The following is a 57500-nucleotide window of genomic DNA, read 5'->3' as shown; positions in this document are numbered from 1 at the left end:
ACCAGCCAGTGGCCGAGGACCACGCCGAGGATGGCGAAGGCGCGCAGGGCGTCGGTGGCGCGGTCCCGGTCGGGCGGGGTGGCGGCCTGGATGCGGTGGACGAGGGCGGCCGCGGCGGCGCGCGGGGTGTCAGGCACGGCGGGCCTCGCCTGCGGTGCGCTGCGGGACGGCGGTCGGGTCGGGGGCGGCGGTCGGGGCGCGGCCGGCGGCGATCCGGGCGAGGTTCTCCAGGGACAGCGTGCCGGGCTTGAGGTAGTCGCTGTGGCCGCCGTCGCCGGCGGGGAAGACCCGGGCGCCGAACCGCGGGGAGACCGGGTCGGTGCCGAAGCCGAGGGTGGTGGTGGGGAGGGGGAGTTGCGCGTGCGGGACGTCGGCGATCCAGTCGTCGGCGCCGCGGCCGGCCCAGACGGTGGCCCGGGTGTGCAGGTCCGCGGCGGTGTCGGCGCCGGCGCCGGGGCTGCCGTAGAGGACCAGGTCGGTGGCGGGGAGGCCGGGGGCGGCCCGGCCGCAGACCACGGACCCGTAGGAGTGGCACAGCAGGGTGATCCGGGCGGCGGGCCTGGTTTTCCTCAATTCCTTTACGAAATTGCGGAGTTGGGGGGCGGCGTCGTCGGCGCGGGTGGTGGTGATCGCGGCGGGGCTGACGGTGGCGGGGGTGGGGTAGCCGAGCCAGGCGATGACGGCAGGGTGGATGCCTGGTTGCCGGGCGAGTTGTTGCTGGAGTGCCTGGGCGCCGGCGCGGAAGCGCTGGTAGGTGTCGAGGCTGGTGTCCGAACCGGGGACCAGGACGGCGATCCGGTCGGCGCGGGCGAGGTCGCCGTAGACCTCGGTGGTGCGGCCGCCGTCGCGGCCGTCGAAGGTCAGGAAGTGCCGGGCGGGGGCGGCCAGCGCGCGCAGGGTGGTGGCCCGCCGGTGGTCGCCGTGGGCGTCGGCGGTGCGCTCGGCCGCCCGGATGTCGGCGCGGGTGGCGGCGTACCGGTGGGCCAGGGTGGCGGGGGTGGTGTCGCGCAGCGGGCCGAGGGGGGTGGGGGCCGGTGCGGGGACCGCGGCGGGGCGGGCCGCGCCCGACACCGGGACGGCCACCGAGGCGGTGACCAGCACGGCGAGCAGGGTGCGGGTCAGGCGGCTTCTGCGCGGGCGGGGCGCCATGGCGGATGGTCCTTCCGTACCGGGGTTCTGGGTGTTTCCGGCACCGAAGTTATGGAGTGCGAGGGGTGGTCGGCGTCCCGCCAGGGAGCGCATCCGGCGGGTAGTCCTCAGGTACTACGGGTAGGGGGCGGGGTCCGCTCGTGGGCCGGCGACGGCGGTGCGCCGCAGGGATGGTGGCGGTCCGTCAGATGTCGCCGGGCGGTGGGCCGGTGCTCTCCCGGGGTTCCAGGTACGGGAGTTCGCCCTCGACGGTGCGGGGCGGGCCGCCGTCGAGGAGGGCGAGGAGTTCGGCGGCGGCGAGCCGGCCGAAGCCGGCGGTGTCGCGGACCAGCGCGGTGAGCGGGGGGTGGGCGACGCGGCACAGCGGGGAGTCGTCCCAGGCGACGACGGAGAGCCGGCCCGGTACGGGGATGCCGCGGCCGGCGGCGACCGAGGCGCCGGCGACCGCCATCACGTCGTTGTCGTAGATGATCGCGGTGGGCGGTTCGGCCGCGTCGAGGAGGCGGCGGGTGGCCTCGGCGCCCTCGGCGTCGGAGTAGTCGGTGGTGACCGAGCGGACCTGCCGCGCGTCGAGGCCGCGCCGGGCGGCTTCGGTGTGCAGGGAGTGGATGCGGCGGGCGGTGTGGGCGAGGCCGGGCAGTCCGGCGACGTGCACGATACGGCGGTGGCCGAGGCCGTGCAGGTGGTCCAGGACGCGGGCCATGGCCTTGGCGTCGTCGGCCCAGACGGTGGACAGGAGCGGGGCGGTGGGCAGCGGGGGCGGCGCCGGGGGTTCGGGGGCGGCGGGGCCGCCGATGGCGACGGCGGGGAGGCCGAGGGCGGCCAGCAGCGCGGGCCGGGGGTCGTCGGTGCGGGGGTCGACGACGAGGACGCCGTCCACCCGGCGTTCGGCCCACCAGCGGCGGTAGAGCGCGCACTCGGTGTCGAGGTCCTCGACGACCTGGAAGAGCAGGGCGGTGCGCCGGGCGGAGAGCACTTCCTGGATGCCGGAGACGAGTTGGAGGAAGAAGGACTCCACGCCCAGGGTGCGGGCCGGGCGGGCCAGTACCAGGCCCAGGCAGCCGGAGTGTTCGCCGGAGAGGGCGCGGGCGGCGCTGTTGGCCTGCCAGCCCAGCTCGTCGGCCACCCGGCGGATCCGAGCGCGGGTGTCCGCGGAGACGCCCGGCCGGTCGTTGAGGGCGAAGGAGACCGCGCTCTCGGAGACTCCGGCGCGCCGGGCGATGTCCTTGATGGTCGGGCGGCGCGCCGGTTTGCGGCGGGCGGCCTCACCGGGCGCTGTCATCGCGGGCTCCTCCGGGCCGAACCGCATGAGTGCCGACAGTCTGATCAGGGCGGCGGGGCGTGTCAAACAATGCCGGGACGGTTCGGGCGGTCCGCCTCAACATGCATGCGGTACGAGGGTGTTGACACCTACTAAATCGCATTAGTAGCGTCTGCCGCGTCGCGATCCGGGAGCCGGGAAACCGTGGGACGGAACCGGATCCCCCGCGCCGCGATGGCCTTCGACAGTTTTCTGGTCCGAGCACTTCAGAGCACTTCAGCCAAGGAGCCGGCCATGCGTTGTCATTCCCGTCGGATACCTGCCGCCCTCGCGGTCCTCGCCGCCTCGGCGCTTTTACTGTCCGGCTGCGGGGCCCCGGACGGCGGCGGCGATTCCGACAGCGCCGCGGGGAAGGTGGAGGGGCAGGTCACCTTCCAGACCTGGAATCTGAAGGCGCGTTTCCAGAAGTATTTCGACGGGGTCATCGCGGAGTTCGAGAAGAAGTACCCGGGCACCGAGGTGAAGTGGGTCGACCAGCCGGCCGAGGGGTATCCGCAGAAGCTGAGCGCGGACGCGGCCGCGGGCACCCTGCCCGATGTGGTCAATGTGTCGCCCGACCTCGCCTATCCGCTGGCGAAGGCCGGGTTGGCGCTGGACATCGGCAAGGCGGCCGGGAAATACCGGGGCGAGTATCTGGACGGGGCCTGGAAGAGCCAGGAGATGCCGGGGATGCCGGGCGTCTATGCCTTCCCGTGGTACCTCAACACCGGGCCGGTGTTCTACAACAAGGACTTGTTCCGCAAGGCCGGGCTGGATCCGGCGAAGCCGCCGACCACCTACGACCGGCTGTTCGCCGACGCGCTCACCATGGCGCGGAACAGCGACCGGAAGATCGCGATGCTGGCCGGTACGCCGTCCATCGAGGACTTCGGCCGCTACGGCGTGCGGCTGATGGACGTGCGGGGCACCGCGTTCACCTTCAACGAGCCCAAGGGCGTGCAGCTGCTCACGCACTACCAGGAGCTGTACGCGGACGGGGCGCTGGACCCGCAGGCGCTCACCGCCGTGGCCGAGTCGGCGGGGCGGAAGTTCGAGCAGCAGTCGGTGGCGATGAATCCGGGCAGTGCGCTGGACCTGGAGAACTTCAGACGGGACGCGCCGGGCCTCTACCGGAACATCGGCATCATCGACGCGGTCAACAACACCGGCAAGGCCAATATGTATGTGCAGGGCCTGATGGTGAACGCGCAGAGCAAGGTCAAGCCGGCGGCGGTGGCCTTCGCGCACTTCGCGACGGACCAGCGGAACCAAATGGCGTTCGCGAAACAGGTCACGGTCTTCCCCAGTACGAAGGGTGCGCTGGACGATCCGTATTTCACCAAGGAGGACGGTACGGACGCCACCCGGGTGCGGGTGGCGGCGGCGAAATCCCTGAAGAACGCGGTGAATTACACCCCGGTATTGCTCAGCGACCAGATGAAGACGGTGCTGCGCAATGCCGTCGCCCGGGCTCTTCAGGGCAAGCAGACGCCGAAGGCGGCGCTGGATTCCGCGGTGGCGGAGTGCAATCGCCTGTTGAAGACCGGCTGAGGTCGGGATGGGAATGCGGAGGTCCGCGCCGGCCGGTGCGCCACGGTTCCCGGGCCGCGCCCGGGGAGTCCGTACGCACCTGCCGACCAGTCCCTGGCTGTTCCTCGCGCCCGGGCTGCTGGTCGTCGGCGGATTCAGTCTCTATCCGTTCCTGAGCACGGTGGCGCATTCCTTCACCGATGCCCGGACGCTGACGGCCGGGCGGTTCACCGGCGGCGCCAATTACCGGGAGATGCTGCACGATCCGATGTTCTGGACGGGGTTGCGCAACAGCCTGCTGTACGTCCTGGGTGTCGTGCCGCCGCTGGTGGTGCTGCCGTTGCTGCTGGCCCTGCTGGTGCGGCGGAGCGTGCCCGGGATCGCCTTCTTCCGGGCCGCGTTCTACCTCCCGGTGGTCGCCTCGGTGGTGGTGGTCGGGTTGATCTGGGTGTGGCTGCTGGACGACCGGGGGCTGATCAACGCGCTGCTGGAGGTCCTGGGGTTCGGGCGGGCCGGCTTCCTCAGCGATCCGTGGCCGCTGCTGTTCAGCGCGATGGCGGTGACGGTCTGGAAGGGCCTCGGCTACTACATGATCATTTATTTGGCGGCGCTGGCCCAGGTGCCGCGGGAACTGCACGAGGCGTGCGCGGTCGACGGGGCCGGCCCGGTGCGGCGCTTCCTGACCGTCACGGTGCCGGCGGTGCGCGCCACGATGGTGCTGGTGGCCGCGCTCTCCGCGGTCAACGCCTTCAAGGTGTTCTCCGAGGTGTATCTGATGGCCGGGCCGACCGGCGGTCCGGGCGGGGAGGACACCACGCTGGTGATGCTCGTCCAGCAGGCCGGCACCGGCCTCAGCGGACGGGTCGGCTACGCCTCGGCGCTGTCGGTGGTGGTGTTCGTGCTGACGCTCGGGCTGATGCTGCTGGTGCTGCGGGCCAACCGCGGGGAGGACCGATGACCGGACCGGACCGGCGCCGGCGGCGGGCCAAATGGCCGCTGCTGGTCCGCTACCTGCTGCTGTGCGCGGTGCTGGCGCTGACCGTCGGACCGTTCCTGTGGCAGCTCTCGACGTCCCTCAAGGGTCCGGGCGAGGACATCTACCGCTATCCGCCGAGCCTGGTGCCGCACCACCCGACCCTCGCCAACTACGCCGCGGTGGCGCAGGTCGTCCCGGTCTGGGACTTCGCGCTGAACTCCGTCAAGGTCGCGGTGGCCAACGTGCTGACCAACTGTGCGGGCGCGGCGCTGGCCGGGTACGCACTGGCCCGGCTGCGGTTCCGCGGGCGGCGGGTCGCCGTGGTGGTCTTCATCATGGCAATGCTGGTACCGGTCGAAAGCATCCTGATCGCCCAGTTCTTGACGATGCGTCAGCTCCAGTTGAACAACACCCTGCTCGGGGTGGTACTCCCCGCCTGCATCGGCGCGATGAACGTCCTGCTGATGCGGAACGCCTTCACGGCACTGCCGTACGAGGTCGAGGAGGCGGCGTTCGTGGACGGCGCCAATGCCTGGCAGCGGTTCGTCCGGATCGCGCTGCCGTCGGTCAAGGGCACCCTGGCGGTGGTCGCGGTCTTCGCGTTCATGGGGGCCTGGGACGACTTCCTGTGGCCGCTGATCGTGCTCAGCGACCAGTCGAAGTTCACCCTGACCATCGGCCTGAACTACCTGCACGGCACCTTCGCGGACAACCAACGGCTGGTGGCGGCCGGCTCGGTGATCGCCGTCCTCCCGCTGATCGTGATGTTCGCCTGTCTCCAGCGCTACTTCTTCCGCGGCGTCGGTGAGGGCGCCGTCAAGGGCTGATCCCACACACCCGGAGGGACGGGACCACTGATGCCGGTACCCCACGAGCAGCGCCGGATCCGCTTCGGCGTCAACTACACGCCCAGTCAGGGGTGGTTCCACCACTGGTTGGACTTCGACCTGGACGCGGTGCGCCGGGACCTGGACTCGCTGGCCGCGCTCGGCCTGGACCACGTCCGGGTCTTCCCCCTGTGGCCGCTGTTCCAGCCCAACCGCACCCTGATCCGACCGCGCGCCGTCGAGCACTTGGTGCAGCTGGCCGACGCGGCGGCCGAACGCGGGCTGGACGTGGCGGTGGACGGCCTCCAGGGCCATCTGTCCAGCTTCGACTTCCTGCCCGCCTGGACGCAGACATGGCACCGCCGCAACCTCTTCACCGACCCGGAGGTGCTCGCCGGCCAGGAGGAGTACCTGCGGACGCTGGCCGCCGCGCTGGCCGACCGGCCCGGCTTCCTCGGGATGACCCTCGGCAACGAGGTCAACCAGTTCTCGGACGCCCCGCACCCGGATCCGGACCGGATCACCGGCGCGCAGGCGGCTGCCTGGCTCACCCGCATGCTGGCCGCCTGCGAGCGGGGCGCGCCGGACCGGGCGCATCTGCACGCCGCGTACGACGCCGCCTGGTACCAGGACGGGCATCCCTTCACCCCCGCGCACGCCGCCCGGTTCGGGGCGATGACGGCGGTGCACTCGTGGGTGTTCAACGGGACCGCGCAGCGGCACGGGCCGACCGGTGTCGCCACCGAGCAGCACGCCGCGTACCTCATCGAGCTGTCCAAGGCGTGGGCGCCGGACCCGCACCGCCCGGTGTGGCTCCAGGAGGTCGGCGCCCCCGCCCCGCACATCCCCGCGGACGGCGCGGCCCGCTTCACCACGGCGACCGTCACCAACGCCGCGGACTGCCCGGACGTCTGGGGCGTCACCTGGTGGTGTGCGTACGACGTCCCGCGGTCGCTCGCGGACTTCCCGGAGTTGGAGTACGGGCTGGGCCTGTTCACCGAGGACCGTACGGTCAAGCCGGTGGGCCGGGCCTTCGCCGAGCTGGCGGCGCACTGGCGGGGCCGTCCGCACCGGCCGCCGGTGCGGTCCACCGCGCTGGTCGTCGACGTCGGTGACGCCGAGGAGGCGCCCCACCGGTCGGTGTGCGCGCCCGGCGGCCCGGTCTTCGAAGCCTGGGCGGAACTGGCCGGACAGGGCGCCCGCCCGACCCTGGTCCTGTCCCAACTAGCTTCCGAAGAAAGCCATCTGACGTCCCGTGGGATCGCCGAGGTGTGCACGCCCCAGGAGGTGGCGAAGCGATGACCGGGCTCGCCCGTCCCCTCCCCCTCCCCCGGATGCCGCTCGCCGGGGCGGGCGCCGCCTCCGCCCCCGTCCGGCACCCCCGGTGACCCCGGCCCTGCCGTCCCGCACCCCGTCTCCCCGACCTCTGGAGCCGTAAGCCATGCATGACGATCGCGCGCTGGTCGAAGCCCGTCTGAAGCGGGTCCTCAACGAACGCATCCGGCCCGCCCTGTACCCGGAGTCGGTGCCGCTGGAGGTGGCGGCCTGGGTCGCGCCCGGCAGTGGGGGCTCCCCTGGTCGAGCGGAGTCGAGAGCGTGGGGAACCGTACCGGTGGCCGAGGGACTGGCCGCCGAGCACACCCCGGTGGCGGTGGGGGACGCCTGGGGCGCGCCGTGGGCGACGACGTGGTTCCGGGTGCGCGGCACGGTGCCGGAGGAGTGGGCGGGGCGCACCGTGGAGGCGGTGCTGGACCTGGGTTTCGACGAGCGGATGCCGGGGTTCCAGTGCGAGGCGCTGGTGTACCTGCCGGACGGGACGCCGGTGAAGGGCCTCAACCCGCGGAACCAGTGGGTCCGGGTGGGGGCGCCGGTGCGGGGCGGTGAGCGGGTCGAATGGCACCTGGAGGCCGCGTCCAACCCGGTCATCCTCGACGTCCATCCGTTCCGGCCGACGGCGTTGGGCGACCCGGAGACCGCGGGCAGCGAGCCGCAGTACCGGCTGGCGCGGATGGACCTGGCGGTGTTCGACACCGAGGTGTGGGAGCTGGTCCAGGACCTGGAGGTGCTGGGCGAGCTGATGGCGGAACTGCCGGTGGAGAGCCCGCGCCGCTGGGAGGTGCTGCGGGCGGTGGGCCGGGCGCTGGACGCGCTCGACCTGCAGGCGGTGAACGGGACGGCCGCGGCGGCGCGGCGGCACCTGAGCGGGGCGCTGGCGGCGCCGGCGGCGGCGTCCGCGCACCGGATCAGCGCGGTGGGGCACGCGCACATCGACTCGGCGTGGCTGTGGCCGCTGCGCGAGACGGTCCGCAAGGTGGCCCGGACGACGGCGAACATGACGGCGCTGCTGGCCGACGAGCCGGAGTTCGTCTACACCATGTCGCAGGCGCAGCAGTACGCCTGGATCAAGGAGCACCGGCCCGAGGTCTACGCGAAGGTCAAGGAGGCGGTCGCGGCGGGCCGGTTCGTCCCGGCAGGCGGGATGTGGGTGGAGTCGGACACCAACATGCCCGGCTCGGAGGCGATGGCCCGTCAGTTCGTCTACGGCAAGCGGTTCTTCCTGGAGGAGTTCGGGGTCGAGAACGACGAGGCGTGGCTGCCGGACACCTTCGGCTTCGCGGCGGGGCTGCCGCAGATCATCAAGGCGGCCGGGGCGAAGTGGCTGCTGACGCAGAAGATCTCCTGGAGTCAGGTGAACTCCTTCCCGCACCACACCTTCCGCTGGGAGGGCATCGACGGCACCCGGATCTTCACCCACTTCCCGCCGGTGGACACCTACAACTGCCAGCTGTCGGGCGCCGAACTCGCCCACGCGGCACGGAACTTCAAGGAGAAGGGCACGGCCCGGCACTCCCTGGCACCGACCGGCTGGGGCGACGGCGGCGGGGGCACCACCCGCGAGATGATCGCCAAGGCCCGCCGGCTGCGGAACCTGGACGGCTCGCCGGTGGTGCGGTGGGAGAAACCCGCCGACTTCTTCTCCCGGGCACAGGCCGAGTACCCCGACGCCCCGGTGTGGGTGGGCGAGCTGTACCTCGAACTGCACCGCGGGACACTCACCAGCCAGGCCCGCACCAAGCGCGGCAACCGCCGCAGCGAACACCTGCTGCGGGAGGTCGAACTGTGGTCGGCGACCGCCGCCGTCACCACCGGGTTCCGCTACCCCCACGAGGAGTTGGACCGCCTCTGGAAGACGGTCCTGCTGCACCAGTTCCACGACATCCTGCCCGGCTCCTCCATCGCCTGGGTGCACCGCGAGGCGGAGCGGACCTACGCCGCGGTCGCCGCCGAGTCGGAGGAGCTGATCGGCGCCGCGCTGGCGGCCCTGGCCGGCGGCGGCGACCGGCGGCTGGTGGCGAACTCCGCGCCGCACGCCCGGTCCGGGGTGGCGGCGGGCGCGCTGGCCGCACCGGCGACGGAGGGCGAACCGGTGACCGCGGGGCCGCGCCCCGGCGGCGGTTTCGTCCTCCGGCACGACCTGCTCCGGATCGAGATCGACGGCCGCGGCCTGGTCGTCTCCGTGTACGACCCGGCCGCCGGGCGGGAGACCGTGGCCCCGGGCGCGGCGGCGAACCTGCTCCAGCTCCATCCCGACTTCCCCAACATGTGGGACGCCTGGGACGTGGACGCCTTCTACCGCGAGGTGGTCACCGACCTGACCGACGCGGACGAAGTGGCGCTCGCCGAGGCGGCGCCGGAGGCCGCGACGGTCCGCGTGGTGCGGCGCTTCGGCGCCTCGCGGGTGGTCCAGACCCTGACGCTGGCGCGCGGGCAGCGGCGGCTGGACATCGACACCGAGGCGGACTGGCACGAGACCGAGAAGTTCCTCAAGGCCGCGTTCCCCCTGGACCTGCACGCCGAGCGGTACGCGGCGGAGACCCAGTTCGGGCACCTGTACCGGCCGACGCACACCAACACCAGCTGGGAGGCGGCGAAGTTCGAGGCGTGCGCGCACCGGTTCGTGCACGCCGCGGAGCCGGACTGGGGCGTGGCGCTGGTCAACGACGCGACGTACGGGCACGACGTCACCCGTACCGTGCGGGAGGGCGGGCCCGAGGAGGAGCGGGGCACCACCACGACCGTCCGGCTGTCCCTGCTGCGCGCCCCGCGCTTCCCCGACCCGGAGACGGACCAGGGCACCCACCGCTTCCGGTACGCGCTGGTCCCCGGCGCGACCATCGGGGACGCGGTGCGCGAGGGGCACCGGATCAACCTGCCGGAGCGGGTGGTGACCGGGTCCGGCGCGGTGCCGCCGCTGGTCGCGGTGGACGACGACGCGGTGGTGGTCACCGCGGTCAAGCTGGCCGACGACCGCAGCGGCGATGTGGTGGTGCGGCTGCACGAGGCCCGGGGCGGACGCGCCAAAGCCGCCCTGACCTTCGGTTTCGCGCTGGCGGGGGCGGTCGCCACCGATCTGCTCGAGCGTCCCGTCGAGGACGGGCCCGCCCTGGAGCGGCAGGGCGACACGGTGCGGATGGCGCTGCGGCCGTTCCAGATCGTGACGCTGCGGCTGCGCCGGGCGGCGGGAGCGCACCCGGCGGGCTGACCGGGCGGCCCGGGGCCGGGACGGGAGCGGTTCAGCCGGGGTCGGCCGACGGCGTGCGGGCGTCGCGGCAGGTGTCCCGGCGGGCCGCCCGCCGCCGGTCCCGGCCGGCGCCGCGCCCGTGGCCCCCGCCTCGCGGACCGGGCCCGGGCGCGGCCTCCCGGGCTGGATCCCGGCGGGGATCCAGCCCGAGCATGTCCATCAGCAACGACAGGTCCTCCGCGTCCCGAGCACGGCCGGCCAGCGCCTTTCTGGCGAGCCGTCGCTCGTGCGCACCGGGCACGCCACGGGAGGCGGTGTCATCGGCACTGCGCTGTTCATCGGTCACCGCTGCATTCTCGGCCGGGCCGGGCCGGACTGCCCGTCGAGCGGGCCGATGGGCGCACGGCGGAACCATCCGCGGTCGAATTGCCTCTTTATGGTCACTTGCACTTGATCGTCATGGTCACTCGCATGTGATCGTCCAGTAGCGGAGTCACCGTTGAAACACCCTTATGCCCGCGCACTCACGGCCGTCCTCGTCGCGTCCTGCGCCCTGCTCGCCGGCTGCTCGGAGAACGGCAACCCGGTCGACTTCAACGCGGGCGCGCCGGGGAGCGCGGCCACCCCGGTGAAGCCGGTCGACCAGGACACCCGTTTGCCCAGCGGGCCGAAGAGCGAGTTCCGGATAACCCGCACGCTGGACGACGGCACGCACATAGCCCGGACCACGCTGAAGGGCGCGAAGTCCGGGGTCACCGGCAGCGTCTGGGTGTGGGCCCCGAAGGAATACCAGGACCCGAAATACGCCAAGAGCGGCTTTCCGGTGCTGATAGCCCTGCCGGGCGGCCTGGGCAGCCCGCAGGACAAGGACGGGGTGACGAATTACTGGGTCGGCGGCGACATCAAGCTGCAGGAGAACCTCGCGCAGTGGACCGCCGAGGGCAAGAGCCTGCCGTTCGTCGTGGTGATGCCGATGCTCAATCCGGACACCCGCTATCACGACGGCAGCGACATACCCGGCCAGCAGAAGATGGGCACCTGGCTGACCGATGACGTCGTCGATCTGGTCAAGGCCAATTTCCGTACCTTCGGGTCCCGGGACGGCTGGGCTTTCATGGGGTCGTCCTCGGGCGGTTTCGCGGGCCTGAAGTCGGTGCTGAAGTATCCGGAGAAGTTCAAGGCGGCGATAGCCAGCGGCCCGGACATCGTGCCGGATTCCCCGATGTGGGCCGGCCACCAGAAGGAGAAGGACGCCAACAACCCGGAAAAGCTCGCGGCGGGCCTGCTGAAAAAGGGCGGACCGGAGGTCTATCTCGCTTTCCAGGCCGGTAGTAAGGAAGGCGCCGCGGTGGTCAAGCCCATCCACCGTTTCCGCGAGAAGTACGGCAAGGGCCCGATCCACACCACGCTCCAGGTGATTCCCGGTGGCCGGCACAATGCCTGGGATTACCAGAAGGGCATGGCGGCGAGCTCCATGAAATTCATCAGCGACCAGTTGAAGGCCCCGATTCCCAGCGGCTCGTGATGCAGATGGTCCGTTCGGGGGTGATGCTGGTGTCGAGGGGGGCCATGCTGAGGAGGACCATCCATGTCCGTACTGGACAAGCTCAAGGAACTGCTCAAGGGCCACGAGGAGCAGGCCGGCAAGGGCGTCGACAAGGCCGGTGACTACGTGGACGAACGGACCCAGGGGAAGTACCAGAGCCAGGTCGACACCGCGCAGGACAAGCTCAAGGAGCAGATGGGCGGGACGGACCGGGACACGGACCGGCCGCCGCAGTGATTCCTCGCTCGCCCCGGGACAGGGGCGGGCCCCGGGATTAGTCTGAACGGATGATCACCTCGTCCGCCCGGCTCGCCCCCGACGTCCTGATGCGCCCCGCCGAGCCGGCGGACGCCGCCGGATACTCCCGGGCCTACCAGCGCAGCCTCGACCACCTCCGGCCCACCGAGCCGCACCGCGCGGACGGGTTCTACACCCCGGCCGGTCAGGCGGAGCGGCTGCGGGGGCAGCTGGCGGAGCGGGACGCCGGGCGGGTGATGCCCTGGGTGCTGGTCCGCGAGGCGGACGGCGGGTCCGGGCCGTCCGGAGAGGTGGAGGTGGTCGGCTCGATCACCCTGTCCCAGATCACCTACGGCCCGCTGCGCAGCGCAAGCGTCGGCTACTGGATCGACGTCGGCCACCTGCGCCGCGGGCTGGCCGCCGCCGCGTTGCGGGCGGTGTGCGAGGCGGCCGACCGGGACTTGGGCCTGCACCGGCTGGAGGCCGGGACGCTGGTGGACAACGTCGCCTCGCAGCGGGTCCTGACCGGCTGCGGCTTCACCCTGTACGGGACCGCGGAGAAGTTCCTGCACATCGACGGTGCCTGGCGGGACCACCGGCTGTTCCAGAAGATCCTCAACGATCGCCACCCGTAGGCGCGTCGTGTCGTATACGGCGGCGCCCGCCCCCGTCGCGGGGGCGGGCGCCGTCCGGTGCGGCCGGGGCCGCGCTCACGAGGAGGTCAGCACCCGGATCTTCTCCGCCTGCGGGCCCTTCTGGCCCTGGGTGACCTCGAAGCTGACCTTCTGGCCCTCCAGCAGCTCGCGGTAGCCGGTGGCGTCGATGTTGGAGTAGTGCGCGAAGACGTCGGCGCCGCCGTCGTCCTGCGCGATGAAGCCGAAGCCCTTTTCCGAGTTGAACCACTTCACCGTGCCCGAAGCCATGTTGCGTCTCCTTCGCTCTATGGGCTCGAATCGGCTCCCGCACCGCGCGGAATCCGGAGGTGATCGCCCTGGCCCGGAGACGTACCGGACAGCAAGAACGCCCGTGAATGCGACACGGGCGCCCGGCACTTCGGAACCACGACAGCTGATCAGGACGCTACACCGACCGGGCCCACCAGTCACCACAAATCATGGCAAACGCGTCATCCTTCACCGGGCAAGGCCACACCGCGTCCTCCGTATCCCCGACCGATCGGACGGATGTACGAGACCGGGGGTGGTGTTCGTCAGGCGGCCGGTCCGCCGTCCTCGGGACCGGCCGGCTGCCGCCTGCGCCACCACAGCGCGGTGCCGAACCCGGCCAGGGCGATCACCCCGGCGGCGGAGAACGACCACAGGACCAGGTCGTCCGTGTGGCCGGCCGCTCTGGCCGCCGACGCCTGGTGCAGCGCGGTGCCCGGAGACCGGTGGGCGGCCTGCGCCGTCCCGGGGTCCGTCGGGTCGGGAGCCGGGGCCGGCAGCGTGCCGACCGCCGCGGCCCGGGGCGCCGCGGCGAATCCCCAGTCCAGCAGGGCGCGGGCCTCCTCGTAGACCGCGTTCTCGGCACCGGACTGCGGGTTCATCGCGGTGACCAGCAGCGTCCGGTGGCCGCGCCGGGCGGCGGCGATGAGGGTGTTCCCGGCGTGGCTGGTGTAGCCGTTCTTCACCCCGATCAGGCCGTCGTAGGGGGCCACCCCGTGCGAGCCGACCAGGAGCCGGTTGGTGTTCTGGAGGCCGCTCGCGTCGGGACCGCCGTCCTCCGGCAGACGGGCGGTCTTCGTCGCGGCGAAGTGGGCGAAGTCCCGGTTGGTCAGCCCGGCCTGGCCGAAGAGGGAGAGGTCGTAGGCGGAGGAGAACTGGCCGGGCGTGTCGAAGCCGTCGGCGGATTCGACGGTGGTGTCGCGGGCGCCCAGCCGGGCCGCGGTCGCCTGCATGTCGTCGATGGTCTTCCCCCAGCCGCCGTTCATCGCGGCGAGGGCGTGCACCGCGTCGCTGCCGGAGCTGAGGAAGACGCCGTGCCACAGGTCGGCCACGCGGTACCGCATGTCCTCCTTGAGGCCGGCGAGCGAACTGCCGGCCTCGATGCCGGCCAGGTCCGCGGAGGAGACCGTGCGCACCGTCCCCTGTGCGAACCTCGGCAGCACCGTCAGCGCGAACAGCGTCTTGAGGGTGCTGGCCGGCGGCAGCGGCCGGTGGGCGTCCTTGGCGGCGAGGATCCGGTGGCTCTCCAGGTCCGTGACGACCCAGGACAGGGCCGACACCCGGGGTGGCTCGGGGACTCCCGGCCTCGGCAGGAACTGCACGCCGTGCTCGTCCAGGAGGTTCTCGGCCGGGGCCGGGGGCGCGCCGCGCAGGTCGTCGACGCCGTTGGGGCCGTCGGCGGCCGCCGGGCCGCACAGGGCCAGCAGGCTCGCGGTGCAGACGGCCGCTGCGGTCAGGGCTCTGACGGGGGACCAGGTCGCTGTCGACATGTGGCCACGCTAAGAACGCCGCGGGCCGCGCGCCGGTTGGCCTACTCCATACGGTTCCCGGCCGCGGCGCACGGCGGGCGGGCCGGACCGTCGGCCACCGTGGCGACACGCCGTCAGGACCGCACGGCTCGCCCCGCAGGAGTTGGCGACCCGTCCGCCGCACGACGAGCCCGCGATCACCCCGGCGCGGCGAAGGAGGAGCGCACCGCGTTCGCCAACGCCCCGATGCCGCCCGCACGTTGGACCAGGGAGGCCGTGGCCGGGCCCACGCTCACACCGTCCGGTCCGACGCCCGGCGCCACCGCCACCGCCACCGCCACCGCCGAGGAGGCCAGGTGGGCGGGGAGGACAAACCCGGCGAGGAAGAAGGTGTTCGGCGCCGGCCCGGCGGCCTGGCCCCGACCGGACCCCGGTCGGCGAGGCGCCGCCTCCTACGCGGGCCGCCGGTCGACGCGCGGCACCGGGCGGGCCCGCTCCGGACCGAGCAGCGGTGCGTGCAGATCGCCGTAGCGCTCGCGGCGCCCGGCGATCTCGTCGAAGAGGAAGGCGAGTTGGCCCGGTTCGGTGCAGTCGGCGACCTCGTCCCAGGTGACCGGGGTGGAGACGGTCGGAAGGGGGCGGGCCCGCAGGGTGTAGGCGGTCGCGGTGGTCTTGGCGGCGGCGTTCTGCGAGAAGTCGATGAAGACCTTGCCCGGCCGCAGCGCCCGGGTCATCTTGTGCGTCACCAGGTCCCCGAGGGCGGCACCGGCCTCGACGGCCAGCGCCCGGGCGTAGGCGGTGGTGCGGTCGGAGGGGGTGGGCTCGATGGGCACGAGGAGGTGCAGGCCCTTGGAGCCGCTGGTCTTGGCGTAGGCGTCGAGACCGTCGGTGGCCAGCCGGCCGCGCAGCCACCGGGCGGCGGTGCAGCACTCCACGATGGTGGCGGGTGCGCCCGGGTCCAGGTCGAAGACCAGCCGGTCGGCCACGCCCGGCGCGTCGCGGGTCCATTGCGGGGTGTGCAGTTCGACGACGAGGTTGGCGGCCCAGACCAGCGAGGCGAGGTCCTGGAGGAGCACCTGCCGGGCCGGCCCCGACCTCGAATGGGGGACCTCGCAGCTCTTCACCCAGGAGGGCGCGCCGGGCGGCACGTTCTTGGTGAAGAAGCGCTGGCCGTCCGGCCCGTCGGGGTAGCGGAGGAAGGACACCGGACGGTCGCGGAGGTGCGGGAGCAGCGCGTCCGCGGTGGTGGTGCAGTAGTGCAGCACCTCACCCTTGGTGGTGCCGGTCTCGGGATAGAGGACCTTGTCCAGGTTGGTCAGCGCGAGGCGCCGCCCCTCCACGACGGTGATCGGCGACATACCATGGAGAATCCCACATGAGGTGCAGATCATGCGATCTATCTGGAACGGGTCCATATCGTTCGGCCTGGTCACCATCCCGGTGAAGACCTACAGCGCCACCGACCGCACCTCGTCGGTCTCCTTCGTCCGCATCCACGACAAGGACGGCGCCCCCGTCCACTACCGCAAGATCTGCGAACTGGACGGCGAGGAGGTGCCGAACGAGGAGGTGGGCAAGGGCTATCAGCCGCCCGGCGACGACACGGTCGTACCGATCACCGACGAGGACCTCTCCCGCCTGCCGATGCCGACCGCCAAGACGCTGTCGATCCTCTCCTTCGTGGACCCCGCCGAGATCGACCCGCTCCAGCTGGACAAGGCGTACTACCTCGGCCCCAACGGGACCTCCGCCGCCAAGCCGTACGCCCTGCTGCGGGAGGCTCTGGAGCACCACGAGAAGGTCGCGATCGGCAAGGTCGCGATGCGCGGCCGGGAGACCCTGGCCATGCTGCGGGCGTACGACGGGGCGCTGCTGATGCACACCCTGCTCTGGCCGGACCAGATCCGCTCCGCGGACGGCATCGCACCGGAGGCCGTCAAGGTCCGCGAGAACGAGATGACGCTCGCCGAGATGCTGATGGACTCGCTGGGCGAACTGGACCCGGCCGAGCTCCACGACGACTACCGCGAGGCGGTGGAGGAACTCGTCGCCGCCAAACTGGAGGGCGGGGCCCCGGTCGCGCCGGACACCTCGGCCGCCCCCGGCGCCCGGGTCATCGATCTGACGGCGGCGCTGGAGAAGAGCGTCCGGGCCGCCCGCGGCGGCTCGCCGGGCACCGACGAAGCGGGTGCACAGGACGCCTCGGTCACCCCGATCCGGGGCCGCGGTCCGGCTGCCGGGAAATCCGCCGCGAAGAAGGCCCCCGCAGGTAGGTCGGCAGCCGGGAAGGGCGGCACCGGCACGGCTGCGGGCGGCAGGACCGCCGCGAAGAAGGCCGCCACCGGCAAAACCGCCACCGGCAGGTCGGGGGCGGCCGCGACCACCGCCGGGAAGGCCGCGGCGGACCGGAGCGCGACCGGGAAGACGGCGGCCGCGAAGCAGTCCCGGACCAAGCGCACCGCGAAGTCCGCCGCGGACCGGGCTTAGGGGCCGACCGCTCCCCGCCCGGCCGGGCGGCCCGTTCCTCTAGAGTCGCAGCATGGCTTCAGACGAGGGGATGACCACCGCCCGGGTCGACAGTTGGATCTGGTCGGTGCGGCTCACCAAGACGCGCTCGATCGCCGCGGCGGCCTGCCGGGCCGGACACGTACGCGTCAACGGCGAGCGGGTGAAGCCTGCGCACGGCGTGCGGTCCGGCGACGAGGTGCGGCTGCGGCAGGACGGGCGGGAGCGCATCGTGGTGGTGACCCGGCTGGTGCGCAAGCGGGTGGGCGCCCCGGTCGCCGTCGAGTGCTACGTCGACAACAGCCCGCCGGTGCCACCGCGCCAGGAGATCGCGGTCATCGCCGTCCGGGACCGCGGCGCGGGTCGGCCCACCAAACGCGACCGCCGCGAACTGGACCAGCTGCGCGGCCGGCTCGGCACCGGCCCGGAGTCCGACCAGCAGTCCTAGGTCGGGTCCGCGACCTGGGCGCCGTCGTCGGGCAGCGCATCCACGTAGACCCACCGGCCGTCCTCGCGGACGAAGCGGCTGTGCTCTTCCTGGCTGCCGGCGTGGCCGCGCACCGCGTAGTGCGCGCGGAAGGCGACCGTGCCCTCGGTGTGGAAGGCGCTGCCGCCGGTCGTGGCGAGGATCTCCAGGCCGGTCCAGCGCTGTACGGGGTCGAGTTCGAGGGTGGCCGGGCGGGTCGTCGAGTGCCAACTGCGCAGCAGATAGGCGGTGTCGCCGACGGCGAAGGCGCTGTAGCGGGAGCGCATCAGCCGCTCGGCCGTCGGGGCGGCGGCGTGCCTTTGGTGGAAGGGGGCGCAGCACTCCCCGTAGGACGCCTCGCGGCCGCACGGGCAGGGCGAGTTCTCGCTGACCGCGACGGGTGCGGGCGGCTGCTGCCGGGTCCGCTGCTTCGGGGATTTCGACGACTTCCTGGGCTTTGACACGCCATGATTGTGCCGGGTCCGGCGGGACGGATCGGCGGCGGGCGGGGTGTGTGCCGGGCAGGGTCTCACAGAGGCTGGACCGTTTGAGGGATTTCCCTGATAAATCCGCCATTTGCGGCTTTCCTTGGCTTGATACCAGCTGTGAGGCTGGAAGAACTCACGGTGACCGTCCCCACACCCAGGAGAGAACCCTCATGATTCTGTCCATTTCCGGCGTCGTCCTGCTCGGTGTCATCGTCTTCCTCTTCTTCCGCAAGGACGGCCTCAAGTTGTCCCACGCCCTGATCTGCGCACTCTTCGGGTTCTACCTCGCGGGATCGGCCATCGCGCCCAGCATCAAAGCCGGCGGGGCGAGCCTTGCCAGCCTCCTCGGCGGGATCAAGCTCTAGGGCCCGTCCGGGCGGGCCCTCGTCCCGCCCGTGGCGCGGCGCCGCCCCACCGCCCGTTCGGGCCCGCCCGTCCCGTCCGGGCGGCGGCGCGTGAGACCCGCCCCGGCTCGCCGCCCACGCCGAGCCGGCCCGCCGTCCCTACGAGCACCAGGAGAGAAGCTGTGGCCCGGCGCCCCCTGCCCCGCATCCTCACCGGCAACCCCCTGACCGGCAGCGCCCCGATCGCCCGCGGCCGCGAACTGGCGCGGACCGCGGCCGACGGCGCGACCGACGTGCTCCACCCGCTGATCACCGTCAGCCGGGGCCTGCGCCGGCTGGTGGTGGCCGGACGGGGACGCTGGGCCGCCACCCCCAAGGAGCAGCGGGGGCCGCTGTGCTTCGTGGCCGCGGGGGCGGTGCTGCTCGTGACGCTGGTGCCGTACGGTCCGCTGCTCGCGGTGATCGCGGTGACGGCGGTGGCGGCCTGGGTGGGCCGGGACCGGACGCCGGTGGCGGAGGACACCGGCCCGAGCGAGGCGGAGACCGAGCGCCTGCGGGCCCTCTACGAGGCGCTGGTGCCGCACTTCTCCGCCGAGGGCGACCTCAGCCCCCTCTACTCCCATGACGGCGACTGGCAGCGGGCGTTCACCGAGTACGCCTTCGACGACGACGGGCGGCCGGCGCGGCTGCAGCTGAAGTACCCGGCGTACTTCCCCGACGGTGACGACCGGTCCCGGGTCGGCATCGAGCAGCTGCTGCACGCCAAGTCCGGCCGCGGCCGGGAGTGCCGCTTCGACTGGGACGAGGAGGCCAACCAGCTGGTGATGACGGCGCTCGGCCCGCTGCCGACGGACGTCGCGGCGCAGCGTTTCGTGACCTCTCCGGGGGAGACGGTGCTCGGCTTCACGGACGCCGATTCCGTGCAGCGGACGCTGCCGGTGTTCGGCGGGGGCGCGACCCGGGACGTGCCTCCTGTGGTGTGGCGCACCGGCCGGCGGTCCACCGAACCGCATCTGCTGGCGCTGGGGCAGCCGGGCGCCGGCGTGACGACGCTGCTGCGCTCGCTCGCGCTCCAGGCGCTCCGGCACGGGGACGTGCTGGTGATCGACGGTGGCGGCGCCGGTGAGTTCGGGTGCCTGGCGGGGCGGCGCGGGGTGCTGGCCGTGGAGAGCGGACTGGCCGGCGCGGCGGCGGCGCTGGAGTGGGCGGCGCACGAGACCGAGCGGCGGCTGGTCGCCGCCAACCGGGCGCAGCAGGCCGGGCAGCCCGCGCCGGAGGACACCCGGCGCCCGCTGTGGATCATCGCGGACCGGCTGACGGCGCTGTCCCATCTGGCGGCGGTGGAGGGCCGGGACGACCCGCAGCGGCTGCTGCAGGTCCCGCTGCGGCACGGTCGGGCGGCCCAGGTGACGGTGGTGGCGGCCGACCAGTTCGAGACCGCCGAGCTGCTGACCGATCCGGTACGGACCCACACCAAGGCGCGGATCGCGCTCGGGCCGGCCACCGCCGAGGAGGTGCGGGGGGTGCTGGGTGTGCCGCCGCACACCACGCCGCTGGCCCAGGTGCCGCCGGGCCGCGGCTACGCCCGGCTCGGCACCGGCCCCGTACTCCGGCTCCAGGTGCCGGCCACCCCCGACCCGTTCGACGAGGCCACCGGGGAGACGCACCGGCGGGCGGTCCTGGCACTGCTGCCGGAGCGGACCAGCACCGCGCCGGACGATGCCCGGCCGGTGTCCTTCGCGAAGCCCACGGACGCCGCCGACGACCCGACGTCCGTGGGCGGCAGGCACGGCGCGACCTGACGTCACGTCGCTGAACTGTCCACCGAGCCGAACCGCAACGCTGTCACCAGGGCAGACAATGCTGCCACCGGGGCAGGCGCGTGGGCGCCGGGGCACCGAAAGGGGCGTAACGGGATGCCCGTTGCTCCCATTCGTAGGGATCATGTGACCGGTCTGCAACGGCGGTGTGGTGGAAGGCGGCGCAGGCGTCAACCCGGTTCACAGCCCTGCCATAGTGATCAAGGAAGTCCTGAGCAGCCGAAGCGGCTGCGGCTTCAACCAGTGGATATCAAGGGGTTTTTACATGTCCGGCAACCGCCGTAAGGCATTTCTCGTCTCTGCAGCCCTCGTCGGCTGCACCATGCTGATGACGGCGTGCCAGGACACGAACTCCGGTGCCTCGCAGGGCTCTTCGCCCGCTGCCTCGTCCGACGCGTCGGCCGCGGGCGGCGGGAAGGACTCCGCGGCGAAGGGCTCCGACGGGCAGGGCACGCCTGCCGGGACAGGCTCCAACGAGAACGGCAAGATCGGCAAGTGCCGCACCGACGAGCTGAAGGTCACGGCGAAGGACGGCACCGTCACCGGCGACGCCGACGGCACCGTCGCGGTGGAGCTGAAGAACGGCAGCGGTCGGGACTGCGCCATGTCCGGGTACGCGGGCGTCGACCTGAAGACCAACGCGGGGTCGCTGTCCGCGAAGCGCACGGGCGAGAAGGCCGACTCGATCGTCCTCAAGGACGGGAAGTCGGTGTTCTTCGGCGTGCACTACCCGGTCAACACGTCGGGCGGCTCCGGCGTCCGCATCACGGGGCTGGTGGTGACCCCGCCGGACGAGACCAAGTCGGTCACCCTCAACTGGCCGGGCGCCGGCTCGCTGCCCGTCACACAAGGCACCGACTCCCCGGTGAAGGTCGGCCCGCTCGGCAGCGCCGGCCAGGGCGGCTGACCCGCACGCTTCCGGGCACTCCTGACGAAGACCACGGGTTCGGGCCCCACCGCGTGTGCGGTGGGGCCCGCGCCCGTAGGACGGTCGATACGGCCACCCGTACGCGGCCACACCGCCGACGTCCGTAGAGCCGATGGACCGTCCACCACGGCCCGCACTCCGACGCAAGTCCCTTCTCCAGGGCGCCAGTTAGCCCGCCGACGCGCCCCGGCACGCATCGCGGCGCGAGCGCCCGGCCGCCCGCCTCCCCGGGCTCAGGCCACGAACGCCTGCGGCGGCTCCGCCTCCACCGACACCCCGGTCGCCACCAACTGCGCCGCCCTGGCCAGCCGTACCGCGGCCTCGTCGGCGACCGCGCCGCTGACCGTGAACGGCAGCCGCACGAAGCCCTCGAAGGCACCGTCCACGCCGAACCGCGGCCCCGACGGCACCCGGACCCCCAGCCGCTCCCCCGCCTCCGCGATCCGGGAGCCGGACAGCCCGCCGGTCCGGGCCCACAGCGTCAGACCGCCGTGCGGGACGCTGAACTCCCAGTCGGGCAGGTGCCGGTGGAGCGCCTCGACGATCGCGTCGCGGTTCTCCCGGGCCTGCGCACGGCGGATCCGGACGGCCTCCTCCCACCCGCCGCTCTCCAGGAGGGAGGCGATGGCGAGCTGTTCGAGGACGGGCGAGCCGAGGTCCGAGTAGGCGCGGGCGGCGACCAGGCTGCGGATGATGTCGGGCGCGGCCCGCACCCAGCCGATCCGCATCCCCGCCCAGAACGCCTTGCTGGCCGAGCCGACGGTGATCACGGCGCTGCCGGCGGGGTCGAACGCGCAGACCGGGCGGGGCAGTTCGATGTCGGCGTCGAGCACGATCTCGGTCATGGTCTCGTCGACGACGAGCAGCGTGCCGGCCGAGCGCGCGGCGTCCACGAGCCGGCGGCGCTGGTCCTCGGTGGCGAGACTGCCGGTGGGGTTGTGGAAGTCGGCGACGACGTAGGCCATCCGGGGCGCGGCGTCGCGCATGACCTGGCGCCAGACCGGGACGTCCCAGCCCGTCAGCCGCTCGCCGAGGGCGACCGGGACGAGTCGGGCGCCGGCGTCGCGCATCAGTTGGAGGATGTTGGCGTACGAGGGCGAGTCGACGGCCACCCGTTCGCCGGGGCCGGTGCACAGCCGGCAGATCGCGGCGACGGCGCCCATCGCGCCGGTGGTGACCATGATCTGCTCGGGCATGGTGGGGATGCCGCGGGCGGTGAAGCGGTCGGCGAGGGCCTGGCGCAGTACAGGCAGGCCGGCCGGGTAGTCGCCGTGGGTGTGGGCGTAGAGCGGCAGGTCCGCCATCGCGCCCTGGACGGCGCGGGTGAGCCACGGCTCGGGGGCCGGCAGGGCGGCGCAGCCGAGGTCGATCATCGAGCCGGCGGCCTCCGGCGGGAGCGGTTCCAGGCCGCGGGTGGGCAGCGGGTTGCCCGCCGGGACGGCGGTCCAGCTGCCCGAGCCGCGCCGGGACTCCAGGAACCCTTCGGCGCGCAGCGCCTCGTAGGCCGCGGCGACGGTGGTGCGGCTGACGCCGAACGCGGCGGCCAGTTCGCGTTCGGCGGGGAGCCGGGCGGCGACCGGTACCCGGCCTTCGAGGACGAGCCGCCGGACGCCGTCGGCGAGGGTGCGGTAGGCGGGCAACTTGCGCCCGTTGGCGGTGAGTTCGGCGGCCCGCGGGTCCTGCGACCGGAGTAGCCGGGCAAGTTGGGGCGCACCCACCGCAGAAGTCCACTGCGCCATAAAGATCAGTCCACCTTCCGCAAATTGGCTCTACATCCGGAGACCGGACATGCCACATGGTGACACGCACCAGTCCAATCTTGCCAGGAGGGGAACGCGTCATGTCCATCACCCAGGGGTCCGGCACCGGGCGGCCGCACCTGCCGCGCCGGCTCGCACAGCTCTACGCGGGGCTGGTGCTGTACGGCCTGAGCATGGGCCTGATGGTCCGCGCCGGACTGGGCCTGGAGCCGTGGAGCGTGCTCAACCAGGGCATAGCGCGGCATACCGGACTGTCGATCGGCACCGTCACGATCCTCTCCGGGGCGCTGATCCTGCTGCTGTGGATCCCGCTGCGGCAGCGCCCGGGCCTGGGCACGGTCTCGAACGTGGTGATCCTGGGGCTCGTCATGGACGGGACACTGGCACTGGTCCCCGCGGTGGACCCGTTGGCGGTCCGCATCCCGCTGCTGGCGGCCGCGGTGGTCCTCAACGGCGCCGCGACCGGCCTGTACATCACGGCACGGTTCGGTCCGGGCCCGCGCGACGGGCTGATGACCGGGCTGCAGCAGCGCACCGGGCGCCCGGTGCGGCTGGTGCGGACCTGCATCGAGGTGACCGTCCTCGCCGTGGGCTTCGCGCTCGGCGGCTCCCTCGGCGTCGGCACGGTGGTGTACGCGCTGGCCATCGGGCCGCTGGCGCAGTTCTTCCTCCGCCACTTCGCGATCAAGGGACTGCCGGAGCGGCCGTCCACAGTGGTGGCCCGCTCCCCCGAGCCGTCACCGGAGCGCGCGATACTGCCGGAGTGACCCCTGCGATACGCCTCCGCCACCCCTACCTCGACCATCCCGGCCCACTGCCCTTCGCCCACCGGGGCGGGACCGCGGACGGCCTGGAGAACACCGCCACCGCCTTCCGCCGCGCGGTGGACCTCGGCTACCGCTATCTGGAGACCGACGTCCACGCCACGGCGGACGGCGCGCTGGTGGCCTTCCACGACGCGACCCTGGACCGGGTCACCGATTCCCGCGGCGCCATCGCGGCCCTCCCCTGGCGAGCGGTCCACCGGGCCCGGGTCGCCGGCCGGGAGCCACTTCCGCTGTTCGAGGAGCTGCTGGAGGAGTTCCCCGAGGCCCGCTGGAACGTCGACCTGAAGGCGGAGGGCGCCCTGGAGCCGCTGCTGGCCCTGCTGCGCCGCACCGGTGCCTGGGACCGGGTGTGCGTCGGCTCGTTCTCCGAGAGCCGGGTGGCCCGGGCGCAGCGCCTGGCCGGCGGCCGGATGGCGAGCTCGCTGGGCACCCGCGGAGTGGCCGGGCTGCGGCTCCGCTCGTACGGGCGCGGGGCGCTGCCGCTGGACCGGCTGCTGGGCGCGGCGGTGCGGCGCAGCGCGGTCTGCGTCCAGGTCCCCGAGCGGCAGTCCGGGCTCCGCGTCGTCGATCCGCTGTTCCTGCGCGCCGCGCACGCGCTGGGCATGCAGGTCCACGTGTGGACGGTCAACGACGCGGACCGGATGAGAGCCCTGTTGGATCTCGGCGTGGACGGCATCATGACCGACCACCTGGAGACGCTGCGCACGGTGATGACCGAGCGGGGATGCTGGGTCTAGGGGTTCCGTTCCGGGGTACTTCTCAGCCCCGAGCACCGAGGCGACCCGCGACTCCGCGCAGATCCGCTCAGCCGCCCGGGCGCCCCGGCAGCCCGTCCCGGTCGACCGGGAGGTAGACCGGTAGGAAGACCGGCAGTGGTCCAGGACGACGTCGTCCTGGACCACTGGCTGCCAGGTGCTCGGCGAGCTGATGACGCGGCGTCGAGGACGAGGCAACGGGGCATCGACGACGGGGCGTTCGCGCCCGAAGCAGATGCGCTCGGGGCAGTCGACCCTGTGGCGGCGTGGGCGGCTCGAGCCCTGTTCCGCCGCTCCGCGGACGCGACCTACGCAGGCACCCTCATGCGCACCTTCACCACCGAGTCGGTGCCCACATTGACGATGTAGAGGTCGTCACCATCCACCGCCACACCGCGGGGATCCTTGAGGCCGGTGGCGACGGTTTCGTGGTGCGAGGGGTCCTTCCCGTCCTTTTTCGCTCTCACCACCGAGCCGGCCTGGTCCTGCGTGATGTAGAGGTACTCGCGGTCCTTCGCCACACCACTGGGAAGGTCGAGGCCGGTGGCAATGGTGACGGGTTCCGACTTCACCTTTTTCACCCTCGCCACCGAGCCGTCCTCCAACTTGGTGATGTAGAGGTACTCGCCGTCCATCACCATGCCGGCGGGTCGGTCGACGCCGGAATCGGCGATGACGGTGGGGTGCGTGGCTTCCGACCCGTCCTTTTTCGCCTTCATCACCGAGTCGTGGGGCGGCGGCGGAATTTTGCTCGTGACGTTGGTGAGGTAGAGGAACTTGCCATCCACCGCTACGCCTCCGGTGTCGTCGAGGCCGCTGGCGATGGTTTCGTGGTGCGCGGGGGCCGACCCGTCCTTTTTCACCCTCACCACCAAGCGCTGATCCGCTCTGGTGTCGGTGTAGACGTACTCTCCGTCCACAGCCACAGCCGTGGGCATGCCGAGGCCGGTGGCAATGGTGACGGGGGCTGAATTCACGTCCCTCTTGTTCACCCTCACCACCGAGCCCGAGCCGGCCGTCGCGGAGTCGCCCCACTGGGTGATGTAGAGGTAGTCGCCCTCCAACGCTACGCCGAAGGGCTTTTTGAGGCCGTCGACGATGGGGGTGATGTCGTTCATGGTCCCTGCTTTCCGGTGCGTTGTGACGTGCGGCGGACCGGCCGGCCTGGCGGTTCGGCGCGTGGCCCGATCGGTTCAGGGACGTAGCGCACAAGGTCGCATAAGAGGCCGGCCGGAATTCGACGGAAACGTGCCGTAGGCGTGCCGTCAGCCCAAGAACCAGGTGCCCGCATCTACTGCGGCTGCCCGTTCGGGCCGTATTCCGGCAGGCCCCCTGTGTCAGCGCCGATGCGTCAGCACGGACGTCAGGTCGGCTCTACACCTTTGGCACATGCCACAAGCATTCCCGCCGACGGGCGGGTCCGCACGTCGAGACGTCCGCCCGGGCGACGGATACCACCTGTCCGACCCCCGCACCTCGCCGCCATGGGCGCGTTTCCCGGGGCGTTTTTCTTCACCGACAAGCGGGCGCCGTAGCATCCGCCGCGGAACCACCGGATATCGCCGACCCACGGCGACGCGCGAACCAGTCGCGCGAAACCGGCGCCGGCAAGAGGCCGTTCCGACGCCGACGCTTGGACGTCATGCACAACGCATCCACACAGGCAAGCACTGTTGCCTGACCATGACATAGCCGGCTTGACAGTCACCGCTATCGCCCAAATAGGTTCATTATGAACCGAATTCCCACTACGCGTCGGCGTCGCTACGCCGGCAGGAGGAACGCCCCATGGGTTCCCATGCACGCCCCAACCGAATACACCGCACCGGAGTCCGGATCGCGATGGTCGCACTTGTCGGTGCCGCCCTGCCGATCAGCGCCGGTGGCCTGGCCGAGGCGGCCACTCCCGGCGCCACGCACTCCGCGGACGAGAACGGCCAGCAGGGCAGTGGGGCCACCACAACGGGCGGCAGGAACCAGCACGCGTCGCAGCAGTCCCAGTCCCCCCAGGCCGGGCAGCACACCGCCAGGCACCGGGCCGCCGTCGCGCAGGACCAGGACGCTCCCCGGATCAACGCCGACCACGCCTTCCTGCTGGACGCCCGGGACGGCAGCCAGGAGCGGGAGTTGTGGGCCGGGGCCAAGGCGGACGAGAGTGTGCCGATGGCCAGCACCACCAAGATCATGACTGCCGTGGTGGTACTCAAGCACCCCGAGTGGCTGGACCGGCAGATCACGGTGAAGCAGGAGTACCGGGACTACGTCCAGAAAGTCGGCGCCAGCACCGCCGACCTCCAGACCGGCGACACGCTGACCGTCCGTCAACTGCTGCACGCCATGCTGATCCCGTCCGGCGCGGACGCCGCGCGGGCCCTGGCCGACAACTTCGGCTCCGGGGACACCGAGGACGCGCGGATCGCCGACTTCGTGAACCAGATGAACGCCGAGGCGCAGCAACTGGGCATGACCGGAACGCACTTCGACGGCGTCGACGGCTTCACGCACGGAAACAACCACAGCACCGCCCGCGACCTGGCCAAGCTCGGTCAGCGCGCGATGCTGCAGCCGGTGTTCGCCGACGTCGTGAAGAACAAGCAGTTCAAGACCGAGGCCCCGGCGGCCAACGGCCACACCCGGTACTACACCTGGGTCAACACCAACGAGCTGCTGAGCACCTACGACGGCGCCCTCGGCGTCAAGACCGGCACCGGCCCGGAGGACGGCTACTGCCTCGTCTTCGCCGCCGAGCGGGACGACCGCACCCTGATCGGCGTGATCCTCAAGGACGACCAGGGCCGTTTCGACGACGCCACCAAGATGCTCGACTGGGGCTTCGCCCACTGAGCAGGCAGCGCACCCGGCGCTGAGCGCGCACCGCGGGCGGCACCGCCGGGCCCTGCCCCAGCCCCACGGCACCGCCGTCTGCGCAGGCTCCGGGATCGTTCTGCCACTGCGGGGGCCTGCCCGCCGCCAGATCACATCCCGGCCGTCGCCGTCCATGACGGCCGGGTTGTCCGCACAGCCGCGCAGCCGTGGCCGGGGAGCACGGGACGCTGGGGCACAGCGTGGCCGACGGCGTTCAGCGGTCCGCATACGCACCCGAGCCGATCCCCGTCGAGGGCCCTCGGCACACTCCCCGGATCTCCCACCGCAGCCGCCCTGAAACTTGCTCGGCGCGTCCCCCACCACCGCACCCGCGTCCAGCCAGGCGCCTCCATGGCCGGGCAGACGCCGTACCGCCGCAGGGCGGTGGCTGTCAGTTGCCGCGCCGCACCCGGGCCGCCTTGCGGGCCTCGGCGAGCTTGCGCGCCTCGTTTGCCTTGCGGGACTTGCCGCCGGTGCCGCGAGGGGTGTCCTTGCTGGTGCCCAGGCCGCGGAAGGGGGTGTTGGTGTTCTTGGGCCGGGATGCGGCGGGCCCACCGTCGAGCGGGATGCCGGAGGGGACCTTGGCCCCGGTGATCCGGCTCAGCTCCGCCTCGCCCGAGCGCACCTTGGTGATCGTCGGCTCGATACCGGCCTCGGCGGTCAGCCGGCTCATCTCCCGGCGCTGGCCCGGCAGCACCAGCGTGACGACGCTGCCGGACTCACCGGCCCGGGCAGTGCGGCCCGCACGGTGCACATAGTCCTTGGGGTCGGTGGGCGGGTCGACGTTCACCACGAGATCGAGGTCGTCGACGTGCAGCCCACGGGCCGCGACATTGGTCGCCACCAGAACGGTGACCTGGCCGTTCTTGAACTGGGCGAGGGTCCGTGTGCGCTGCGGCTGGGACTTGCCGCTGTGCAGGGCCGCGGCGTGCACTCCGTTGGCCCGCAGATGCCGGGTGAGCTGGTCGACGGCGTGCTTGGTGTCCAGGAACAGCAGTACGCGGCCGTCGCGGGCGGCGATCTCTGTGGTGACGGCGTACCGGTCGGGGCCGTGGACGACCAGCACATGGTGGTCCATCGTCGTGACCGCACCGGCGGACTGGTCGACCGAGTGGACGACCGGGTCGTGGAGGTAGCGGCGGACCAGGTGGTCGACGTCGCGGTCCAGGGTGGCCGAGAACAGCATCCGCTGGCCGTCGTGGTGCACCTGGTCGAGCACCTCGGTGACCTGCGGCAGGAAGCCCATGTCACACATCTGGTCGGCCTCGTCCAGGACGGTGGTCCGTACCCGTCCCAGGCGGCAGGCCTTGCGCTCGATGAGGTCGTGCAGACGGCCGGGCGTGGCGACGACGACCTCGGCCCCGTCGCGCAGCGCGGCGACCTGCCGGCCGATCGACATGCCGCCGACGACCGTGGCCATCCTCAGCCGGAGCGCGTCGGCATACGGCGCGAGCGCCTCCGTCACCTGTTGGGCCAGCTCCCGGGTGGGCACCAGGATCAGGGCGAGGGGCTGCTTCGGCTCCGCACGCCGCCCGGCCGTCCGTACGAGCAGCGGCAGGCCGAAGGCGAGTGTCTTGCCCGATCCCGTGCGCCCGCGCCCCAGGACGTCGCGTCCCGCGAGGGCGTTGGGCAGCGTGGCCGCCTGGATCGGGAAGGGCTCGCGCACACCGCGCTCGGTGAGCGTTCGCAGCACCTCGGCCGGCAGTTCCATGTCGGCGAAGGCGACCGCGGGCACCGTCGGGGTGGGGGTCACTGGCCGAGCGGGGTCGCCGTGCGAGGTGCCGGGGCGGTCCGGGTGGTTCATGAAGAGCCTTCCGCATGGCGAACGTACCGAGGAAGGCCCGGCAGGAACGAGCAGCCGACGAACAAGGGGAACCGCACGGACGGAGTCGCCAGCCGTCACTGCCGTCCAAACGTTGGAGGATAACACAACGTGACATTCCGGCCCGACGCTGCGGCGCTGATCACCCCGCCTGCGTCGGTGACGCGACACAGGCCGAGAGCCATTCCCGGCGTGCCCGGTCGCGGCGCAGTCGTCACGGAAGTGCGGTCGGAGCCAGCCGCGGCCACCAACAGCGAAGGTCCCTCCCCAGGGGGAAGGGACCTTCTGATGGAGCGCCCGGCAGGCCTTGCACCTGCATCTCCCACCGGTTGGTGGACGTCTTTCCTTGGACCACAGACGCGCGTCTCCGTCCGCTGTCCGCGGGCCGAAGCTTCACCATGATCATATCGGATCTGCGGGGCCGTTCCGCCCACCTCCGCACCCGGGCCGGACTGGGCCCGCGCCGCCCGCCTGCTGCGCGGTACGAGCGGCGAGGCGGCTCGGGGTCCCGGACACGGGGAACGGCAGCCCACAGCCGCAGCCACAGCAACAGCAACAGGACCGGTGCCCTGGACGAGACACGTGTCAGGCCGGCCTGGAACTCCTTTCCGGGAGCCGCCAGCCGAAGGGCGTCAGTTCTCGCTCCCAGCCGGGCGACCCGGTCAGTGCGTCGGCGGCCTCGGGCGTGCGCACCAGACAGCGGTGGCGCAACAGCTCGCGCCGTTCGCCGGGCGTCAGGAGTCTCTCCTCGGGGCTGAGATTCTCCGGGTGGTCGGGGTGCAAGTCGGCGCTGCCGTCGATCGGGCGGTCCCCCGTCACGTTGAGCCGATCGCCGGCCGGAGTCCGGTAGTCGAGCCGGAAGCCGGTGCGCCACTGGGAATTGCCGCCCCAGCCCTGGGACAGGTCGACCGTCGGCCGGTGGTGGCGCCGAAAGGTCCAGTACAGCGGCGAGCGGTCCGCGACGCCGCGCTGTGCGTACTCGACGCCGGCGCGGATCCGTACGCCGGCCCGGTTGAACAGCAGTCGGCCCAGCATGAGTCCGGGCCAGCGGAGCTCGGTGACCTCGATCGGCGCGTACGGGTTGTCGGCCTGTTCGACCTCGACGATCTCGTGGAGGAACGGATCGAACGCGTCGCCGTCCTCGAACGGCGTCATGCCGAGCGAGGTGAACACGTCGAGGTACTCGCGCTCCGAGAGCAAGGGTCGCGGGTGCGGGGAGCCGGGCCCGTGGGAGGGAGACTGGAAGGCGAGCAGCAGCCGGTCGCTGACCCGGTGCAGGGCGTAGAGCTCCCACACCAGTTCCCGCCCGTCGGGCTCCGTTCCCTTCTCGGCCCACCAGGAGCCGTCTTCGGCCGCCGTGGCCAGCCAGGCGCGATAGTCGCCCTGGGCCCGATCGAGCCACGGCACGACGATCGTCTCGTACGGCTCCGGCCCCTCGTACCGCGTCAGCGCCTCGTACAGTTCCCGCGCGTCCACCCCGTAAGACATGCCAGGAACCTACGGGAGATGGCGGGGGGGGCGGGCGTCTGGCCGGTGACACACGACCGGGGCGAAGACCGCTGGGACGCGGGCTTTCCTCCAGCGTTCGGCGACGGCGACGGCGACGGCGACGGACCAGGACGCCACGCCCCCCTCGGGCAGTGCCGCCGGGGGCAGACGCTTGACGTGGTCACTCACGGCGCGCTCCTTCCGGGAGCAGCGTGCCGACCGGTGTGCGTTCGGCCTCGCTCCGCTGGGCATCGAATGCGCGCCCGGGCCGACGTGCAGTCGGCCCGGGCGGCCCGCTGGGGTTCACGGGGCGGGGCGGCAGGGGGCAGGGATCAGGGGTCCACCACGCTCCAGCGCTGGGCCAGGATGTCGTTGCACGGGGCGAGGCGGACGCTGCCGCGGTCGGCGTCGGGGGCCAGCAGGCAGAGGTGGTTGGCTTCGTTGCGGTAGCGGATGGTGCCGTCCGCGTAGGTCTCGGCCAGCCAGCGCTGGCCGGCCCCGTCGACGCCGCGTGCGTCGTCACACGTCCGCAGCATGGCGTCCGTCAGCTCTGTGGCGTGCTCGTCGCGGGTGCCCAGGCACCGGTTGTCGCCGTCCAGGCTCTGGAAGCGCACCAGGTTGTCACCGGGGCTGACGGGCTGGATGTTCCAGCCGAAGTCCTTGCGCTCGTAGAGCAGCCAGTAGATCCACCACCAGTTGGGCGGACGGGGTTGGGTGTAGATAGCGGTCCCGGGAAAGGATCCGTTGCGCATGCGGCCGCCCATGAAGGCGGATTCCAGGCGTACGTTGTCGGCGGCCGTGGGCCAGTCCTTGGGCAGTGCCACGGCGTTGTCCCACCAGCGCTGGGCGATGTCGTCGGTGCACGGCGACGCGGTCACCTGCCCCTTGGACGGCGTCAGGCAGAGGTCGGGGAAGGCCACGTTCCGCCACAGCTGCGGTCCCCCGTTGTCCTGGTTCCACTCCGGATCGGGCCGCGGGTCGCTGGTCGTCCACTGCGCCCGCGGGTCGTCACACGGACCGACGACGACCCGGGAGGCGGACGCGTCCCGGCGGGCCTTCGGCGCTATGGAGGGGCAGCCGCCCCCTATGACGAACCGGATGCTGTGGGCGCCCGCGGCGGTGGTGGACATGGTCAAGGTCTGGTTGTTGTCGTTGCGGGCGGGTCCGACCCCGATCGAGTTGTCCTGGTTCAGCTGCATCACGCTGCCGGTGGCCGTGGCCATTTGAGTGGAGCCGGTGTGCGCCGGGACGGTCGTCTGGGGCGGCGGTGGCGTCCGGTTGAAGTGCACCTCTGTGTGGTCGGATCCGGCACCGCGGGGGCGGGTCGCGGTGAAGCCCAGCAGGCCGTGCGTGACCGCGTAGTCCAGCTCGCTGAGCGTGCGGCCGTTGATGTACGTCGGCTGGCCGGTGCGCAGCAGGTTCTCGTCGGCGCGCAGGCGCAGCGACTGGTTGCGGGCCTGGGCGTCGGTGCGGTTGAGGATGTTCAGGTTGAAGTCGCCGACCAGAACCCAGTTCCGGCCTCGCTGGTCGCTCCTGGCGGCGAAGTTGCGGACCTGGTCGAGCAGTCCGGGGCGGCCGTTTCGGCCGACCACGTCTTCGCCACGGGCGTGGGTGTTCCAGTACCAGGTGTTCCCGAACCGCAGACCGAGCAGCGGACGTGCCCGGTAGCGGTTGTTCGGGGCGCCCGGGTCCGGGTCGTAGGACGGGTTGTCCAGCACTTCGACCTGGCTGGCCCGGGTGTCGCTGACGGTCGCCAGGTTCGTCCGGCCGCCGTCCCAGGTGTCCTGGTCGGTCCCGGTGATCCTGCGGGGGTCGGTCTGGAGGAAGTACACGTAGCGGTCGACGTTCCTGGTCCGCCAGCGCGAGAACGTGACGAAGTTGGGCTGGTTGAAGGGGCGGGTTCTGTTGATCCGCATCCGGCGGAAGTTGGCCCGGCGGAAGTCCGGCGGCGCGGGCGGCCCGGAGCCGGCCTCCTGCAGCGCCACCAGCGGGACCTGCCTGGCCAGCGGCGCGATCTCCGAGCGCCACCGGGAGCCGTTGCCGGAGCCGCGCATGTTGTACGTGGCGAACGGCGAAGTGCCGTCGCCCTCCACAGCGCGCGCCGGCGCAGCGGCCAACGGAACGGTCAGCAGGGCCGCCACTGCGCCCAGGACGGCGACCACGGCGGTGATCCATCGTCGTGACCGCACTCGCGTCCTCGTGGTTCGCAGGGTCGCCAGGGTCTGCGGCTGGTTGCCTCTACTCAACGATCAAGCCTCTCCTGTCGGCCCCCGCGCCGGGCGGCGCGGGGGACTGCCGAAGCCACCAACTCCCCGTGGCGGCACCGTGCTGCCGTACCGGCAGCGGAACGGGACCGGGGTCGCCCCGGCCCGCTGTCGAGCGGGTGGTGCACGGACCGTCGAACGAGCGGTCGCCGGCCCGTCGGTCGCAGGAGACGGGAGGCCGCGGTCGCGCGGTTCAGGACCCCGTCGATTTCCGGCCCCTCCCCGCCCCCCCCCGCGTCCCGTGCCGGCCTTCAGACGACTGGCCAGCGCGAATGGAACCGCGAAGTTCGCGCACACGCTCGACTCAGCGTCCCGACGCCACGGCCCCGGATTGCCCCGGGCAGGCGCCCCGGCCTGCCGATACACCCCCTCGGACCGAACTCCGTTGATTCGACGGGACGTTGTCCTTAATCAGGGGACCGTGGCAGGCAGGAGAAAAGGGCAGCAGCGTGGCGGCGGCTTCCGGGCACGAGGGCGGGTCGCACGGCCGGGCGCGGCGCACGACCGACCGGCGGGACGTCCACGGAACAGGAACACGAAACAGGGAACAACACCTCGCGCGAGGGCGCCTGTTCACAGGTGACGACGGCCATGGAGCGGCCTATCGTCAAGATCTTGCAGGGACGCAGGGGGACGACCAGGGGGGCGAGTTGAGCGCGGGAGCGGCTCGGAGTGCCCTACGGGAGCGCACATTCCGCCAAAGCCCTCCCATTTGATCTTGCAATGGGTTGTCATGGCAGCGCTCGGAGCTGTAGTGGTGATCACGACTCAAACGACCACACGGAGACGCTGCGCACGGTGCCGGCCGAGCGGGGACGCCGGGGCCAGGCGCGCCTGTCCTCGCGGTCCCGGTCCGCCGCGCGGTGACGGGGACCGACGACGGGGGTACGGGTGCAGGGCACACAGATGGCGGCCGGGGCCGCGACGGGGGCGGCGCAGGCCGCGCGCCGCCGGGAGCAGCGCGGCTGGTACTTCTACGACTGGGCGATCAGCGTCTACTCGACCAGCGTGCTGACGGTCTTCCTCGGCCCGTACCTCACCTCGGTCGCCAAGGCCGCGGCGGACGCCGAGGGCTTCGTGCACCCGCTGGGCCTACCGGTCCGGGCGGGCTCGTTCTTCGCGTACACAGTCTCGGCGTCGCTGCTGCTGTCGGTGCTGGCGATGCCGGCGGCCGGGGCGCTGGTGGACCGGACCGGCCGCAAGAAGCCGCTACTGGGGTGCTGCGCCTACACGGGGGCGGCGGCGACCACGGGCCTGTTCTTCCTGGACGGCGACCGCTATCTGCTGGGCGGCGCGCTGCTGATCGTCGCCAACGCCTCGTTCGTGGTCGCGATGATGCTCTACAACTCCTACCTGCCGCAGATCGCCGACCCGGACGAGCGCGACGCGGTCTCCTCGCGCGGCTGGGCCTTCGGCTACGCGGCCGGCTCGCTGGTCCTCGTCGTCGACCTGGCGCTGTACGCCGGGCACGAAACCGTCGGGGTCTCCGAGGGCACCGCGGTGCGGATCTGCCTGGCGACGGCGGGGCTGTGGTGGGGCGGCTTCGCACTGATCCCGCTGCGGCGGCTGCGCGACCGGCCGGCGACCGGCGGCAGCGCCGGTTCCGGCGCGGGCCGGCACCAGCTGCGGGAGACCCTGCGCGACATGCGCCGGCACCCGCTGACGCTCGCCTTCCTCCTCGCCTACCTCGTCTACAACGACGGCATCCAGACCGTGATCACCCAGGCGTCCGTCTTCGGCTCCGAGGAGCTGGGGCTGGACCAGACCACGCTGATCGTGGCGGTCCTGCTGGTGCAGGTGCTGGCCGCCGCGGGCGCCCTGCTGATGGGCCGGCTGGCCCGGACCCACGGCGCCCGGCGGACCATCCTGGGGTCGCTGGTGGCGTGGACGCTGACGATCGCCGCGGGGTACTTCCTGCCCGCCCGGGCGCCGGTGTGGTTCTTCGCGCTGGCGGCCGGGATCGGGCTGGTGCTGGGCGGCAGCCAGGCGCTGTCCCGCTCCCTCTTCTCGCATCTGATCCCGCGCGGCAAGGAAGCGGAGTATTTTTCCGCGTACGAGATGAGCGACCGCGGGGTGAGCTGGTTGGGGCCGCTGGTGTTCGGGATGGCGTACCAGCTGACCGGGAGCTACCGGGATGCGATCGTGTCCCTGGTGGGGTTCTTCGCGCTCGGGTTCGTCCTGCTGGCGCGGGTGCCGGTGCGGCGGGCGATCGCGGCTGCCGGCAATCCGGTACCTGACCGGATTTAGCCCTTGAGGGCGCGGGGCGGTAGTGTACGCCTTTGGCTCACCAGGCGGACCGTTACTGCGCGCTCAACACCTTGAGGCGCTGGGTGACATCTGCTGCCAGATGTGACAAACCGGGCGTTGGTGGGTACAACAAGGGGCGGCACGACGGGCGACGCAGGCGACGTATGTCCCGATGACGGGAATCTTCACCGCCGACCGGACGTTGACCGGATGACGACGACAGCGACACCTGTCCTGTGGGCGACAAGCCCGGGAGGCACGATTCATGAGTGAGCGAGCTCTCCGCGGCACGCGCCTCGTGGTGACCAGCTACGAGACCGACCGCGGCATCGACCTGGCCCCGCGCCAGGCGGTGGAGTACGCATGCGAGAACGGACATCGTTTTGAGATGCCGTTCTCGGTTGAGGCCGAGATTCCGCCGGAGTGGGAGTGCAAGGTTTGCGGTGCACCCTCACTTCTGGTGGATGGGGATGGTCCTGAGGAGAAGAAGGGCAAGCCCGCGCGTACGCACTGGGACATGCTCATGGAGCGGCGGACCCGCGAGGAGTTGGAGGAGGTGCTGGCCGAGCGGCTGGCCGTCCTGCGCTCCGGCACCATGAACATCGCCGTGCATCCGCGCGACACCAACCGCAAGTCCGCCTGACCTGCGGACCGAACCAAGCGGCACACAAGGGCCGGTACCACCGTACTGACGGTGGTACCGGCCCTTGCCGTGCGTCATGAACCGCGTGCCATGCGTCACCGCGCCCGACAGCCGCACCGTTCCCGGTCGGACGCCGAGTGCGCCCGGCCGGAAGCGGTGCGGCGCGGTGTCAGCGGGTGAGCGGCGGGTCCTGGCGGCGGGCGGCCGGCGGGTCGTCGGGGTGGATCACCTCGCCCGGGACGACCTTGCCGTCCGGGCGGTGCATACGCGCCTGCTGGTAGGCGTCGCCGAAGGACCCGGTGGTGAAGCCCGGCCGGGTCAGCAGCTTGTCGGCGCGGCGCAGGATCAGCCGCCCGGTCGGCGGGAAGAGGCAGAGCAGCCCGAGCACGTCCGAGAGCAGGCCCGGCACCATCAGCAGCAGCCCGCCGACCATCGGGAGGGTGTTGCCGGTACCCGCGGAACCGGTCTCGCGGGGTGCTTCGGGGGTGCCGCCGGTCTGCAGGGCGCCGGTGAGGTTGCGCCAGGCACGGCGGCCGGCCCGTTTGATCACCGCGCCGCCGACCACTACCCCGGCGAGCAGCAGCAGGAAGACCGTCAGGCCGTTGGTGGCGCCGGCGACCACCGTCAACAGCCAGATCTCCAGCACCATCCACGCGGCGACGCCCAACGGGACGAACCGGCGGGCGCGCGAACGAGGCGGGCGGGGACTCGGCGGTGGCGTGGCTCCGAACGTCATGCCCCCAGTGTGCCTGGCCCGGCCCGCCCGGGGGTCAGCGGCCGCGGATCTTGCTCACCTTGGAACCGACACCCCAGGCCGTGATCCGCCAGAGCGCCTCCACGACGATGTCGCGGTTCATCTTGCTGTCGCCCAGCTCCCGGTCGACGAAGGTGATCGGGACCTCGACGACGTGGTAGCCGGCCTGGACGGCCCGCCGGGCCAGGTCGACCTGGAAGCAGTAGCCCTGGGAGGCCACCTCGTCCAGGCCCAGGCCCTGCAGCGTCTCCACCCGGAAGGCGCGGAAGCCGCCGGTGACGTCGCGGATCGGGACGTCCAGCATGACGCGGGAGTAGGTGCTGCCGCCGCGGGAGAGGACCTCGCGGTACTTGGGCCAGTTCACGACCCGGCCGCCGGGCACCCAGCGCGAGCCGAGCACCAGGTCGGCGCCCTTGAGGGCGGTGAGCAGCCGGGGCAGTTCCTCGGGCTGGTGGGAGCCGTCGGCGTCCATCTCGACCAGTACGCCGTGGCCGTTGTCGGTGCCCCAGCGGAAGCCGGCGAGGTAGGCGGCGCCCAGCCCCTCCTTGCCCTTGCGGTGCAGGACGTGGACCTGGTCGTCCGCGGCGGCGAGTTCGTCGGCGAGTTTGCCGGTGCCGTCCGGACTGTTGTCGTCCGCGATGAGGACGTGCGCCTCGGGGACGGCCGACCGAACCCGCGAGACGATCGGCTTGATGTTCTCCGCCTCGTTGTACGTCGGAATGATCACCAACGTGCTGCCGAGCGGACCGTACTGCCGCTGACCGTCTGTCACTACTGCCCCTTCTCGTCCTTCGTACGCCTGCGACGGCCGGCGATGACGGCGGCCCCGCAGGACAGGAGGCCCACGATAGCGAGCACCCACTCGGGAGCCGCGCCAACGCGGTCGGCCAGCGTCGTTTCGTCGCGCAGAGGGATGCGGGCCGAGACCACGCCCTGGGTGAATTCGGGAATCTGGTGCGTAACGGTCCCGTCGGGGGCCACCACCGCGCTGATCCCGCTGGTGGCCGCGGTGACCACGGCCCGGCCGTGCTCGACGGCCCGCAGCCTGGACATCGCGAGCTGCTGCTCGGGCTGGCCGGTGCGCCCGTAGGTCGCGTTGTTGGTCTGGATGACCAGCGCGCGGGCTCCCGACCGGACGGTGTCGTGGACGATCTCGTCGTAGGCGACCTCGAAGCAGATGACGTCGCCGAGCTTGGCCGGGCCGACCTTCAGCAGACCGGTGTGGTCGCCCGGGTAGAAGTCGCGGGGCACCCGCTTGAAGCGCGTGATGATCTTGCTGAGCTGGTCCCGGAACGGCACGTACTCGCCGAACGGCACCGGGTGCTGCTTGGTGTACGAGGCGCCCGGACCGGTCCTGGGGTCCCAGACGATGCCCTCGTTGAAGACGTAGCCGGGCTTGGTCGGGTGGTCGACCAGGGCCCCGACGAGGACCGGCACGCCGATCGCCTTCACCGCCTCGTCTATCCGGTCGTACGCCTGCGGGAACTGGAAGGGGTCCAGGTCGGAGGAGTTCTCCGGCCAGATGACCAGGTCCGGCTTGGGCACGCGGTGGTTGCGGACGTCGTCGGCGAGCTTCTCGGTGGCGGCGGCGTGGTTGTCCAGGATCTTCATCGGGCGGCCCAGGAAGTCCATACCGGGCTGCTGGACGTTGCCCTGCACCACCGCGATCCGGACGGTGTCGTCGGCCTTGGTGGGGACCGGGACCGCCAGGCCGGCCACGGTGACCGCGGCGGCCAGCCCGAATGCTTCCAGGGTCCGCACCATGGCGCGCTGACCGCCGCCCCGGCGCATCGCCCACAGGGCGCCCGCGGAGGCGGCCAGCAGCGCACCGGCCAGCGCGACCGCGAAGGTCACCAGCGGGGCACCGCCGAGCGCGGCGAGCGGGGTGAACGGCGAACCGGTGTTGGCGAAGGCCAGCCGGCCCCAGGGGAAGCCGCCGAACGGCAGCCGGTCCCTGGCCCACTCCTGGGCGACCCACAGGCACGCGGCCCACAGCGGCCAGCCCGGCAGCCGGGAGGTGAGCGCCAGCCCCGCCCCCAGCATCACGACGAACAGCGACTCGGCGACGGACAGGCCCACCACCGCGTCCCAGCCGACCACGTGCAGCCACTTCAGCAGCAGCAGGAAGAACGGCAGGCCGAACGCGAAGCCGGTCCAGGCGCCCTGGCGGGCCCGGCGGCCGCGGGTCAGCAGCGCCAGCGCGGCCACCGCGACCAGGGACAACGGCCACAGGCCGTAGGGCGGGAAGGCGAGGCCGAGGGCGAGACCCGCGACGACCGCGAGGGCGGTGCGCAGCGCCTCGCGGCGGGCCAGCGCGGCCAGCCGGCGGGCCCGTCCGGGGCGGTCGGCGCCGGTCGCGGTGGACGGCGCCGGCCCGTCGGGCGCGGTGCCGCGTTCGGCTGCGGCGGTGGTGTCGGAACCCGATGGCACGGTCGCGGGCCTTCCTGCAGGTCGTCCGGTTGTCAGCTGACCGTACATCGGAGGGCCGAAGGTGCGGGGGTGGGGTGCGCGGACCGTACGCGGACCGCGGGGCCGGGCGGCGGGCGGGCCGGGCGGCGCGGGGCACCGGCGTCCGGAGCGTGGCCGGGGGGTGTGCGGGGTGCGGATCGGGGCCCGGCGCCCTTCGGGCCGGCCTGGGATCCGCTGGCTGCGGGTCGACCGAGAGCCGTTGTCTACTGAGCGCCGGGCCCCACCCGGGTCGCACCTGCCGACCGACCTCGCCATCGCCCTGGCGCTGGACCTGGCTCCCAGTGGCGGTGTGCCGGATGGCTCGCCGCCCCATGGCCCAGCTGCGTTCGACGGCTGCGCGGAGGTCTCCCGGTCGGACGTCCTGTGGTGGACTCGGCCGAACCTACCGGCCGACCGGCGCCTGCTGTCAACAGTCGCTCCGCCTGCGTCGTTTTCGCGTCGTCCCAGGTCAGTGCCGAGCCTTCCCAGGTAGGGCGGGCAGGTTCGGGCACGGGGTCCGGCGCCACCGGCACCCGCGATGTCACTCGATCGGCCGGTCGAAGACCGTCCGGCCGCCGACGACCGTGCGCAGACAGCGCGGGAGGTCGTTGCCGGGGGTGAGATCGGGCAGGCCCGGGGTGCCGGAGCGGGGGTCGGTCGACCAGCGTTCGACGCGCTCGTCGGGGGCCTGGACGACCAGGTCGCCGGTCCGCCAGACCGCGTAGTCGGCGGGGGCGCCGGGCACCAGGACGCCGGCGTCGTCGCGGCCGATGGCGCGCCAGCCGCCGCGGGTGTGGGCGGTGAACGCGGCGCGGGCGGAGATGCCGTGGGCGCGGGTGCGGTGGAAGACGGCGGCGCGCAGGGTGCCCCAGGGGTCGAGCGGGGTGACCGGGCTGTCGGAGCCGAGGGCGAGCGGGACGCCGGCCTTGAGCAGGGCGGCGTAGGGGTTGAGGCCGGCGGCCCGGTCGGCGCCGAGGCGGGTGGCGTACATCCCGTCGGGGCCGCCCCAGGCCGCGTCGAAGGCGGGCTGCACGGAGGCGGTGAGGGCCAGGTCGGCGAAGGCGGTGACGGTGGCGTCGGTGAGCATCTCGGCGTGCTCGACCCGGTGCCGGGCGGCTCGGACGCGGGCCAGGCCGACCCGGTCGGCGGCGGCCCGGACGCCGTCGGTGACGGTGGTCAGGGCGGCGTCGCCGATGGCGTGGAAACCGGCCTGGAGACCGGCTTCGGTGCAGGCGGCGACGTGGGCGGCGACGTCGTCGCGGTCGAGGTGGGCGGTGCCGGTGTGGGCCCCCGCGGCGCAGCCGGGGGGAGCGTCGGCATAGGGGGCGTGCAGGTGGGCGGTGTGCGAGCCGAGCGAGCCGTCGGCGAAGAGGTCGCCGGCGGCGCCGTGCGCACCGAGCGCCCTGATCCGGTCGGCTTCCTTTGCGGATGCGATGAGTTCGGCCCAGTAGCCGATGACGCGCGGGCCGGTGCCCTCGGCGGCCCGGGCGAGCAGCGCGGTGAAGTCGTCCTCGCTGGAGATCTCCGGACCGGCGCACTCGTGAACGGTGCCGATGCCGAGCGAGGCGGCGCGGGCCAGTGCGGCGGCCTGGGCCTCGGCGCGCTGGGCGGGGGTGACGGTGGCGTACGCGGCGGCCCGGACGGCGTGGTGGGCGTCGCCGGTGAGCGGCGCGTCGGGGTGGAAGCCGGAGCGCTCGCGGATGCCCGGGACCAGGTCGAGCAGGGCGGTGGTGACGACCGCGGAGTGCACGTCGACGCGGGTGAGGTAGAGGGGACGGCCGCCGGCGGCGGTGTCCAGCTCGGTGCGGGACGGCGGGCGGCCCTCGGGCCAGGCGCTGGCGTCCCAGCCGTGGCCGAGCAGTACGCCGCCGGCGGGGCGGCCGGCGGCGTACCGGCGGATCCGGTCCAGGGCGTCGGCCAGGGTGGCGGCGCCGGAGAGGTCCAGGCCGGTGAGGGCCAGCCCGGTGGCCGTGGTGTGCACATGTGCGTCCGTGAACGCCGGGGTGACCAGCGCACCGTCGAGGTGGACGATCTCGTCGACGCCGTCGGCGAAGGAGTCGGCGGCGCCCTCCTCGCCGACCCAGGCGATCCGGTCGCCCTCGACGACCATCGCGGTGGCGAAGGGATCGGCGGGGCTGTGCACCTCACCGCCCCGCAGGAGAACGGTGCGGGAGGGGTGCTGCTCGGAACTGTCCGGGTTGCGCTCGCTCATACCGGACAGTCTCGCCCCTGCGCGGGGGTGCCCGGCGCCCGGGGGTCGGCTCCCGGACGGTCAGATCCGCGGCGGGCGGGCCTCGTAGGGGGTGGAGAGCACCACCGTGGTGCGGGTCGAGACGCCGGCCAGGCTGCGGATGCGGGTGAGCAGGTGCTCCAGCTCCAGCGGGGCGGCGACCCGGACCTTGAGGATGTAGTTCTCGTCGCCCGCGACGCTGTGGCACGCCTCCAGCTCGGGGACCTCGGCGAGCCGGTCGGCGATGTCGTCCGGGGCGCTGGGGTCGAAGGGTTTGACCGAGATGAAGGCGGTGAGCGGCAGGCCCACGGCTTCGGGGTCGACGATGGCGGCGTAGCCGCGGATCACCCCGCGCTGTTCCAGGCGGCGCACGCGCTGGTGCACCGCCGAGGTGGACAGGCCGGTGGCCTTGCCCAGGTCGGTGTAGCTCATCCGCCCGTCCTTGACGAGCAGATCCACGATTTGTCGGTCCAACTCCTCCACCCGCTCAACCTACTGTGCGCGGGCGCGTGTGCGCAGCGCGCACCGGATCGTGGACACCCGCACACCGGGTCATGTGAGGAATGCCACACCGGTGACGCCGGGTCCGAGGGGCGTCGGCGATTATGCGCCCGGCATGAAGGGCATTGCTGGTGTTGGCCGAGACCGCCGGTCACACGAACGAAATCAGCGGTCCGAGTGGCCCACCCGAGGGGGATGGACATCATGCGACGCCTGAAGCAGGAATCCGCCGCAGCCCAGGTCGGCGCCCAGGAGGGCGACAGTTTCGGCTTCCCGGTCGAGGACGCTGTGGACGATCCGTTCGACACCTACGAGATCTACCGCGTGACCTGCCCGGACTGCGGGCAGCCGATCGCGCTGCTGGCGGACGAGGACACGCTTCCGGAGCACGCGCTGTGCGTCTCGCCGTGGAACCCGTTCGCGCTGACGGTGTGCCAGGGCTCCGGCCGGCCGGCGGCCGACGCCCCGGACACCGACGACATGATGGACGCCCAGGAGCAGGACGTGGCCATCCTGTTGACGCTCCCGGAGGGCCTGGACTGGCGTCGCCAGCCGTTCTCGCACCCCGGCGGGCCGGGTGAGCGGTCGGCCCGGGTGCCCCGCGCCCGCCGCCGGGGCTGACGTTCCGGACGCCGGCCGCGGCGGTTCACCAGTAGCGGCCGGCGAGCATCTCCTCCAACGTGTCCCGGTGCAGGATCAGCCCGTCGGCGTCGGCCGGGACCGGCACCTCACCGAAGTGGACCTGGCGGTAGGCCACCCTGAGCATCACGATGGCGTGCCGCAGGGCCGCGTAGAGGGTGTGGAACTCCATTGCGCGCGGTTGGTGCCCGGTCAGCTGGGCGTAGCGGCTCTCGACGCGGTCGCGGCGCAGCAGATCGGGCAGTCCGGGCTGGCCGCCGGACTCCGTGAGGTCCTGGAAGAAGCGGTGGAGGTAGATCATCCAGCCCAGGTCGAGTTCGCGGGGGCCGAGGGCGGCCATCTCCCAGTCGAGGACCGCGGCCGGTTCGAAACCGTCGTACACGATGTTGCCGATCCGGGCGTCGCCCCAGGTGAGTACCGTGCCGCCGGGGTCCTCGGGCCAGTGGTCGGCGAGCCAGGCGAAGCCGCGCTCGATGAGCGGGGAGCGCGGGAGTCCGTCGACCACCCAGGTGTAGTAGGCGTGTTGGGCGTCGACGTGGCGGCGCAAGGCGGTGCCGGTGCCGGGCAGTGCGAGGAACTCCGCCGATTCCGCGGGGACTTGGTCGTGCAGGCGGGCGAGGACGGAGACGCTGGCCGCCTCCAGCCGGTCGCGTTCGCCGTCCGTCGCGTCGTGCAGCCAACTCCCCTCGTACGTATAGGGCATGACGTCGGGCGGTACCCGGCCGGTGGCGCGGGCCATGACGAAGAACGGCGCGCCGAGGTGCGCGGGGTCCTCCTCCAGCCAGAGGGTGCGGGGCACCGGCAGGTCGGTGCGGTCGGCGACCAGTTCCATGGTGCGGTACTGCCGGGGCATGTCGTAGCGCGGGAAGATCGTGTACGCGGCGGGGTCGGCGGCGAGCCGGAGGGCGCACGAGGTGGGGGCCCCTGCCTGCGCGAACGCGGCCGAGAGCGCGGGGGACGGCGGGTCCGGGTGGTCGATGGCGAAGAGCAGGGTCTCGCTGGACATGCCGTTGGAGGCGGGCACGGTGGCCTCGGTGGCGCGGGCGCCGGGGAGGCGGGTGGCGAGCCAGGCGGAGAGTCGCCGGGTGAGCTCTTCGGGGTCGCGGGTGGTGGTGCGGGGGCGCGGTGCGGCGCTCATCGGGCGGCCTCTCCGGGGCGGCCGGCGCGGTCCGGGGCGACGGAGTCGTAGCCGGTGAAGCCGCTGGGGTCGTGGCGGCCGAAGCTGCCGTGTTCGAAGATGCCGTAGCCGGTGCGGCCGTCGAGGGTGAAGCGGGCGGCGTGGTCGGTGACGCCGTAGGCGGCGAGCGGGTGGGCGGTCGGGTCGGAGAGGTCGTAGACGCGTCGGTCGGTCCAGCCGCGGCCCTGCCAGGTGCCGTGCTGCCAGTCGTCGGCGGGTGGGTAGCCCGCGCCGAGGGCGAGTGGTGAGGAGGTGAGGACCTCGGCGGTGAGTTCGAGGGGCCTGCGGCCGGGGTCGGCGAGGTGGAGGACGGCGCGTTCGGGGTGGCGGGTGCCGGGGCGGTAGCTGATGTCGGCCTGCGGCCAGCCCAGTTGGCGGTCGGGGGCGCCGTCGCGGACCAGCAGCGCCTCGTTGAGGGTGCGGTGGCCGTCGGCGTCCTCCTGGACGATGACCATGACGAACCGGTCGTCGAAGCGGACCGGGCACCAGATCCAGTGGAACCCTTGCGTCGGCGACTCGGCGGCGGCCCGGCCGCCGTCCTCGCCGGGTATCGGGCGCACGCCCCAACTCCGGTCGCGGGTGCCGGTCCACTCCCCCGGTGTGACGGTGAGCTGTTCGCCGGCCGCGCGGAGGGTGCCGGTGCAGGTGCCGGCCTGGACGAAGCGGCGGCCCTCCAGGATCAGTCGGCCGCCGCGGTGCTGGGTGTGGTGCGGTTCCCAGGTGGCGGGGAAGGACGCGGTCCAGGTCAGGTCGTAGGACAGGCCGTCGGGGTCTGCGGGGTCGGGGGCGCAGGTGAGCCGGATGCGGCGCAGGGGTTCTTCGACGGTGAGGGTGAGCGGGCCGACGGTGAGTGCCAGGCGGTCGTCGGTGAGCGCGTCGGAGGCCCGGACGGCGTGCAGCCGGTCGCCGAGGCGGAGGGTGGCGTAGGCGTCGATGACGCCGGTGTTGGGGTAGACGCCGAGGCCGGCGATGAGCAGGGCGCGGCCGGTGTGGTCCAGGACGTGGAAGATGCAGCGGTCGTAGGCGTTGCGGTCGCTGGTGGCCACCTGCCGCATGGAGAGCGGGACTTGGTGGATCGGGTATTCGTCGAGCGGGATCGGGCGGTCGGACACGGTCCCTCCTGGGCGCGGTCGCACGGGGATCACCGGGAAACGAGGAATTGACGGTACGTCAGATATTGGCGAGCGGCCACACCCTCGAAATATGTAGGTGGCACTGCCGCTTTACGCCTGTTACCGTCGCGCTCGTCCACCGTGGCCCGGCCCCGACCCCAGGAGCGACGACGATGCCCCCCGCCCCCTTGCGTTGCCCGCGTTGCGGCCGTGCCGCGAACGGCTTCACCGGCTGCCCGTCCTGCGCCCGCGACGGCGTCGGCGTCAACACCCCGCCCCCGCTGGCGGATCTGACCGGCCTGGACCTCGCGGCGTACCCGGGCGGCCCCTGGGGCTGGCCGACGGCACTGCCGGTGCCCGGCCCGCCGATCACCCTCGGCGAGGGGAACACACCCGTCGTACGACTGCGCACCACGCTTGCGGACGCACCTCAACAACTCGCCCCGGTGAGCGAGTTGTGGCTGAAGTACGAGGGCGGCAATCCGACCGGGTCGCACAAGGACCGGGCGATGTCCGTGGGGGTGGCGGCGGCGCTGGCGGCCGGGGCGGACACCGTGGCCGCGGCGTCCTCGGGCAACGCCGGAGCGGCGGCCGCGGCCTACGCCGCCCGGGCCGGGCTGCGCTGCGTGGTGTTCACCACCGACGCGGTACCGGCCGGGCTCCGGGCGCAGATCGACGCGCTGGGGGCCGAGCGGGTGGTGCACCGGGGCAGCACGGCGGAGCGCAACGCGGCGATGGCCGCGGCCGTCGCGGAGCACGGGTGGTACCCGCTGACCAGCTTCTCGGCGCCGTCGCCGGGCGGGAACCCGTACGCCAACGAGGGCTACAAGTCGGTCGCCCACGAACTGGCGCGGGACTTCGCGGGGCGGCGGATCGACGCGGTGGTGGTGCCCACCAGCCGGGCCGATCTGCTGGCCGGAATCGCCCGCGGTTTCCGGGAGTTGGCGGGTGCCGGGCTGATCGCCGAGGTGCCCCGGCTGGTGGCCGCGGAGGCCGCGCCGGCGGCGCCGTTCACCGCCGCGCTGCGCCACGCCGACCGGGCCGAGCAGGAGCGGACCCGGGTGGCCGGAGGCCCGTCGGTGGCGTTCTCGCTGGGCGAGCAGCGGCCGTGCTGGCAGGGGCTCGACGCGCTGTGGCGCACCGGCGGTACCGCGGTGGCGGTGGACGACGAGGTGACCATGGCCGAATACCGGCGGCTGGCCGCGGAGGGGCTGCTGCTGGAGCCGTCGTCCGCGGTCGCGGTGGCGGCGGCCCGCGGCCTGGCGACCGAGCCGGACGCCGTGGTGGTGGCGATCGGGACGGCCACCGGGATGAAGGGGCTCGGGCGGTGACCGGGCGGGACGACCGCCGAGGGCACCGGTGGGGCGCGGTGCGGGAGTGCGCCCCGGCCGACCGCGGTCGTGCGGAACGGCCGGTGGAGCGGGGCACCGACCGGCCCCGCCCCCGGTGGCTCAGTTCGACTCGGGGCCCGCCAGGTGCCGGGCGATCACCATCCGCTGGATCTGGTTGGTGCCCTCGACGATCTGCAGCATCTTGGCCTCGCGCATGTAGCGCTCGGCCGGGAAGTCGAGGGTGTAGCCGTAGCCGCCGAGCAGCTGGACGGCGTCGGTGGTGACCCGCATCGCGGTGTCCGTGCAGAACAGCTTGGCCATCGCCGCCTCCTTGGAGAACGGCAGACCGGCGTCGCGCAGCCGGGCGGCGCTGAGGTACAGCGCCCGGCCCGCCTCCACCTGGGTCGCCATGTCCGCGAGCATGAACCGCAGGCCCTGGAAGTCGGCGACCGGGCGGCCGAACTGGCGCCGCCCGGCGGTGTAGGCCAGCGCCTCGTCCAGCGCCGCCTGGGCGAGGCCGATGGCGCAGGCGGCGATGCCGAGGCGGCCGGAGTCCAGGGCGGAGAGGGCGATCGAGAAGCCCTGGCCCTGGTCGCCGATGCGGCGGGAGTCGGGTACCTGGACCCCGTCGAAGTGCAGCTGCGCGGTCGGGGAGCCCTTCATGCCCATCTTGCGCTCGGGCTTGGCGGGATTGAGCCCCTCGGCGTCACCGGGCACCAGGAAGGCGGTGATGCCGCGGGCACCGCTGTCGCCGGTACGGGCCAGCACGGTGTAGAAGTCAGCCACCCCGCCATGGGTGATCCACGCCTTGGTGCCTTCCAGGGTCCAGGTGTCGCCGCTCCGGGTGGCGCGGGTGGTCAGGGCGGCGGCGTCGGAGCCGGCGGCGGGCTCGGAGAGGCAGTAGGCGCCGAGCAGACCGCCGCCGAGCATGGCCGGGAGGTGCTCGGCGCGCTGCTCCTTGGTGCCGAATCCGGCGAGCGCGTGGCAGGCCAGGGTGTGCACGCTGACACCGAGGCCGACGGTGAGGCGGGCGGCCGCGAGCTCCTCCAGGACCTGGAGGTAGACCTCGTAGGGCTGGTTGCCGCCGCCGAATTCCTCGGCGTACGGAAGCGAGAGCAGGCCGGATTCGGAGAGCAGGGTGAACAGGGCGCGCGGGAAGCGGCCGGCTTCCTCTTCTTCGGCGGCGGTTGGCCGGATCTCGCGCTCGGCGAGTTCCCGTACCAAGGCCATCAGGTCGCGGGCCTCCTCGGTCGGCAGCCTGCGGTCCACCGGCGCGGGGACGTACTCGGTCATGGCGGCGCTCTCCTCCCTTTCGGGCGCTGCGGCGACGCGCGCATGGGGTGGGCGGCGGCGCCGGATTCCGTCGTGCCTCGCCGATGATCGCGTCCCGGGTCCCGGAAGGCGATGACCTGCGGCTGTGGCGCTAGGAGTATGCCCGATCAGCGGCCCGGCGTCACGGGTTGATCTTCAATTGCCCGGCGGTTCCGGACGGGGAGGCGGGGTGCCCGCACGCTCGGCAAATTGGTCCGAACCATTGACTCAGTGGTCTAGTCCTTCTAACTTCTCCCCCAACGTTCCGCGCGTTCATGCCAATTCGGCAGGCATGCGGGCCGGAACGCCGCCATGCTCCACCCTCGCCCCCCTCCGAGGAGAAGACATGCTCAGACCGCACCGGACGCGAGCGCCGCGGAAGCTGATCGCCGCCGCGACCGCCCTGTGTACCGCGGCCCTGGCCGGCACCCTCTTCGCCGGTTCCGCCTCTGCCCACCCGTCGCCCGCCACCGCCCCGGCAGGAACCGCTTCGCAGTACCCCTTCTTGTCGCCGACCGGCGCCCCCACCGCCGCCCACCCGGTCACCGCGGCCCAGACCACCGCGGCCGGGAACAAGGTCGTCGGGTACTTCGCCAACTGGGGCATCTACGACCGCAATTACCAGGTCAAGAACATCGAGACCTCCGGCTCCGCGGCCAAGCTGACGCACATCAACTACGCGTTCGGCAACGTCCAGGGCGGCAAGTGCGCCATCGGCGACTCCTACGCCGACTACGACAAGGCGTTCACCGCCGACCAGAGCGTCGACGGCAAGGCCGACACCTGGGACGACCCCAGCGGTCTGCGCGGCAACTTCAACCAGCTGCGCAAGCTCAAGAAGCTGCACCCCAACCTCAAGGTGCTGTGGTCGTTCGGCGGTTGGACCTGGTCGGGCGGGTTCGGCGAGGCCGCCAAGAACCCCGCGGCGTTCGCCCAGTCCTGCTACGACCTGGTCAAGGACAAGCGCTGGGCCGACGTCTTCGACGGCATCGACGTCGACTGGGAGTACCCCAACGCCTGCGGCCTGTCCTGCGACACCAGCGGCAAGGACGCCTTCACCGGCGTCCTCAAGGCGCTGCGGGAGAAGTTCGGCCAGAGCAGCCTGGTTACCGCGGCGATCACCGCGGACGCCTCGGACGGCGGCAAGATGGACGCCACCGACTACGGGGCCGCGGCGCAGTACGTCGACTGGTACGACCCGATGACCTACGACTACTTCGGCGCGTGGGACGCCAAGGGGCCGACCGCCCCGCACTCCCCGCTGACGTCGTACAACGGCATACCGAAGGCCGGGTTCAACACCACCGACACCATCGCCAAGCTCAAGAAGCTCGGCGTGCCGGCGGACAAGATGCTGCTGGGCATCGGCTTCTACGGCCGCGGCTGGTCGGGCGTCACCCAGGACGCGCCGGGCGGCACCGCGACCGGTGCGGCGCCCGGCAAGTACGAGGCGGGCATCGACGACTACAAGGTGATCAAGAGCCGCTGCCCGGCCACCGGCACCGTGGGCGGCACCGCGTACGCCAAGTGCGGTGACCAGTGGTGGAGTTACGACACCCCGCAGACCATCGGCACCAAGATGGCCTACAAGGACGCCCAGGGACTGGGCGGGACGTTCTTCTGGGAGCTGAGCGGGGACACCTCGGACGGCGAACTGATCAACGCCATCAAGTAGCCGCGACCGCGGCGGCCACGGGGTCCGCCCCGTCGAAGGACCACCCTGGGAAACGGGGGAACACGAGCGGGCGGGAGGCGACGGCCTCCCGCCCGCTCGGCCGTGTCCGGGACCTGTCCGGGCCGTTGCCGACGGACCGTCAGGCAGGCGGCCTGGGCGGCGCCGGGCAGCCCGGCTCGTACTCCTCGATCAGCCGGAGGGTGTCGCCCAGCCCGCGGACCAGCAGCGACGCCACGGTCTCGCGCGGCAGCTCCTGCTCCTCGATCCAGTCGAGGGTGACGCCCTCGACGCTGGAGAGCCAGCCGGTCAGCGCCGTACGGGCCAGCGGCGAGATCTCCTCCCGGTCCCAGGCACCGCGCGCAATGGTGCCGAGCAGCCGGGACCGGACCCGGGCGCGGATGGCCAGCACCTCGGCGTCGAAGCCGACCCCGCCGGTGACGATCGTGCGGTAGGCGGCCTGGTGGTGCTGGGCGTAGCGCAGATAGCCGTCGACGGTGCGCCGGACGCGTTCGACGGGCGGCAGGTCGTGGGTGCTGCCGGCGCGCTCGACGAGTTCGGCCACCGCGTCCTCGATGATCGCCAGGTAGTAGCCGCGCTTGTTGGTGAAGTAGTAGTAGATCAGCCCCTTGGCGACCCCCGCCTGGCGCGCGATGTCGTCCATCGACAGTGCGTCGTACGAGGTGTCGGCGAACAGCTTCTTTCCGGTGGCTATCAGTTCGGCGCGACGTGCCTGGTACCGCGCGGTGCCGCGGTCGCTCCGCGAGGCCGCGTGTCCGCGCTGTTGACTCTTATTCAAAATCCGCCCTAGTCTCCAACTGCCAAGAGTTTTGCGCAGTATGACAGAACGTCACCTGTGTTTTTCCGGTCTGCGGCGGGCCCCCGCGGACAGCTCCATGAAGCACTTCCCTCGCGCATTCGACCGCTGCCCCGGGGAGGACGCAGTGAGCACACCGAACGGCAGGGCGCCCGAAGGGCGGACCTCGTGGAAGAAGACCGCGGCGGTGGCGGTGCCCGCCGTCATCGCCGTCGGCGCACTGGCCACCGCGATGGCACAGGGCGCGCTGGCCGCCTCGTTCGCGGTGTCCGGCACCAACTTCCAGGTCGCGTCCGGCAAGCTGACCAGCGACGGACTCGCCTCGTACGTGCACACCGACCGCGACACCGACGACCGCGGCCACCCGGTCGCCCTCCTGGGCATCGGCAAGGCCGACCTGACCGACATCTGCCAGGCCGCACAGGTCAGCACACCGGTGGGAACGGTGGTGTTCAAACTGACCGCGGGCGGGGCGGCCGGTCCGGTCCGCGCCGACAGGCTCGTCATCGACGGGGAGGACCTGGTCGGTGACGCCCGGTTCGGCACCGCCCAGATCGGCCGGGACGCCGGCACGCTCGACGCGGTGCCGGGGGTCAGGGGTCCACGGGGGAAGTTCGGACTCCAGGCCGGCAACATCGAGGTGGCCGGCGTCAGGTCGCACGCCTGGTCCGCCACCGGCGGCAACTTCCGCCTCAAGGGGCTGCGGGTGAGCGTCAGCCTGGACGGCAAGACGTGTTTCTGAGCGCGCGACGGGCGCGGTGGGGCGCCCGGCTGGACCGGACACTGCCCTGGCCGCAGCGGCGCGCGGCGTTCCGGCGGTGGCGGCGGACCCGGCCGTTCTGGGCCGGGCTGCTGCTCCTGTCGGGCGGCGCCGAACTGGTGCTGGTGCCACTGTCCCCACTGACCGTCCTGGTCAGCCTGGGACTGGGCGGACTGGCCGCGCTCGGCATCGGACTGGCGCTGATGGTGGCCGGGGTCTTCCTGTGGTGCACCCCGGCCGCGCACCACTACGTGAGCATCAACGTGCTGATCCTTTCGGTGCTGTCGTTCGCCGCGACCAATCTCGGCGGGTTCCTGGTCGGGATGGGGCTGGGGATCGCGGGCAGCGCGCTGGGATTCGGGTGGACTCCGGTGCGGGACGCGGCGGACACCGGCCGGGCGGACGCGAACACCGCGCGGCCCGCCGGTCCGACCGCGACGCCACCGGGCCCCGGCCCGGTCTCCGACCCCGGCCCCGACCCCGACGGCACCCGACCTGCCATAACGACCGGAGCGGACCCCGCGGACCGCTCGTCGGCCCGCCGCGGCACCGGCAGCAAGGCACTCGCCGTAGCCCTGCCGATCGCCCTGCTCACCGCCCTCGGCGGCCCGGCACAGCGGGCCGGCGCCGCCGGGACCCCGGCGCCCCCCGTCCCGCCGACCGTCACCACCACGCGCTTCGCCCCCCAGGGCTTCACCCTGGCCGGCGTCACCACCGTGCCCACCACCACCGGACCGCTGAAGGTGATGGTGCTGCGCATGAAGGCGGCCACCCTGACCGACTACCGGCTCACCACCCACGACCACCAGGGCCCCCAACTCGGCCTGAAAGCGGACGCGTTGGACCTCAAGGGCGCGGTGACCCTCTACCTCACCAAGTTCAGCGGCTGCATCGAGGGGATCCTCTGCCTCACCTTCACCCCCGACACCCTCCCCGTTCCGCCGGTCGTCCCGCCGTTCGTCTACATGACGCGGGTGACCGCCGAGCAGGCACTGGTGACCTCGGACCTGATCGTGGCGGACGGCCTGCGGCTCCAGGCGGGCGGTACCACCGGCGGCACCACCGGCGGCGGCTGAGTCGACACGCCCGACGCGGGGTTTACGCTCCCGGCCGGTATGAGCACCATCGGCGTACGGGACAGGAGCCGCATCAGAGAGGTGACGCGTGGTCAACCCTTGGCTGGCGATGGAAGCGGGCGCCGATCCGGGCGAACGCATCCGCACCGTGCGCCGGGCGCACGAGGCGTTCCTCACGGACGGCACGGTGGCGCCGCCGGTCCGGCAGGTGGTCGCCGACTCCTGGCGCCGCTCGGCACGGGCCTGCGCCGCACCGGACGGCGAGGTGCCCGTCGAACTCGACGAGGCCGCGCTGCACGGCTACCGCGAGGCGCACCCACTGGCCCGCGCGATGCCGGTCTTCCGGGAACTGCTGGGCACCATCGCCCAGGACGGCGCGCATCTGCTGGCGGTCTGCGACCCGCAGGGGCGACTGCTGTGGGTGGAGGGGCACCGCGGGGTGCTGCGCCGCGCCGAACGGATGAACTTCGTGGTCGGCGCCCGCTGGGACGAACGCCACGCCGGGACCAACGCACCGGGCACCGCGCTCGCCGCCGACCACGCCGTCCAGATCTTCGCCACCGAGCACTACAACCGCCGGGTGCAGCCCTGGACGTGCGCCGCCGCCCCGCTGCACGACCTGCGGACCGGGCGCCTGCTGGGCGCCGTGGACATCACCGGCGGCGACCATCTCGCCAGCCCGCACAGCCTCGCCCTGGTACAGGCCACCGCCCGCGCCGCCGAGGCCCATCTCGTCTCCTGTACACGAGAGTTGGGCACCTACCTCACGGCGCTCGGCCGCGACGAGGCGCTGCTGGTGCGCAACGGCGAGCGGCTGCGCCTGGGCCGCCGGCACAGCGAGATCATGGTCCTGCTGGCCCACCACCCGGCCGGACTGACGGGCGATCAACTCGCGGTACTCCTCTACGGCGAGCGGGAGATGCGCCCGGTCACCCTGCGCGCCGAACTGTCCCGACTGCGGCACCTGGTCGGCCCGCTGCTGCACTCCCGCCCCTACCGCCTGAGCGCCCCACTGGAAACCGATCTCGCCGCCACCCAAAGAGAGCTGGCCGACCACCACCTGACCCTGGCACTCGACACCTACCGCGGCCCGCTCCTCCCCTCCTCCGAGGCCCCCGGCATCCGCCGGCTGCGCACCGCGCTGGAGGACCGGATGCGCCGGGCGCTGCTCACCGCCGCCGACCCGGACCAGCTGCGCGCCTGGTCGCTCACCCCCTGGGGCGAGCACGACCTGGAGATCCGGGAGGCCCTCGTGGACGCCCTGCCGGAGCGTTCCCCGGCGCGCACCGCGTCCGTCGCGGCGGCCGGGCGGCTGCGCACCGAGTACGGCCTGACCGCCGGCAGCCCCGCCCGTACAGGGGTCGCCACGCGCTGATGCCACGCCCCCGCAACCGGCCCCGCGCCCCCACTCCCCCACGCAACGTTCGCGCAACCTTCGCCGCCCTAGCCTCCCCCCACCGCCCGCCGCACGGCAGCGACGGGCCGCGCCGCGCGATCAATTGGGAGGCCGCCCCATGGCACGTTATGCGAACCCCGGTTCCGCCGATGCCGTGATGAGCTATCAGCCGCGCTACGACCACTGGATCGGCGGTGAGTTCGTCGCGCCCGTCCAGGGCCGGTACTTCGAGAACCCGACACCGGTCAACGGCCGGACGTTCACCGAGGTGGCACGCGGCACGGCCGAGGACGTCGAACGGGCCCTGGACGCGGCGCACGCCGCCGCCCCCGGATGGGCCCGCACCTCCGCGGCGGACCGCGCCAGCGTGCTCAACAAGATCGCCGACCGGATGGAACACCACCTGGAGGCGCTGGCGGTCGCCGAGAGCTGGGAGAACGGCAAGCCCGTACGGGAGACGCTGGCCGCCGACATCCCGCTCGCCATCGACCACTTCCGCTACTTCGCGGGCGCACTGCGCGCCCAGGAGGGCACCCTCTCGGAGATCGACGAGGACACCGTCGCCTACCACTTCCACGAGCCGCTCGGCGTGGTCGGCCAGATCATCCCCTGGAACTTCCCGATCCTGATGGCGACCTGGAAGCTGGCCCCGGCGCTGGCCGCCGGCAACACGGTGGTCCTCAAGCCCGCCGAACAGACCCCCGCCTCGATCCACTTCCTGATGAGCCTGATCGCCGATCTGCTGCCGCCGGGCGTCGTCAACATCGTCAACGGCTTCGGCGTCGAGGCGGGCAAGCCCCTGGCGTCCAGCCCCCGGGTCGCCAAGATCGCCTTCACCGGTGAGACCACCACCGGCCGGCTGATCATGCAGTACGCGTCCGAACACCTGCGGCCGGTGACCCTGGAGTTGGGCGGCAAGAGCCCCAACATCTTCTTCGACGACGTCTCCGGCGCCGCGGACGACTTCCACGACAAGGCCCTCGAAGGCTTCACCATGTTCGCCCTCAACCAGGGCGAGGTGTGCACCTGCCCGTCCCGTGCACTGATCCAGCGCGGGCACTACGCGGACTTCCTGGCGGCCGGCGTGTCCCGCACCGAGAAGATCGTCCAGGGCCACCCCCTCGACACCGACACCATGGTCGGCGCGCAGGCCTCCAACGACCAGCTGGAGAAGATCCTCTCCTACTTCGACATCGGCCAGAAGGAAGGCGCCAAGGTCCTGACCGGCGGCACCCGGGCCGAGTTGGGCGGCGAACTGGAGGGCGGCTACTACGTCCGCCCGACCATCTTCGAGGGCAACAACGACATGCGGATCTTCCAGGAGGAGATCTTCGGCCCGGTCGTCGCGGTGGCCCCGTTCGCCGACTTCGACGAGGCGATCGCCCTCGCCAACGACACCCTCTACGGCCTCGGCGCCGGCGTCTGGACCCGCGACGGCTCCACCGCCTACCGCGCGGGCCGCGCCATCCAGGCCGGCCGGGTATGGACCAACTGCTACCACGCCTACCCCGCCCACGCCGCCTTCGGCGGCTACAAGCAGTCCGGCATCGGCCGCGAAACCCACAAGATGATGCTGGACCACTACCAACAGACCAAGAACCTGCTGGTGAGCTACTCGCCCAAGAAGCTCGGGTTCTTCTAGGGGCTCGAGGAAGGGCGCCTGACCCGGGCTTTCGCCGGTCAGGCGCCTTTCGCTCAGCCTGCTCGGAGGAGAGACCGGTTTAAGCCTTGACTTCCGGTTCCTCCCACGGCTGTCCCGTGCAGCCGAAGAACGCCCCAAGGCGAGGACCGCGCCCGGGCAGCTGAGCAACCGACCACCGTGCTGCAACAACCTCCGGCATCCGCCCCCTCTTGGCGGGGCTTCGGCGCGTGCGGCACGGGAGCAGCCCCGGGCCCCTGTTCGTCACCCGCTGTGCTCTGCTGTACTGCCCTGCGGCTAGTTTGTGTACAGCACAGGTACGCAGGCCCGTGGGGGCAGAGGTACACGGGGACGGGAGGTCGGGAAGAGTGTCGCTGCGCGGAGGTGATCCAGCCGAGATCGGGGGTTATCCGCTTGAGGCGCGGCTCGGCTCGGGTGGCATGGGCACGGTCTTTCTGGCCCGTACGAGTTCGGGGCGACCTGTCGCGATCAAACTGATCCACCCGCAGTTCGCGGCGGACGACGAGTTCCGCATCCGCTTCCGGCAGGAGGTGGCGGCGGCGAGGCGGGTGAGCGGCGCGTTCACCGCCGCCGTGGTCGACGCCGCCCCTGAGGCCGAGCAGCCGTGGATGGCGACGACCTATATCCAGGGGCACACGCTCGCCCGGCGCATCACCACGAAGGGCCCGCTGAGCGGAGCGGAGCTGAGGAGACTCGCCATCGGGCTGGCGGAGGCGCTGCGGGACATCCACCGGGTGGGGGTCATCCACCGTGACCTGAAGCCCGCGAACGTCGTGCTCTCGCCCGAGGGCCCACGCGTCATCGACTTCGGCATTTCGCGCGCCATGGACCAGCAGACGCTGACGGTCACCGGGCGGGTCATCGGTACGCCGCCCTTCATGTCGCCGGAGCAGTTGCAGGCGCCGCGTGGTGTGGGGCCGCGGTCCGATGTCTTCTCGCTGGGAACGCTGCTGGCGTACGCAGCGACGGGCCACGGGCCCTTCGACGCGGACAGCCCGTACATAGCCGCGTATCAGGTGGTGCACGAGGAGCCGTCGCTGGATGACGTGCCGGTGCCCTTGCGCACGGTCGTCGAGTCGTGCCTGGCCAAGGAGCCCGACGCGCGCCCCTCGGCGGACGAACTCCTCGTGCTGCTACGGGACCTGCCGGCCGACCTCGGCCAGGCCGACGCGGGGGGAGTCGGCGCGGGCCGCACCCGCGACATGATCACCCAGCATCACTTCGCGCCGCCTGCCACCCCGGCGCCTGCCACCGCCGCGCCGGCCACCCCGCCGCCGGCCACCCCAGCGCCAGTTGCCCCGACGCCGGCTGCCCCGACCACCACCCCGGCCGATCCCGATACGGGGAGCACCGACACCCCCATCGGCCGCCGGCTGCCTCGCCGATGGCGTCCCGTGCTCGCGGCCGCGGTCGTGGTCGCGGTGGCAGCGATCGGTGGAGGAGTCGCCGCACTGACGACGGGCGGCTTCGGGGGGAACAGCGGCGGCGACAAGGGCAACGGCCCTGCGGCGCAGGGTGCCGCACTTCCGGACGGCTTCAAGCCGTGGCACGAGACCGTGCCGGGCGGTCGCCCGGACATCCCCGACGAGCTGCGTTGCGTCGCGCACGGCGACGCGCTGTTCTGCGGCGGCGGCAGTGTCGTCGCGACCCGTATCAGGGCCAAGGACGGCTCGCGGGTGTGGACGGCGAAGAGCCCCGGCGTCCCCGCCAACGGCATGTACCTGGTGGGCGCCACCGACGACACGGTGCTCGGTTACCGCTTCGCCGCCCAGGACGCCCCGCAGGGCCCTCCCAGCGAGGTGGTGGCCATCGACGCGAACACCGGACGCGAGCTGTGGTCCGTACCGTCCGGCACCCAGTCGACGGCCGTCACGAATCGGACTCAGGACGCCGTTGTGGTCGGCTCCGACGTCGTGACGGTCAACGCTTCCAACTCCCGCTTCGAGGCCCGCAACGCGCACAGCGGTCAGATCGCATGGACGTCGCCATTCCCTGCGGGTACGCAGTGCGCTCCCGTCCCGATGGGCGCACAGCTCGTCGCGATGTGCGCGACGAATGCGGAAGTGAATGCCTTTGCGGTGCGCCACCCCACCCTGTACCCGGTCGACCGCGCCTCGGGGACACTGGGCAGGCCCATCGCGGTCAACGGCCCCGCCGTGCCGATGGGCGTCGCCAACGGCAGGCTCGTACTCCTCCAGATACACATGGAGGGAACCCAGTCGGCCGGCTACAACGGGGTGGCACAGGTCGACCCGGCCTCGCGGAAGGTCACGTACTCCCGACTGGTCAAGACATACCCGGGGACACCTGGCCTGGCGGACAACACCGTCTACGTGAGCGAGCAGACCGGTCTCGTCACCGCGCTCGATCCCGCGACCGGCCGGCAGAAGTGGTCACGGCAGAGCGGCGTGGAGGGCGCGTCGGGTCCTGTTGCCGGAGCCGACGCGCTGTACTTCAGCTCGGCCACCGGCCGGGTGGTCGCGCTGTCGCCGCACGACGGCAAACCTCTGTGGACAACAAACCCGCAGGCCGACGGTCTGACGGGCGACCCGGGCACAAGCTCACGCGTGACCCTTGCGGGGCGTGCGGTGATCGTGGCCGCGGCCAAGAACACTCTCTTCGCCTTCGACGCGCAGAAGCCGCCGAAGGCGGGCTGAAGCCCGGGGGCTTCCAGAGACCCAGGACAACGCGCCTGAACTGGTCTTTCGCCGGTCAGGCGCCTTTCGCTCGCCAGGTGTCCTTCACCGTCAGGCGCCCTTCGCTCGGCCCGTTCGATCGGGGACCGGTCCATCGGCCGCCTGGCCGGCGGCGGGTACCGGGGCGACGGACAAGCCATCCATCCGGCACGCGATAGAACATCTGCGGGACTGCGCCTAGTGTCCTGCGCCGGAGAT

The 57500-nt window shown here is 72.4% G+C and carries 48 protein-coding genes (1 of these 48 running past the window's edge); 26 read left to right on the top strand and 22 right to left on the bottom strand.

Going from position 1 to position 57500, the window contains the following annotated elements; all coding sequences use genetic code 11:
* The 3 genes from CG747_RS31735 to CG747_RS31725 form a co-directional block, all read right to left on the bottom strand.
* Positions 1–137, bottom strand: partial view of an acyltransferase gene (locus tag CG747_RS31735; RefSeq protein WP_100605307.1) — the 5' end (the start) only. The gene continues 1081 nt to the left of window position 1, outside the view; the window shows 137 of its 1218 coding nt (coding positions 1–137); it begins with the start codon at positions 135–137; the stop codon falls past the left edge of the window.
* Positions 130–1149: an alpha/beta hydrolase gene (locus CG747_RS31730; RefSeq protein ID WP_100605306.1), complete on the bottom strand. Its 1020-nt coding sequence runs from the start codon at positions 1147–1149 to the stop codon at positions 130–132. Before CG747_RS31730 ends, CG747_RS31735 begins: the two co-directional genes overlap by 8 nt.
* A gap of 184 nt (positions 1150–1333) precedes the next feature.
* Positions 1334–2431: a LacI family DNA-binding transcriptional regulator gene (locus tag CG747_RS31725; RefSeq protein ID WP_100605305.1), complete on the bottom strand. Its 1098-nt coding sequence runs from the start codon at positions 2429–2431 to the stop codon at positions 1334–1336.
* Between the two features lie 273 nt (positions 2432–2704).
* Here CG747_RS31725 and CG747_RS31720 point away from each other — a divergent pair, with 273 nt between their 5' ends.
* From CG747_RS31720 to CG747_RS31700, 5 genes are all read left to right on the top strand, one after another.
* Complete coding sequence (locus tag CG747_RS31720; RefSeq protein WP_100605304.1) at positions 2705–4000, top strand: sugar ABC transporter substrate-binding protein; 1296 nt, start codon at positions 2705–2707, stop codon at positions 3998–4000.
* Positions 4001–4013: 13 nt separating this feature from the next.
* Positions 4014–4937, top strand: coding sequence for a carbohydrate ABC transporter permease (locus CG747_RS31715; protein ID WP_100605303.1), 924 nt, complete (start codon positions 4014–4016; stop codon positions 4935–4937).
* Entirely contained in the window at positions 4934–5782 is an 849-nt protein-coding gene (locus tag CG747_RS31710; RefSeq protein WP_100605302.1) for a carbohydrate ABC transporter permease, read from the top strand. Before CG747_RS31715 ends, CG747_RS31710 begins: the two co-directional genes overlap by 4 nt.
* A 30-nt stretch (positions 5783–5812) precedes the next feature.
* Positions 5813–7084, top strand: a complete 1272-nt coding sequence (locus tag CG747_RS31705) for a glycosyl hydrolase (protein ID WP_100605301.1) — start codon at positions 5813–5815, stop codon at positions 7082–7084.
* A gap of 139 nt (positions 7085–7223) precedes the next feature.
* Entirely contained in the window at positions 7224–10325 is a 3102-nt protein-coding gene (locus tag CG747_RS31700) for a glycoside hydrolase family 38 C-terminal domain-containing protein (protein ID WP_100605300.1), read from the top strand.
* A 31-nt stretch (positions 10326–10356) separates the two neighbouring features.
* Here CG747_RS31700 and CG747_RS31695 read toward each other — a convergent pair whose 3' ends face one another.
* Positions 10357–10650 carry a hypothetical protein gene (locus CG747_RS31695; protein ID WP_100605299.1) on the bottom strand — a complete coding sequence of 98 codons (294 nt, stop codon included), beginning with the start codon at positions 10648–10650 and terminating at the stop codon, positions 10357–10359.
* A gap of 153 nt (positions 10651–10803) precedes the next feature.
* Between CG747_RS31695 and CG747_RS31690 the strand changes: the two genes are divergently transcribed.
* The 3 genes from CG747_RS31690 to CG747_RS31680 all read left to right on the top strand — a co-directional run bounded on the left by CG747_RS31690 (position 10804) and on the right by CG747_RS31680 (position 12722).
* Positions 10804–11829: an esterase family protein gene (locus tag CG747_RS31690; RefSeq protein ID WP_100605298.1), complete on the top strand. Its 1026-nt coding sequence runs from the start codon at positions 10804–10806 to the stop codon at positions 11827–11829.
* A 63-nt stretch (positions 11830–11892) separates the two neighbouring features.
* Positions 11893–12087 carry an antitoxin gene (locus CG747_RS31685; RefSeq protein WP_100605297.1) on the top strand — a complete coding sequence of 65 codons (195 nt, stop codon included), beginning with the start codon at positions 11893–11895 and terminating at the stop codon, positions 12085–12087.
* A gap of 50 nt (positions 12088–12137) precedes the next feature.
* Positions 12138–12722, top strand: coding sequence for a GNAT family N-acetyltransferase (locus CG747_RS31680; RefSeq protein ID WP_100605296.1), 585 nt, complete (start codon positions 12138–12140; stop codon positions 12720–12722).
* 75 nt (positions 12723–12797) lie between these two features.
* Here the strand turns inward: CG747_RS31680 and CG747_RS31675 are convergent, their stop codons facing one another.
* The 3 genes from CG747_RS31675 to ligD form a co-directional block, all read right to left on the bottom strand.
* Positions 12798–13010, bottom strand: coding sequence for a cold-shock protein (locus CG747_RS31675; RefSeq protein ID WP_016576347.1), 213 nt, complete (start codon positions 13008–13010; stop codon positions 12798–12800).
* Positions 13011–13297: 287 nt separating this feature from the next.
* A complete protein-coding gene (locus CG747_RS31670; protein ID WP_257980875.1) occupies positions 13298–14521 on the bottom strand; it encodes a D-alanyl-D-alanine carboxypeptidase family protein in 1224 nt (407 codons plus the stop codon).
* Between the two features lie 431 nt (positions 14522–14952).
* Positions 14953–15858, bottom strand: a complete 906-nt coding sequence (gene ligD, locus CG747_RS31665; RefSeq protein WP_100605295.1) for a non-homologous end-joining DNA ligase — start codon at positions 15856–15858, stop codon at positions 14953–14955.
* 31 nt (positions 15859–15889) lie between these two features.
* Between ligD and CG747_RS31660 the strand changes: the two genes are divergently transcribed.
* On the top strand, positions 15890–16987 hold the full coding sequence (locus CG747_RS31660) for a Ku protein (protein WP_100605411.1): 1098 nt from the start codon (positions 15890–15892) through the stop codon (positions 16985–16987).
* Positions 16988–17039: 52 nt separating this feature from the next.
* Positions 17040–17453 carry an RNA-binding S4 domain-containing protein gene (locus tag CG747_RS31655; RefSeq protein WP_100605294.1) on the top strand — a complete coding sequence of 138 codons (414 nt, stop codon included), beginning with the start codon at positions 17040–17042 and terminating at the stop codon, positions 17451–17453.
* Here CG747_RS31655 and CG747_RS31650 read toward each other — a convergent pair.
* Complete coding sequence (locus CG747_RS31650; RefSeq protein WP_100605293.1) at positions 17450–17935, bottom strand: YchJ family protein; 486 nt, start codon at positions 17933–17935, stop codon at positions 17450–17452. The genes CG747_RS31655 and CG747_RS31650 overlap by 4 nt on opposite strands.
* A gap of 194 nt (positions 17936–18129) precedes the next feature.
* Between CG747_RS31650 and CG747_RS31645 the strand changes: the two genes are divergently transcribed.
* The 3 genes from CG747_RS31645 to CG747_RS31635 all read left to right on the top strand — a co-directional run bounded on the left by CG747_RS31645 (position 18130) and on the right by CG747_RS31635 (position 21030).
* Positions 18130–18324, top strand: a complete 195-nt coding sequence (locus CG747_RS31645) for a hypothetical protein (protein ID WP_016576341.1) — start codon at positions 18130–18132, stop codon at positions 18322–18324.
* Between the two features lie 161 nt (positions 18325–18485).
* Positions 18486–20105, top strand: a complete 1620-nt coding sequence (locus CG747_RS31640) for a hypothetical protein (RefSeq protein ID WP_100605292.1) — start codon at positions 18486–18488, stop codon at positions 20103–20105.
* Positions 20106–20388: 283 nt separating this feature from the next.
* A complete protein-coding gene (locus CG747_RS31635; RefSeq protein WP_100605291.1) occupies positions 20389–21030 on the top strand; it encodes a DUF4232 domain-containing protein in 642 nt (213 codons plus the stop codon).
* A gap of 254 nt (positions 21031–21284) precedes the next feature.
* Here the strand turns inward: CG747_RS31635 and CG747_RS31630 are convergent, their stop codons facing one another.
* On the bottom strand, positions 21285–22790 hold the full coding sequence (locus CG747_RS31630; protein WP_100605290.1) for a PLP-dependent aminotransferase family protein: 1506 nt from the start codon (positions 22788–22790) through the stop codon (positions 21285–21287).
* A gap of 101 nt (positions 22791–22891) precedes the next feature.
* Between CG747_RS31630 and CG747_RS31625 the strand changes: the two genes are divergently transcribed.
* Both CG747_RS31625 and CG747_RS31620 read left to right on the top strand, forming a co-directional pair.
* A complete protein-coding gene (locus CG747_RS31625) occupies positions 22892–23578 on the top strand; it encodes a YitT family protein (RefSeq protein ID WP_100605289.1) in 687 nt (228 codons plus the stop codon).
* Entirely contained in the window at positions 23575–24375 is an 801-nt protein-coding gene (locus CG747_RS31620) for a glycerophosphodiester phosphodiesterase (protein ID WP_180985780.1), read from the top strand. The genes CG747_RS31625 and CG747_RS31620 overlap by 4 nt, the downstream gene beginning before the upstream one ends.
* Positions 24376–24701: 326 nt before the next feature.
* Here CG747_RS31620 and CG747_RS31615 read toward each other — a convergent pair whose 3' ends face one another.
* Positions 24702–25511 carry a hypothetical protein gene (locus CG747_RS31615; RefSeq protein WP_100605288.1) on the bottom strand — a complete coding sequence of 270 codons (810 nt, stop codon included), beginning with the start codon at positions 25509–25511 and terminating at the stop codon, positions 24702–24704.
* A 670-nt stretch (positions 25512–26181) separates the two neighbouring features.
* Between CG747_RS31615 and CG747_RS31610 the strand changes: the two genes are divergently transcribed.
* Positions 26182–27237, top strand: a complete 1056-nt coding sequence (locus CG747_RS31610; protein ID WP_100605287.1) for a D-alanyl-D-alanine carboxypeptidase family protein — start codon at positions 26182–26184, stop codon at positions 27235–27237.
* 412 nt (positions 27238–27649) lie between these two features.
* Here the strand turns inward: CG747_RS31610 and CG747_RS31605 are convergent, their stop codons facing one another.
* The 3 genes from CG747_RS31605 to CG747_RS31595 all read right to left on the bottom strand — a co-directional run bounded on the left by CG747_RS31605 (position 27650) and on the right by CG747_RS31595 (position 32757).
* Positions 27650–29062, bottom strand: a complete 1413-nt coding sequence (locus CG747_RS31605) for a DEAD/DEAH box helicase (protein WP_100605286.1) — start codon at positions 29060–29062, stop codon at positions 27650–27652.
* A gap of 603 nt (positions 29063–29665) precedes the next feature.
* Positions 29666–30568 (bottom strand): hypothetical protein, encoded by a 903-nt coding sequence (locus CG747_RS31600; protein ID WP_100605285.1) that lies wholly within the window; start codon positions 30566–30568, stop codon positions 29666–29668.
* 332 nt (positions 30569–30900) lie between these two features.
* Positions 30901–32757, bottom strand: a complete 1857-nt coding sequence (locus tag CG747_RS31595) for a ricin-type beta-trefoil lectin domain protein (RefSeq protein ID WP_257980874.1) — start codon at positions 32755–32757, stop codon at positions 30901–30903.
* Between the two features lie 981 nt (positions 32758–33738).
* On the opposite strand from CG747_RS31595, the gene CG747_RS31590 reads away from it, so the two are divergent.
* Both CG747_RS31590 and CG747_RS31585 read left to right on the top strand, forming a co-directional pair.
* Complete coding sequence (locus CG747_RS31590; RefSeq protein ID WP_100605408.1) at positions 33739–35079, top strand: MFS transporter; 1341 nt, start codon at positions 33739–33741, stop codon at positions 35077–35079.
* 265 nt (positions 35080–35344) lie between these two features.
* Complete coding sequence (locus tag CG747_RS31585) at positions 35345–35722, top strand: RNA polymerase-binding protein RbpA (RefSeq protein WP_100605284.1); 378 nt, start codon at positions 35345–35347, stop codon at positions 35720–35722.
* A 169-nt stretch (positions 35723–35891) separates the two neighbouring features.
* Here CG747_RS31585 and fxsA read toward each other — a convergent pair whose 3' ends face one another.
* The 5 genes from fxsA to CG747_RS31560 all read right to left on the bottom strand — a co-directional run bounded on the left by fxsA (position 35892) and on the right by CG747_RS31560 (position 41637).
* Positions 35892–36458, bottom strand: a complete 567-nt coding sequence (gene fxsA / locus CG747_RS31580; protein ID WP_100605283.1) for an FxsA family membrane protein — start codon at positions 36456–36458, stop codon at positions 35892–35894.
* Between the two features lie 34 nt (positions 36459–36492).
* On the bottom strand, positions 36493–37248 hold the full coding sequence (locus CG747_RS31575; protein ID WP_100605282.1) for a polyprenol monophosphomannose synthase: 756 nt from the start codon (positions 37246–37248) through the stop codon (positions 36493–36495).
* The gene (lnt, locus tag CG747_RS31570; RefSeq protein ID WP_100605281.1) at positions 37248–38906 is read right to left on the bottom strand and encodes an apolipoprotein N-acyltransferase; all 1659 of its coding nucleotides are present in this window, start codon (positions 38904–38906) and stop codon (positions 37248–37250) included. Before lnt ends, CG747_RS31575 begins: the two co-directional genes overlap by 1 nt.
* A gap of 559 nt (positions 38907–39465) precedes the next feature.
* Positions 39466–41136 (bottom strand): amidohydrolase, encoded by a 1671-nt coding sequence (locus CG747_RS31565; protein WP_100605280.1) that lies wholly within the window; start codon positions 41134–41136, stop codon positions 39466–39468.
* Between the two features lie 60 nt (positions 41137–41196).
* Positions 41197–41637 carry an Lrp/AsnC family transcriptional regulator gene (locus tag CG747_RS31560; RefSeq protein ID WP_016575508.1) on the bottom strand — a complete coding sequence of 147 codons (441 nt, stop codon included), beginning with the start codon at positions 41635–41637 and terminating at the stop codon, positions 41197–41199.
* 213 nt (positions 41638–41850) lie between these two features.
* Between CG747_RS31560 and CG747_RS31555 the strand changes: the two genes are divergently transcribed.
* The gene (locus CG747_RS31555) at positions 41851–42276 is read left to right on the top strand and encodes a hypothetical protein (RefSeq protein ID WP_180985779.1); all 426 of its coding nucleotides are present in this window, start codon (positions 41851–41853) and stop codon (positions 42274–42276) included.
* Between the two features lie 25 nt (positions 42277–42301).
* Here the strand turns inward: CG747_RS31555 and CG747_RS31550 are convergent, their stop codons facing one another.
* Positions 42302–43432, bottom strand: coding sequence for a phosphotransferase family protein (locus tag CG747_RS31550; RefSeq protein WP_100605279.1), 1131 nt, complete (start codon positions 43430–43432; stop codon positions 42302–42304).
* The gene (locus CG747_RS31545) at positions 43429–44583 is read right to left on the bottom strand and encodes a hypothetical protein (RefSeq protein ID WP_100605278.1); all 1155 of its coding nucleotides are present in this window, start codon (positions 44581–44583) and stop codon (positions 43429–43431) included. The genes CG747_RS31550 and CG747_RS31545 overlap by 4 nt, the downstream gene beginning before the upstream one ends.
* Positions 44584–44756: 173 nt before the next feature.
* Here CG747_RS31545 and CG747_RS31540 point away from each other — a divergent pair, with 173 nt between their 5' ends.
* A complete protein-coding gene (locus tag CG747_RS31540; RefSeq protein WP_100605277.1) occupies positions 44757–45914 on the top strand; it encodes a pyridoxal-phosphate dependent enzyme in 1158 nt (385 codons plus the stop codon).
* A gap of 120 nt (positions 45915–46034) precedes the next feature.
* Here the strand turns inward: CG747_RS31540 and CG747_RS31535 are convergent, their stop codons facing one another.
* Positions 46035–47207: an acyl-CoA dehydrogenase family protein gene (locus tag CG747_RS31535; RefSeq protein WP_100605276.1), complete on the bottom strand. Its 1173-nt coding sequence runs from the start codon at positions 47205–47207 to the stop codon at positions 46035–46037.
* A 364-nt stretch (positions 47208–47571) separates the two neighbouring features.
* Here CG747_RS31535 and CG747_RS31530 point away from each other — a divergent pair, with 364 nt between their 5' ends.
* Positions 47572–48900, top strand: a complete 1329-nt coding sequence (locus tag CG747_RS31530) for a glycoside hydrolase family 18 protein (RefSeq protein ID WP_100605275.1) — start codon at positions 47572–47574, stop codon at positions 48898–48900.
* A gap of 139 nt (positions 48901–49039) precedes the next feature.
* Here CG747_RS31530 and CG747_RS31525 read toward each other — a convergent pair whose 3' ends face one another.
* On the bottom strand, positions 49040–49696 hold the full coding sequence (locus CG747_RS31525; protein WP_100605274.1) for a TetR/AcrR family transcriptional regulator: 657 nt from the start codon (positions 49694–49696) through the stop codon (positions 49040–49042).
* Positions 49697–49841: 145 nt separating this feature from the next.
* Here CG747_RS31525 and CG747_RS31520 point away from each other — a divergent pair, with 145 nt between their 5' ends.
* The 5 genes from CG747_RS31520 (at position 49842) to CG747_RS31500 (ending at position 57263) form a co-directional block, all read left to right on the top strand.
* Positions 49842–50456, top strand: a complete 615-nt coding sequence (locus CG747_RS31520) for a DUF6230 family protein (RefSeq protein WP_100605273.1) — start codon at positions 49842–49844, stop codon at positions 50454–50456.
* On the top strand, positions 50447–51550 hold the full coding sequence (locus CG747_RS31515) for a DUF6114 domain-containing protein (protein ID WP_100605272.1): 1104 nt from the start codon (positions 50447–50449) through the stop codon (positions 51548–51550). Before CG747_RS31520 ends, CG747_RS31515 begins: the two co-directional genes overlap by 10 nt.
* Before the next feature lie 88 nt (positions 51551–51638).
* Positions 51639–52925, top strand: coding sequence for a helix-turn-helix domain-containing protein (locus CG747_RS31510; RefSeq protein WP_100605271.1), 1287 nt, complete (start codon positions 51639–51641; stop codon positions 52923–52925).
* A gap of 139 nt (positions 52926–53064) precedes the next feature.
* Entirely contained in the window at positions 53065–54588 is a 1524-nt protein-coding gene (gene adh / locus CG747_RS31505; protein WP_100605270.1) for an aldehyde dehydrogenase, read from the top strand.
* Between the two features lie 365 nt (positions 54589–54953).
* Positions 54954–57263 carry a PQQ-binding-like beta-propeller repeat protein gene (locus CG747_RS31500; protein WP_100605269.1) on the top strand — a complete coding sequence of 770 codons (2310 nt, stop codon included), beginning with the start codon at positions 54954–54956 and terminating at the stop codon, positions 57261–57263.
* Positions 57264–57500 lie beyond the last annotated feature (237 nt).

Source organism: Streptomyces sp. CB02959, assembly GCF_002803155.1.
Lineage (GTDB): Bacteria > Actinomycetota > Actinomycetes > Streptomycetales > Streptomycetaceae > Streptomyces.
This window is presented reverse-complemented; position numbering and strand designations above follow the sequence as displayed.

What these genes read in the sequence shown, in the direction of transcription:
- CG747_RS31730 (WP_100605306.1), bottom strand. Translation starts at nt 1,149, where the DNA reads ATGGCGCCCCGCCCGCGCAGAAGCCGCCTGACCCGCACCCTGCTCGCC.
- CG747_RS31725 (WP_100605305.1), bottom strand. Translation starts at nt 2,431, where the DNA reads ATGACAGCGCCCGGTGAGGCCGCCCGCCGCAAACCGGCGCGCCGCCCG.
- CG747_RS31720 (WP_100605304.1), top strand. Translation starts at nt 2,705, where the DNA reads ATGCGTTGTCATTCCCGTCGGATACCTGCCGCCCTCGCGGTCCTCGCC.
- CG747_RS31715 (WP_100605303.1), top strand. Translation starts at nt 4,014, where the DNA reads ATGCGGAGGTCCGCGCCGGCCGGTGCGCCACGGTTCCCGGGCCGCGCC.
- CG747_RS31710 (WP_100605302.1), top strand. Translation starts at nt 4,934, where the DNA reads ATGACCGGACCGGACCGGCGCCGGCGGCGGGCCAAATGGCCGCTGCTG.
- CG747_RS31705 (WP_100605301.1), top strand. Translation starts at nt 5,813, where the DNA reads ATGCCGGTACCCCACGAGCAGCGCCGGATCCGCTTCGGCGTCAACTAC.
- CG747_RS31700 (WP_100605300.1), top strand. Translation starts at nt 7,224, where the DNA reads ATGCATGACGATCGCGCGCTGGTCGAAGCCCGTCTGAAGCGGGTCCTC.
- CG747_RS31685 (WP_100605297.1), top strand. Translation starts at nt 11,893, where the DNA reads ATGTCCGTACTGGACAAGCTCAAGGAACTGCTCAAGGGCCACGAGGAG.
- CG747_RS31680 (WP_100605296.1), top strand. Translation starts at nt 12,138, where the DNA reads ATGATCACCTCGTCCGCCCGGCTCGCCCCCGACGTCCTGATGCGCCCC.
- CG747_RS31675 (WP_016576347.1), bottom strand. Translation starts at nt 13,010, where the DNA reads ATGGCTTCGGGCACGGTGAAGTGGTTCAACTCGGAAAAGGGCTTCGGC.
- CG747_RS31670 (WP_257980875.1), bottom strand. Translation starts at nt 14,521, where the DNA reads ATGTCGACAGCGACCTGGTCCCCCGTCAGAGCCCTGACCGCAGCGGCC.
- ligD (WP_100605295.1), bottom strand. Translation starts at nt 15,858, where the DNA reads ATGTCGCCGATCACCGTCGTGGAGGGGCGGCGCCTCGCGCTGACCAAC.
- CG747_RS31660 (WP_100605411.1), top strand. Translation starts at nt 15,890, where the DNA reads ATGCGATCTATCTGGAACGGGTCCATATCGTTCGGCCTGGTCACCATC.
- CG747_RS31655 (WP_100605294.1), top strand. Translation starts at nt 17,040, where the DNA reads ATGGCTTCAGACGAGGGGATGACCACCGCCCGGGTCGACAGTTGGATC.
- CG747_RS31645 (WP_016576341.1), top strand. Translation starts at nt 18,130, where the DNA reads ATGATTCTGTCCATTTCCGGCGTCGTCCTGCTCGGTGTCATCGTCTTC.
- CG747_RS31635 (WP_100605291.1), top strand. Translation starts at nt 20,389, where the DNA reads ATGTCCGGCAACCGCCGTAAGGCATTTCTCGTCTCTGCAGCCCTCGTC.
- CG747_RS31630 (WP_100605290.1), bottom strand. Translation starts at nt 22,790, where the DNA reads ATGGCGCAGTGGACTTCTGCGGTGGGTGCGCCCCAACTTGCCCGGCTA.
- CG747_RS31625 (WP_100605289.1), top strand. Translation starts at nt 22,892, where the DNA reads ATGTCCATCACCCAGGGGTCCGGCACCGGGCGGCCGCACCTGCCGCGC.
- CG747_RS31615 (WP_100605288.1), bottom strand. Translation starts at nt 25,511, where the DNA reads ATGAACGACATCACCCCCATCGTCGACGGCCTCAAAAAGCCCTTCGGC.
- CG747_RS31610 (WP_100605287.1), top strand. Translation starts at nt 26,182, where the DNA reads ATGGGTTCCCATGCACGCCCCAACCGAATACACCGCACCGGAGTCCGG.
- CG747_RS31605 (WP_100605286.1), bottom strand. Translation starts at nt 29,062, where the DNA reads ATGAACCACCCGGACCGCCCCGGCACCTCGCACGGCGACCCCGCTCGG.
- CG747_RS31600 (WP_100605285.1), bottom strand. Translation starts at nt 30,568, where the DNA reads ATGTCTTACGGGGTGGACGCGCGGGAACTGTACGAGGCGCTGACGCGG.
- CG747_RS31590 (WP_100605408.1), top strand. Translation starts at nt 33,739, where the DNA reads ATGGCGGCCGGGGCCGCGACGGGGGCGGCGCAGGCCGCGCGCCGCCGG.
- CG747_RS31585 (WP_100605284.1), top strand. Translation starts at nt 35,345, where the DNA reads ATGAGTGAGCGAGCTCTCCGCGGCACGCGCCTCGTGGTGACCAGCTAC.
- fxsA (WP_100605283.1), bottom strand. Translation starts at nt 36,458, where the DNA reads ATGACGTTCGGAGCCACGCCACCGCCGAGTCCCCGCCCGCCTCGTTCG.
- CG747_RS31565 (WP_100605280.1), bottom strand. Translation starts at nt 41,136, where the DNA reads ATGAGCGAGCGCAACCCGGACAGTTCCGAGCAGCACCCCTCCCGCACC.
- CG747_RS31555 (WP_180985779.1), top strand. Translation starts at nt 41,851, where the DNA reads ATGGACATCATGCGACGCCTGAAGCAGGAATCCGCCGCAGCCCAGGTC.
- CG747_RS31550 (WP_100605279.1), bottom strand. Translation starts at nt 43,432, where the DNA reads ATGAGCGCCGCACCGCGCCCCCGCACCACCACCCGCGACCCCGAAGAG.
- CG747_RS31540 (WP_100605277.1), top strand. Translation starts at nt 44,757, where the DNA reads ATGCCCCCCGCCCCCTTGCGTTGCCCGCGTTGCGGCCGTGCCGCGAAC.
- CG747_RS31535 (WP_100605276.1), bottom strand. Translation starts at nt 47,207, where the DNA reads ATGACCGAGTACGTCCCCGCGCCGGTGGACCGCAGGCTGCCGACCGAG.
- CG747_RS31530 (WP_100605275.1), top strand. Translation starts at nt 47,572, where the DNA reads ATGCTCAGACCGCACCGGACGCGAGCGCCGCGGAAGCTGATCGCCGCC.
- adh (WP_100605270.1), top strand. Translation starts at nt 53,065, where the DNA reads ATGGCACGTTATGCGAACCCCGGTTCCGCCGATGCCGTGATGAGCTAT.